This is a genomic window from Streptomonospora mangrovi (assembly GCF_027604915.1).
In the GTDB taxonomy this organism is placed as follows: domain Bacteria; phylum Actinomycetota; class Actinomycetes; order Streptosporangiales; family Streptosporangiaceae; genus Streptomonospora; species Streptomonospora mangrovi.
Map to the genome: position 1 here is coordinate 57,672 of NZ_JAJAQC010000001.1, position 56,141 is coordinate 113,812.

The window sequence follows — 56,141 nt, forward strand, 5'->3', positions numbered from 1 at the left end:
CGACCGCCTCGACCGCCACCACCGCCGAGATCGCCATGCACCGCTCCCCCGCCGAGCCGTACCCGGCCGACACGGCGGCGTCGGCGGCGGCGTCCAGGTCGGCGTCGGCCAGCACCAGCATGTGGTTCTTGGCGCCGCCCAGCGCCTGCACGCGCTTGCCGTGGGCGGCGGCGGTGGCGTAGACGTGGCGGGCGACGGGGGTGGAGCCGACGAAGCTCACGGCCTTGACGTCGGGGTGGACCAGCAGCGCGTCGACCGCCGCGCGGTCGCCGTGGACCACGTTGAACACGCCGTCGGGCAGCCCGGCCTCGGCCCACAGCTCGGCCAGGCGCACCGCCGCCGAGGGGTCCTTCTCGCTGGGCTTGAGGACCACGGTGTTGCCGCAGGCGACGGCCACGGGGAACATCCACATCGGCACCATGGCCGGGAAGTTGAACGGCGTGATGGCCGCGACCACCCCCAGCGGCTGGGGGATGGAGTAGGCGTCCACCCGCGTGGACACGTTCTCCGAGAACGCGCCCTTGAGCAGGTGGGGGATCCCGCAGGCGAACTCCACGACCTCCAGGCCGCGGGCGACCTCGCCGGCGGCGTCGGAGACCACCTTGCCGTGCTCGGCGCTGATGATGCGGGCCAGTTCGCCGCTGTGGCGGTGCACGAGTTCGCGGAAGCGGAACAGCACGGCGGTGCGCTGGGCCAGGGAGGCGTCGCGCCAGGCGGGGAACGCGGCGCGGGCGGCGGCCACCGCGGCGTCCACCTCGTCGGGCCCCGCCAGCGCGACGGTGCCGGATACCTCGCCGGTGGCGGGGTTGTGGATGTCGCCGCGCCGCTCGGCGGCGCCGCCGGGGTGCGGCTTGCCGCCGATCCAATGGGTGACGTGGGTACTCATGGGCGTCCTCGCAGAGCGTGGGATGGCGGGGGTCAGCGGGCGGCGGTGTCGACCTCGGTGACGGCGTCGACGAGGATGTCGCGCGCCTCGCGCGCGTCGCCCTCGCCCACGGTCAGCGGCGGCGCCACGCGCAGCACGTTGCCGCGCAGGCCGCCCTTGCCGATGAGCAGGCCCCGGCGCCGGGTGGCCTCCAGGACGGCGGCGGCCAGCTCGGGCGCGGGCCGCCCGGTGCCCGGCTCGACCATCTCGATCGCGAACATCAGCCCCTTGCCGCGCACGGCGCCCACCGCCGGCAGGTCGGCCAGCGGGCGCAGGCCCTCCAGCACCAGCGCGCCCAGCCGGGCGGCGTTGGCCTGGAGGTCGTGGTCGAGGACGTAGTCCAGGGTGGCGTTGGCGGCGGCCGTGGCGATGGGGTTGCCGCCGAAGGTGGAGACCCCGTTGGCGGTGAGGGTGTCCATGAGGTCGCCCCGCGCCACCACGCCGCCGATAGCGAAGCCGTTGCCCAGGCCCTTGGCGAAGGTCATGGCGTCGGGGGTGACGCCGTGCTCGGCGATGCCCCAGAACGCGGCCCCGGTGCGGCCCCACCCGGTCTGCACCTCGTCGGAGACGAACAGGATGCCGTGCTCGTCCAGCACCTCCTTGTAGGCGGCGAACAGGCCGGGCGGGGGCATGGTGAACCCGCCGACCCCCTGCACGGGCTCGGCGATCAGGCAGGCCACGTCGGGCGCGGTGGCGGTGGCGAGCACGTCGCGCAGGTCGGCCACACAGGCGGCGACGTACTCCTCGTCGGACAGCCGCGCGAACGCGGGGGCGTCGCGGTCGGTGCCGTGCAGGTAGTGCACGTTGAGCGGGGAGAGCGCGGAGTTCTTCCAGGAGCGGTTGCCGGTCACGGCCACCGTGCCGTAGGAGCGCCCGTGGTAGCTGTTGCGCATGGCCAGCACCTGGTCGCTGCCCCGGGCGCAGGTGGCCAGCAGCAGCGCGGTCTCGTTGGCCTCGGTTCCGGAGTTGGTGAAGAACACCTTGGCGTCGGGGATACCGGAGAGCCGGGCGATCTTCTCGGCCAGCTCGACCTGGCCGCGCAGCAGGTAGAGGGTCGAGGTGTGCACGACGCCGCTGGCGAGCTGGCGCTCGACGGCCTCGCGCACCTCGGCGACGTCGTAGCCGAGCATGTTGGTGAGGATGCCGGCGAAGAAGTCGAGGTAGGTGGTGCCGTCGGCGTCGGTGACGCGCACCCCCTTGCCGCTGACGATCTCGATGGGGGCGTCGTAGTAGAGGGACAGCCAGGAGGGCAGGACGGCGCGGTGGCGAGCGAGCAGATCCGACATGTGCCCAGTCTCGCCCGCCGGGCATCCGCGTGCCAGCGGCAGGGTGTCGGTTTCGCGGCGGGGTGGTTGACACCCTGTCAGGGCGCGCGCGGGCGGCGCCGCCGGCGCGCGGGGCGCGGCCCGGCCCCCGGGCGCGGCACCGCGGCGCTTCGCGGGCTCCCGGACGGCCCCGGGGACGCCCCGGCCGGCCGCCCTAGACTGGCGGGATGCTGCCGACGCTCGCCGATGTGCTGGCGCTGCCCGCCGTCCAGCGCGCCCGCCCGCGCGTGGTCGTCGGCGCCGACCGCCTCGGCGGCACCGTCCGCTGGGTGCACATCGCCGAGGTCACCGACCTCGCCCACCTGCTGCGCGGCGGCGAGCTGGTGCTGACCACCGGCATCGCCATGCCCGACGACCCGCCCTCGCTCCAGCGCTACGTCGACGGCCTGGCCTCGGCCGGGGTGGCGGGGATCGCGGTCGAACTGGGCCGCAAGTACCGCACCGAGCTCCCCCCGGCGCTGCTGGAGCCGGCGCGGGCGGCCGGCATCCCGGTGATCTGCCTGGAGCGCGAGGCCCGGTTCGTCGAGATCACCGAGGCCGTGCACTCCCGCGTGGTCAACCAGCAACTGGCGGAGCTGCGGGAGTCCGCGCGGCTGCACGAGGTCTTCACCGAGCTGTCGGTGGAGGGCGCGCCGCCGCAGCGGGTGCTGCGCGAGATCGCGCAGTTGTCGGACTGCCCGGTGGTGCTGGAGAACCTGGCGCACCAGGTCCTGGTGTGCGACCTCAACGGCGAGGACCCCGGCCGGCTGCTGGCGTCGTGGGAGGCGCGCTCGCGCGCGGTGCGCACGTCAGGGCGCACGGTGCACGACGCCCCCACGGGGTGGCTGGTGACCACGGTGGGCGCGCGCGGCCAGGACTGGGGGCGGCTCATCCTGGTCTGCGGCGCCGCGCCCAGTCCGCGCCAGACCATGCTGCTGGAGCGGGCCGCCACCACGCTGGCCCTGGGGCGGCTGCTGGAGCGCCACCAGGAGAGCCTGGAGCGCCAGACCCACCGCACGATCATCTCCGGGATCATCGACCGCGCCTACTCCGACCCCGAGGAGGCGCTGGTGCGCGCCCGCGCGGTGGGCGTGCCGCTGGGCGGGCGGCCCCTGGTGGGGCTGGTGCTGCGGCTGCGCGAGGCCGGCACCGGGCTGGCCGCCCAGGCGCGGCTGGCCGACACCGCCGAGGCGGTGGCGCGGGCCTGCCGCGAACTCCGGCTGGCGGCGCTGGTGGGGTCGGTGGACGACCTGCGGGTGGGCGTGCTGCTGGCCGAGCCCGAGTCGGGCGGGCTGGACGCCGCGCTGCACCGGCTGGCCGGGCGCATCCGCGAGCGGGTGGGCGCCGAGGCGGTGCTGGCGGCGGGCTCCACCGCCGAGGACGTGCGCGACGTGCGGCGGTCGTTCCTGGAGGCGCGCCAGGTGGGCGACGTCGCGGCGCACGAGGAGCCGCGCGAGGGCGGCCGGCCGTTCTACCGGCTGACCGACCTGCGGCTGCGCGGCCTGCTGCACCTGCTGCGCGACGACGAGCGGGTGCAGACCTACGTGGAGCGCGAACTGGGTCCGCTGCTGGACCACGACGCCCGCCACGGCGGCGACCTCACCGAGATGCTGCGCCGCTACCTGGAGGCCGGGCGCAACAAGGCGCTGGCGGCGTCCACCGCCCACCTGTCGCGCCCGGCCTTCTACGAGCGGCTGCGGCGGATCTCCCACGTGCTGGACGCCGACCTGGACTCCGTGGAGACCTGCCTGTCGCTGCACGTGGCCCTGCTGGCGCTGGACTCCGTGCGCGGCCGGCTCTCCGGGTAGCGGGTGGCGGGCGGCGCTGCCCGGCGCCCGGCCGCCTTTAGGACCGCCCCGCACCATGCAGTACTTTTGATTCCGTTTTCCAGCCCTACTCGCGCGACCGATTCGGCAGAATGGCGAGCAGGACGCATTCGTTCGCGTCAACCCACGGACATCGGAGGTCCCTGTGACCGACCACGGTGGTACGGCACCGGCCGGACGGAGGCACGCCGCCTCCGGCGTCGCCCTCGACGCCACCGCCAAGCGCATCATCGAGCAGCTCCAGCAGGACGGCCGCCGCTCCTACGCCGCCATCGGCAAGGCCGTGGGGCTGTCGGAGGCCGCGGTGCGCCAGCGGGTGCAGCGGCTGCTGGAGGCCGGTGTGGTGCAGGTGGTGGGCGTGACCGACCCGATGATGCTGGGGTTCAGCCGCCAGGCCATGATCGGCGTGCGCTCCGACGGCGACCTCACCGCCGTGGCCGACGCGGTGTCGGAACTGGACGGGGTGGACTACGTGGTGATCACCGCGGGCTCCTTCGACGTCCTGGTCGAGGTGGTGGCCGCCGACGACGACGAACTGCTGGAGATCCTCGGCGCCATCCGCGCCGTGCCCGGGGTGACCGCCACCGAGACGTTCCTGTACCTCAAGCTGCGCAAGCAGACCTACGCCTGGGGGACCCGCTGAGGGCCCGGCGGCGCGGCCCTACAGCAGCCCCATGGCCACGCCGGGCGCGTAGACCAGCGCCGCGAACCGGGCCGTGCGGGTTACGAAGGTGACCACCACGAAGCTGAGCAGCGGCATCCGCAGGGTCCCGGCCAGCACCGCCACCACCATGAACGGCGGGATGCTGGAGAACGAGCTGACCCCCACCAGCCCCATGGTCCACAGCGGCCGGCCCTCGGCCTTGGCGCGCCAGCGCTCCGCCCGCTCGGCCCACTTCGAGGGGGTCTCGGCCCTGCGCTTGAGCCAGGGGATGTTGAGCGCGCCGCGGCCGAGGTAGAAGTAGACGACCTTGGCGAGGGTCTGGCCGATTCCGGCCGCCACCGCCATGGCGAACAGCACCCCGCCGCCCAGCGCGCCCATGCCCATCAGGTACAGCTCGACGTTGATGACCGGGAACAGCGCCGACACCGCCCCCATGACGAACGCCAGCGCGGTCTCGGTCACGGACTGGATCACTGCGGTCTCCGTTTGCGCCGGGAACGAAGGAGCCGGGCGGGCCGGGTGATGCGGTGCGGCGGAGCTGGGCGCTAGTTCTCGGCGGCGGCCAGCTGGCCGCACGCGCCGTCGATCTCCTGGCCGCGGGTGTCGCGGATGGTGACCGGCACGCCGTGGGCCTCCAGGCGGCGCACGAACTCGCGTTCGTCCTCGGGCCGCGAGGCGGTCCACTTCGAGCCGGGCGTGGGGTTCAGCGGGATCAGGTTGACGTGCACCAGGTGGCCCTTGAGCAGCCTCCCGAGGAGGTCGGCCCGCCACGCCTGGTCGTTGATGTCGCGGATCAGAGCGTACTCGATGGAGACCCGGCGCCCGGTGGTGTCGGAGTAGCGCCACGCGGCGTCGAGGACCTCGGCGACCTTCCAGCGGTTGTTGACCGGCACGAGTTCGTCGCGCAGGTCGTCGTCGGGGGCGTGCAGCGACACCGCCAGCCGCACCTGCATGCGCTCGGCGATCAGCTTGTCGATGGCCGGCACCAGGCCGACGGTGGAGACCGTGACGCTGCGCTGGGAGATCCCCAGGCCGCCGGGGACGGGGTCGGTCATGCGCCGCACGGACTCCAGCACCCGCTTGTAGTTGGCCAGCGGCTCGCCCATGCCCATGAAGACGATGTTGCTGATGCGGCCCGGCCCGCCGGCGACCTCGCCGCGGGCGAGGTCGCGCGCCACCGACACCACCTGGTCGACGATCTCGCCGGTGGAGAGGTTGCGGGTGAGGCCGTTCTGGCCGGTGGCGCAGAAGGGGCAGTTCATGCCGCAGCCGGCCTGGGAGGACACGCACAGGGTGACGCGGTCGGGGTAGCGCATGAGCACCGACTCGAACAGCACGCCGTCGAAGGCGCGCCACAGGGTCTTGCGGGTCATGCCGTCGTCGCAGGTGATGTGGCGCACGGGGGTGAGCAGCGGCGGCAGCAGCGCCTCGCCCAGGCGCTCGCGGGCGCCGGCCGGGAGGTCGGTCATGGCCGCGGTGTCGGACTCCAGGCGGCCGAAGTAGTGCTGCGCGAGCTGCTTGGCGCGGAAGGGCGGCTCGCCCAGCTCGGCGACCGCCGCGCGGCGCTGCTCGGGGCTGAGGTCGGCGAGGTGCCGGGGCGGCTGGGCCCTGCGGGGTGCGACGAAGGTGAGCTCGGCAGGCATCGGTATCCAAGGACAGAAGGGAGCGGGCGGAACCGGCGACGGGAGCGGCGATGCGCGGTACTTTAGGGGCCTAAACGGCCAATGCGGCGGACGCCGTGGTGCCGCCCCGTGGGGCACTACGGTTCATACTATGCGGCGCTGGGGCGGCGCCGTCCGCAGACGAGTCGTTCGACCAGCCGACAAGGAGGGCCGGTGGCAGGAGCGCGCGTACTCCTCGACCAGTTCAGCCCGTACCGCAGCCGCCGAGTCGTCGTGGAGTACGACACGCGGACCACGGCCGCCTACCTGCTCGACGCCCGCGGCACCATCCGGGTGCCGGTGTGGCTGGCCAACCACGAGATGGCCCCCGACACCAGCGACCCCGAAGGGCTCTACCGCGGCCAGGCGCCGCTGATGCCCGCCGCCCACACCAAGCACCCCCAGGGCCGCGCGCCGTTCGCCGAGGACAGCCTGCGGGCGGTGTGGTTCGAGGAGGGCGACGGCGTGGCGCTGCTGGACGACGACGGCCTGCTGGCGATCATCCCGGGCTGGGCCGAGGCCGACAGCGGCCTGCCCGGCTACGCGCGCGAGGCGATCGGCAGATCGCCCTACGCCTGGGCGCTGGACCCGGTGGCAGCGCAGCTGTGGCCGCGGGTGGTGCACGCCGAGGCGTACTGGGACTGGCGGGCCGCGCCCAACGCCTGGCGCAGCGTGCAGCGCACGGTGTTCAACCACCTCACCCGCACCGTGGGCCCCGCCGGGCACTACTGGGACGTGTCCGACGGCCACGCCCCGCTGATCCGGGTGTCGGAGCGCCCGCCCACCGAGGACCGCCCCTACACCGTGCTGAGCACGGTGGGGATGTGCGGCCAGCGCATGCCCACGCTCGACCGGTACATGGCCGACACCTCGGCCTACGCGCGGATCGAACTGGCGCTGGCCACCACCACCCAGGCGCACGTGGCGGCCCGGATCTTCCGCTGGATCGGGGCGTTCCCGTGGCGGGCGGTGACCTGGTTCGGCACCGGGCACAGCGTGAAGTGGCTGGACAACCCCGAGGACACCGCCATGCGCGGCGGCAACGCGGCGGTCCTGCTGGTGGCCGACCCCACCCCCCTGTCGGGGGAGTCGGGCCACCTGCCGCCCGACACCTCGGGCCTGACCTTCCACGGCGACCCGGTGACCTGGTTGTGGATCGTGCCGATCACCCGCCCCGAGCACCTGTTCGCCAAGGAGCACGACTCCGCCACTCTCATCGACAAGCTCGCGGCCGAGGGCCGCAGCTGGATCCTGGGCTGACCCCGGGGCGGTCACCGCCGCCACCGCCGGGAGACCGCTTCGTCGATGACGTCGGAGGCGGCGTTGTAGGTGTGGGTGAGGTTGAACTCCGCGGCGCCGGCGCCCAGGGCGAAGGGGGTGATGTCGCCGTCGGTGAGGGCGACCTCGTAGCCGTGGGCCGTGGTGATGTGGTGGAGGCGGCCGTCGGGGGTGTCCTCGATGCTGTGGTACTCGATGATCTTCAGTCCGGCCAGGTCCATGAGGATGCGGCCGAGGGTGTCGCGCGGGGGCCAGGACTCCATGCGTGTCCTCCTTGGACTCCGTGGGCGGTGGTGCCCGACCATCGGGTTCCAGCGTGCCAGGCGGGCGGTGCCCGGGTCCGCCGCTCGCGGCAATCTGTGGACAACCACTCGGCGCCCCCGTCCGGGCACGTACCGCACCCAACCCCCAAACAACTGTTTGACGGTCGGCGTGCCGGCGCCGTAGGTTGGCGCCCGTGACCCAGGACCCCCCCGACCCCTCGCTGCGCGGCCTGCGGCTGTTCGCCCACCCGCTGCGGCTGCGCCTGCTGTCGCTGCTCACCGGCACCGCCATGAGCGCGGCCGAGGCCGCCCGCGAACTCGGCGAGACCCAGGCCAACGTCAGCTACCACATGCGCCGCCTGCACCAGGGCGGCCTGCTCGAACTCGCCGAGGAGGTCAGCGTCTCGGGCGGCCGCGCGCGGCGCTACCGCCACAACGCCGACAGCGGCCCGGCGGCCACGGCCGGGGCTCCCCCGGCCACCCGCGCCGAGCACCGGTTGCTGGTCGAGGCGCTGGCCGCCGAACTCCACCGGCGCACCGACCGCCGCAGCACCGGTGTCCCCGGCCACTTCACCGACGCCGAGGTGTGGATCGACGCCTCCGCGTGGGCCGACCTGCGCGCGGCGTTCGACGCCGTGGGCACCCGCGTCCACCAGGCCGCTCGCCCGCCCCGCACCCCCGGGACGGTTCACCTCAGCGCGTCCCTGCTGCTGTTCCAGCTGGCGGAGTCCGCTGAGGAAGGCGACGACCCCGGCGCACCCGGGGCCGGCCCCCCGGGCAGCGAGGACGCCCCGTGACCACCGCACCCGCCGGCCTGCGCCCCGTGCTGGCCCACCGCGACTTCCGCGGCCTGGCCGCCGGCCGCGCCCTGATGTACTTCGGCAACGGCCTGGCCACCGTCGGCCTGACCTTCGCGGTGCTCGACCTCACCGGCTCGCTGGTGGACCTCGGCGTGGTCCTGGGCGCCCGATCGGCCGCCCTGGTGGTGTTCGCCCTGGCCGGCGGGGTGCTGGCCGACCGGCTGCCGCGCCAGGCCGTGCTCCAGGGCGCGTGCGCGCTGGCCGCGCTGTCCCAGGGCGCCATCGCCGCCGGCGTGCTCACCGGCGCGGCGTCGGTGCCGCTGCTGGCCGCGCTCAGCCTGGTCAACGGCGCCGTGTCGGCCGTGGGCCTGCCCGCCGCCGTGTCGCTGATCCCCCACACCGTCCCGGCCGCCCTGCTGCGCCCGGCCAACGCCCTGGCCCGCATGGGCATGATGCTCGGCATGGCCATGGGCATGTCGGTCGGCGGCGGCGCGGTGAGCCTGGCCGGCCCCGCATGGACGCTGGCCGGCGGCGCGGCCGTCTTCGCCGCGGCGGGCCTGGCCTTCGCCGCCGTGCGCGTGGTGGTGCCGCGCCGCACCGACCACGCCCACCCGCTGCGCGACCTCGCCGAGGGCTGGTCGGAGTTCGCCTCGCGGCCCTGGGTGTGGTCGGTGGTACTCCAGTTCATGGTGGTCAACGCGGTGTTCGCCGGCGGGGTGAAGGTGCTGGGCGCCGGCGTGGCCGACGAGACGATCGGGCGCGGGCTGTGGGGCCTGGTGCTCAGCGCCGAGACGGCGGGCGCGCTGCTCGGCGGGGTGCTGGCGGCGCGCTGGCAGCCGCGCCGGGCGCTGCTGTTCGGTGTCGCGCTCACCGCCGTGGACGCCCTGCCGCTGCTGACGCTGGGCTATGCCCCCTCGGTGCCGTTCCTGCTGGGGGCCATGTTCCTCACCGGGGTGGCGCTGGAGCAGTTCGGCGTGGCCTGGGAGGTGTCGCTCCAGCAGAACATCCCGCCCGACCGCCTGGCGCGGGTGTACTCCTACGACGCGCTGGGGTCGTTCGTGGCCCTGCCCATCGGCGAGGCGCTGGCCGGCCCGCTGGCGGCGCTGCTGGGCACCCGCACCACCCTGGCGGGCGGGGCCGCGCTCATCCTGCTGGCCACACTCGGCGTGCTGGCCTCGCGGGGGGTGCGCACGCTGGAGGTGCGCCAGGACGAGTGACGAGCCCTCAGGCCACCAGCAGCGACAGCACCACCCAGGCGACCGGGCCGGCGATCAGCAGGGAGTCGACCCGGTCCAGCAGGCCGCCGTGGCCCGGCATGAACCGGCCCATGTCCTTGACCCCCAGGTCGCGCTTGAACATGGACTCGATCAGGTCGCCCACGGTGGCGGCCAGCACCACCGCCAGGCCCAGCACCGCGCCCGCCCACACCGGGCCGTCCAGCATGAACACCACGGTCAGCGCGCCCACGAGCATGCACGCCAGCACCGAGCCGCCGAACCCCTCCCAGGTCTTGTTGGGGCTGATGACCGGCGCCATCCTGTGCCGGCCGATGAGGATGCCGGCGAAGTAGCCGCCGATGTCGCTGGAGATGGTGACGAGGATGAACGCGATCAGCCGCTCGGGGCCGTCGTCGGGTGTGGCGATCAGCAACTGCCAGGTGCCCAGCAGGAACGGCAGGTACACCAGGGTGAACAGGTTGGCGCCGGCGTCGCGGACATAGCCCTGCGACCCGGCCCGCAGCCGCCACGACAGCGCGGCGATCGCGGTGAGCGCGGTGGCGCCCACCAGCCACTCGGGGCCGCCGAAGTAGGCGCACACCTGCATGGCCACGCCGCCCGCCGCCAGCGGCGGCAGCGCCAGCCGGCCGCCGGTGGAGACCAGGCCGCGGTTGATCTCGCGCAGCCCGATCAGCACGGCCGCCGAGGTGATGGCGACGAAGCCCGCGGAGTAGGGGTAGATCGACAGCAGCACCAGCGCGCCCAGCGCCACACCGCTGGCGATGGCCACCGGCAGGTTGCGGCCGGTGCGCACCGGCTGGCCGTCGGGCTTGTGCAGCACGAACCGCCGGTTCTCGGGGCGCGCCGGACCGGCGCCCGGCCCGGCGTGGGCGGCGGGCGCGGATCCGGCGGACCCGGACTGCTCGGGCGGCGCGGACGCGGGCGGTTCGGACGGCTCGGGTACGGCCGAGCCGGTGGGCGGCGGAGGGCCGGCGGGGGTGTCCTCGCCGGGTTCCTCGGGCGCGCCGCCCGAGGGCGCGGCGCCGTACCCCGAGCCGCCCGCGGCGGCGCCGGGCGCGGAGCCGTTCACCGAGGGCGGCGCCGGGCGGGCCGGCCCGGCGGCGCCGGGGTCAGCGGCCGCACCGGAGTCGGCCGGCGGCACGGGGCCGGTCCCGCCTCTGTCGTCGTCCTGCTCGGATCCGGGCTCGATGAACGTCACTGGCGCTAGACCTCAAGCAGTTCGGATTCCTTGTGCTTCAGCAGCTCGTCGATCTGGGCGACGTACTTCTGGGTCAGCTCGTCCAGCTCGTCCTGGGCGCGGTGGCCCTCGTCCTCGCCGATGTCGCCGCCCTTGACGGCCTTGTCGATGGCGTCCTTGGCGTGGCGGCGGACGTTGCGGACGGACACGCGGGCGTCCTCGGCCTTGCCGCGCGCGAGCTTGGCGTACTCCTTGCGGCGCTCCTCGGACAGGTCGGGGAACACCACGCGGATGATGTTGCCGTCGTTGGCCGGGTTCACGCCGAGGTCGCTCTCGCGGATGGCCTTCTCAACGGCCGACAGGGAGTTCTTGTCGAACGGGGAGACGACCACCATGCGCGGCTCGGGCACGGAGAACGACGCGAGCTGGTTGATCGGGGTGGGGGCGCCGTAGTACTCGGCCGTGATCTTGTTGAAGGTGGCGGGACCGGGACGGCCCGTGCGGATCGCGGCGAAGTCCTCCTTGGCGACCACCACGGCCTTCTCCATCTTCTCCTCGGCCTCGAGGAGGGTCTCTTCGATCATTGGGGCTCCCGTGTGTCGCTTCGATCTGTCGGAGGTCTGCGCGTGCCTCAGCCGTCGGCCCGGCCCACGATGGTGCCGATCTTCTCGCCGCGCACCGCGCGGACGATGTTGCCCTTGCCCATCAGGTCGAACACCACGATCGGCAGGCCGTTGTCCATGCACAGGCTGACCGCGGTGGCGTCCATGACCTTCAGGCCGCGGGTGAGCACCTCGTTGTAGTCGAGCCGGTCGAACTTGACCGCCCCCGCGTTGCGGTGGGGGTCGGAGTCGTAGACGCCGTCGACCTGGGTGCCCTTGAGGACCGCCTGGGCCTCGATCTCCAGGGCGCGCTGGGCGGCGGCGGTGTCGGTCGAGAAGAACGGCGCGCCGAGCCCGGCTCCGAAGATGACCACGCGGCCCTTCTCCAGGTGCCGGATGGCGCGGCGCGGGATGTAGGCCTCGGCGACCTGGCTCATGTGGATGGCGGTCTGCACGCGGGTCTCGACCCCCTGGCGCTCCAGGAAGTCCTGGAGGGCCAGGCAGTTGATGACGGTGCCGAGCATGCCCATGTAGTCGGCGCGGCCCCGCTCCATGCCGCGCTCGGACATGTCGGCGCCGCGGAACATGTTGCCCCCGCCGACGACGACGGCGACCTGGATGCCCTCCGACACCACCGCCGCGATCGACTCCGCCAGGTACTCCACGACCGCGGCGTCGATGCCGAGTTCGTCGCCGCCGGCGAACGCCTCGCCCGACAGCTTCAGTACGACGCGCCGCCAGCCAGAGTCGTGCATGGCTGGGGCGGCCTGCGCGGCGGCATGGCCTTCGGTCTCCGACACGGCGCTCGGCCTCCTTCTGGTTCCCCCGAGTGGTAACGCGGCGCGGGGCGGCCGATGCTGCACCGGGCAGGCCCCGCCTGATCCACCGAAGGTGCCGGGGTGGGACACCCCGACACCTCCATCATGTCAAACGGCTAGGACTGCCCGACCTTGAAGCGGACGAAGCGGCGGACGGTGACCCCGGCCTCGTCGACGACCTTCTGGATGGTCTTCTTGTTGTCCTTCACGAACGGCTGCCCCAGCAGGGTGGTGTCCTTGAAGAACCCGTTGACGCGGCCCTCGATGATCTTGGGCAGGGCCTGCTCCGGCTTGCCCTCCTCGCGGGCGGTGGCCTCGGCGATGCGGCGCTCGTTGGCGACGATGTCCTCGGGGACGTCGTCCTTGCTGACGTAGGTCGGCGCGAGCGCGGCGATCTGCTGGGCGAGGTCCCGGCCGACCTCGGCGTTGGCCTGGTCCAGCTCGACCAGCACGCCCATGGTCGGGGGCAGGTCGGGGTCGGACTTGTGCAGGTAGCTGGCGACGTAGCCGCCCTCGACCTTGGCGAAGCGGCGCAGCTCCAGCTTCTCGCCGATGACGGCGCTGCGCTCCTCGATGACGGCCTGCACGGTCTTGCCGTCGATGAACTCGGTGGCCAGCAGCGCCGGGGTGTCGGCGGCGTCGGTGCGCGCGACGAGGTCGGCGATGTCGGCGGCCAGGCTCTGGAACTGCTCGTTCTTGGCGACGAAGTCGGTCTCGCAGCTCAGCTCGATGAGCACGGCCGAGGTGTCGGAGTCCTGCTTGAGGGCGATGAGGCCGTTGCTGGTGGTGCGCTCGGCGCGCTTGCCGACGTCCTTCGCGCCCTTCACCCGCAGGAACTCGACGGCCTTGTCGAAGTCGCCGTCGCTCTGCTCCAGGGCCTTCTTGCAGGCCATCATGCCGGCGCCGGTCAGGTCGCGCAGCTTCTTGACGTCAGCGGCGGTGTAGTTCGCCATAGCTGTTCTCTAATCCCCTTGTGTGGGTCGGCGGGTCTCACGGGGTCGCGGGCCGCGGGCGCGGCCCGCAGCGGCTCCCCGCGCGCTGGCGCGGGGAGCCGGCGGTCGGCCTGAGGGCCTCAGGACTCCTTGCCGCCCTCGGACTCGGCGGCGGCCTCGGCCGGAGCCGACTCGGCCTCGGCGGCGGCCGGCTCGGCCGGGGCCTCGGCGGCGGCGTCGGACGCGGGGGCCTCGGCGGTCTCCGCGGTCTCGGCGGGCGCCGGGGCGGCCTCGGTGGAGGTGCTCTCCAGCAGCTCCCGCTCCCACTCGGGCAGCGGCTCGTCGCCGGTCTTCTCGGTGTCGGCGGAGGCCGAGGCACCGGAGCGGGCGAGGAGACCGTCGGCGACGGCGTCGGCGATCACGCGGGTCAGCAGGCTGACGCTGCGGATGGCGTCGTCGTTGCCCGGGATCGGGTAGTCGACCTCGTCGGGGTCGCAGTTGGTGTCGAGGATGGCCACGACCGGGATGTTGAGCTTGCGGGCCTCGCTGATCGCGATGTGCTCCTTCTTGGTGTCCACGATCCACACCGCGCTGGGCACGCGGGACATGTCGCGGATACCGCCGAGGGTGCGCTCCAGCTTCTCCTTCTCGCGGCGCAGCCCGAGCAGCTCCTTCTTGGTGAGGCCGGAGGCGGCGACGTCGTCGAAGTCGATCTCCTCCAGCTCCTTGAGGCGCTGGAGCCGCTTGTGCACGGTGGAGAAGTTGGTCAGCATGCCGCCCAGCCAGCGCTGGTTGACGAACGGCATCCCCACCCGGCGCGCCTGCTCGTCGATGGCCGCCTGCGCCTGCTTCTTGGTGCCGACGAAGAGGATGGTGCCGCCGTGGGCCACCGTCTCCTTGACGAACTCGTAGGCGCGGTCGATGTAGGCCAGCGACTTCTGGAGGTCGATGATGTAGGTGCCGTTGCGCTCGGTCAGGATGAAGCGCTTCATCTTCGGGTTCCAGCGGCGGGTCTGGTGCCCGAAGTGCACACCGCTTTCCAGCAGCTGCCGGATGGTCACGACAGTGGCCATGACTCGGTCCTCCTCGTAGGGGCGGCACGGGGGGTCTTCCGTCCCCCGCACCTCGGTTGTTCCTGACGCCCCGATCACTCCGCCGCACCGCCTGTAGCGGCGCGGACCGTGAGAGCGACCCCTCCTGCGCGAGGAGGCATGTGGGCGTGCGTAGTGGTCGGCTCGAAACGAGCCTCTAGGAATTCTAGCCGCCCTCCCGACGTCGCGGCGCCCTAGCCGCGGGCGCCCGGCGCTGTCAAGGACCTGCCAAGGACCGCAGCCCGCCCGCCGGGCCGGCCGCGTCAGCGTGCCAGCAGGGCGGGCAGGGCCGCAGCGCGCGCCAACTGCTCGTCGGTGTCGCCCACGGGGCACAGCACCACGGTGTCGGCGCCCGCCGCGCCGGTCTCGCGGACGCGCTCCAGGCAGCGCTCGGGCGGGCCGCAGGCCGAGAGGCAGTCGATCCAGTCGGCGGGCAGCGCGGCGGCGCGCTCGGCGGGGGGCAGCGCGGCGACGGCGGCGCGCCGGGGGCCGAGGTCGACGTCGGCCAGGTGGGCGGCCCACGCGGGGTCGGCGACGGGGCCGGCCAGGGCGGGGCGCAGGGCGTCGCGGGCGCGGCCGAGGTCGTCGTCGGCGTGGAAGAGCGTGTAGGCGGTGATGGTGTGGGGGCTCTCCCGCCCCACCCGGCCGCGCGCGATGGAGGCGCGCGCCGAGGCCAGGTAGGCGGGCGTGACCGGCTCGGCCAGCACGGTGCCGTCGGCGTGGCGGCCGGAGACCTCCAGCGAGCGCGGGCCGCGGACCCCGGCGACCACGGGCGGCGGCGGCTCGGGCGGGAACTCCAGGCGCACGCCGTCGAGGCGGACGTAGCGGCCTTGGGTGGTCACGGTCTCGCCGGCGAGCAGGCGGCGGACGGCGTCGAGGTGCTCGGCCAGCGCGGTGAGCGGTGAGGCGGGCGCGGCGCCGATCTGGCGCATCCAGTCGCGCATGCCGTGGCCCAGGCCGGCGGTGAAGCGGCCGGGGTGGGCCTCGGCGAGGGCGGCGACCTCCATGGCGGTGAAGGCGGCGTTGCGCGCCACGGCGGGCAGGATGCCGATGCCCACGCCGATGCGCTCGGTGGCGGCCAGCGCGGTCGCCGAGGCGGCGATCCCCCCGGCGAAGAAGCAGTCCTCGACCAGCCACAGCTCGTCGAACCCGGCCTCCTCGACCCGCCGCGCCAGAGCGGCGATGCGGGAGGCGGGGAGCCGGCAGGGGATCTGGAAGCCCAGGCGGAGCCGGTTCACGGCGCCTCCTCGTGCTGGGGAGCGGGGTCGGGTACGGGATCGGCCAACCGCTTGGCGAACCAGTGGTCGCTGTAGGGGCCGCTGCTGAAGGCGGGCACCTCGGCGTAGCCGCGCCGCGCGTACAGGCGGCGCGCCTCCACGAGGTCGTGCCGGGTGTCGAGCCGGATCTCGGCCGCCCCGGCTTCGCGCGCGGCCCGCTCGGCGGCGGCCAGCAGCGCGCCTCCGCCGCCGGTTCCCCGCGCCCGGGGCCGGACGAACAGCCGCGTCAACTCGGCGACGCCTCCGCCCACCCAGCGCAGCCCCACGCATCCGCCGACGCGCCCGCCGACCCACCCGAGCAGGAACACCCCGGTCGGCGGCGCGAGATCCCCGCTGGGCTCGTCCCGCAACGCGGCGTCGACCTCGTCGCGGGCGGCCGGACGCCCGTGGTAGCGGGAGACGATGTCGACGTAGTAGTCGCGGAGGACGGCAGCGGCGTCAGGCCCCGAGACATCGGCGGCCACGACACCCCACCTGGTGTCAGCACTGGGCACAACCCCGAATTGTCCCCCACCCCCGCTTCCCGCACCACCCGCGCCCGGGCGTTACCGGTCGGGCCGGTGACGCCCGGGGCGTGCGATCCGCGCGCCAGGGATGGGCCCGGCGGGTTTTCCACAGGTGGCGGATTCGGGTCGCGGCCGTGTGGGTCGGGCGAGCACGGTGGGGTGTGGAGGTGATCCACCATGGTCGCTAGGAACGGCCCGCCCCTGCGCGGGCCGGGGGCGCGCCGGGCCGCGCTCGGTGCCCGGGGCGAGGAGGTCGCGTCGGCCTACCTGCGGCGGGCGGGCATGCGGGTCCTGGCCCGCAACTGGCGCTGCCCCGAGGGCGAACTCGACATCGTCGCGGGCGAGGGCGCCGTCCTGGTCGTCGCCGAGGTCAAGACCCGCACCAGCCTGCGGTTCGGCTGGCCGCTGGAGGCCGTCACCGAATCCAAGCACCGGCGGCTGCGGCGGCTGGCGCACCGCTGGCAGGCCGAACACCGGGCCTGGGGCGTCCGCACCCGCGTGGACGTCGTCTCGGTCCTGCTCCCGCCCGGCGGCCGGATCTTCGTCCGCCACCACCGGGGGGTGGCCTGATGGCACTGGCGCGCACCCGCTCCATGGCCCTGCTGGGCGTCGAGGGCCACGTCATCGAGGTCGAGGCGCACCTGGGCGAAGGACCCGCCGGGCTCACCCTGGTGGGTCTGCCCGACACCGCCCTGCGCGAGGCGCGCGACCGCATCCGGGCCGCCGTCGTCAACTCCGGTGAGTGCTGGCCCGAGGGCCACATCACCGTCAGCCTGTCCCCGGCGAGCCTGCCCAAGCGGGGCAGCGGCTTCGACCTCGCCATCGCGGCGGCCGTGCTCGCGGCCGCCGGGGCGGTGCCGCCCAGCACGCTGCATCCCGCCGTGGTCCTCGCCGAACTCGGCCTGGACGGCCGCACCCGCGCCGTCCAGGGCGTGCTGCCCGCCGTGCTGGCGGGTGTGCGCTCGGGCCACACCACCTTCGTGGTCTCCCGGGGCAACGCCAAGGAGGCCGCGCTGGTCCCCGGCATCACGGTGGTGTCGGTGGCCTCACTGGGCGAACTGCTGGCGCACCTGCGCGGCGAGCCCATCGACCAGGAACTGTTCGGCGACCCCGCCGACCCCGAGGACCCCGCGCCCGCCGAGCGGGACCGCCGCCGCAGGCCCGACCTCGCCGACGTCCTGGGCCAGCCGGTGGCGCGGCGCGCGCTGGAGATCGCGGCGGCCGGGGCACACCACCTGATGATGGTGGGGCCGCCCGGCACCGGCAAGAGCCTGCTGGCCGAGCGGCTGCCCACGATCCTGCCGCGCCTGACCGCCGAGGACTCCATCGAGGTCACCGCCGTGCACTCGGTGGCGGGCACCCTGCCCAAGGGGTCCCCCCTGATCGTGGAGCCGCCGTTCTGCGCGCCCCACCACACCGCCACCCGCGCCGCGATCGTGGGCGGCGGCAGCACCCGGCTGCGGCCGGGGTGCGTGTCGCTGGCGCACCGGGGCGCGCTGTTTTTGGACGAGGCTCCGGAGTTCGCGCGCGGGGTGCTGGACTCCCTGCGCCAGCCGCTGGAGACCGGCGAGGTCGTGATCGCCCGCTCGGCGTCGTCGGTCTGCTTCCCCGCCCGGTTCCTGCTGATCATGGCGGCCAACCCGTGCCCGTGCGGCAAGTCCGGCCCCGCCTGCACCTGCTCGTCGACCCAGCGGCGCCGCTACCTCGCCCGGCTGTCGGGACCGCTGGTCGACCGGGTCGACCTCAAGGTCGAACTCCAGCCAGTCGCCCACGCCGAACTCCTCGCCGACCGCCCCTACGCCGAGTCCTCGGCCACGGTCGCCGCGCGCGTGACGCAGGCCCGCGAACGCGCCGCCCACCGCCTCGCGGGCACCCCGTGGTCCACCAACGCCGAGATCCCCGGCGCCGAACTCCGCCGCCACTTCCCCGTCGCGCCACCCGCGCTGAGCATTCTCGCCGCGGCCATGGAACGCGGCGACATCAGCGCCCGAGGGGTCGACCGGACCCTGCGCGTGGCCTGGACCCTGGCCGACCTCGCCGGCCGCCCCCACCCCGCCGTCGAGGACACGGCCTTCGCCTACGCCCTCTGGTCAGGACGCGCCCAATGACTCACGACTCCCCTACCGGCCCTCCCCCTGTTAAAGCCGCTTCCGTCCCCGCCCCCGGGCAGCCGCCGCCCAGTGGCACCCGACCTTCGCGCCGTTCCCGCACCGAAGCCGATCAGATCTCCACCGCGCCCGCGCTTCCTCACCAACCCGAACCGGCCCACCCGCCCACCTTCCCCGCCGAGCCGCCCGCACCTGCCGACGCCGTCTCCAGTCGCGAGGCACCCACACCGGCCCCACCCCGCCAACCACAGCCCACCGACACAGCGGCAGCAGCAACCGACGTGCGGGAACACCACTCCCCAGGCGCACCCGCCCACGCCGTCTCCGACCGGAAGGCAGCCGCACCGGCGCCCAGTGCCGACGCCAGCCACACCTGCCAACGCTCCCCGACCGGACGCGCGGACCGCTCTTCCGGTGAGCCGCCCCCGCCCGGGCCGGACGCCGGTACGCCTTCACCCGGGGGCGTCCACATCCCCGACGACGCAGCGGCGCCGACCGGCCCCGCGCGTACCGCCACGGGCGGTGCCGGCCCCGCGCCCGGCGGCGAGGTCGGCGCCTCCTCAGGACCGGCCCACACCTTCGGGCCACTCGACAGCGGAGGCAGCGTGGAGAGCGATCACGGCGACGTGCCGTCCGCCCACGACCGGTCCGACGACGCCGTGGCGCGTGCGTGCCTGACCGCCGTCGCGAGTGCGGGGGATCCGGTCATGGGTGCGCTGCTGGACGAGCACGGGGCGGCGGCGGTGTGGGAGGCACTCGCGTCAGGGCGGCCGCCCTCGGCGCCGCCGGGGATCCGGCCGGCGGCCTACGCGCAGCGTGCCGCGCGCTGGGTCGAACGCGCCGCCCGGGTGGATCCCGACTCCCTGCTCACCGAATCCGCCGACCTGGGCTGCCGCCTCCTGGTGCCCGGAGACCCCGGCTGGCCCACCCAACTGGACGACCTCCGCCTTCACCGGCCCTACGCCCTGTGGGTGCGCGGCGCCCACGACCTTCGCCACGCGTGCCTGCGGTCGGTCGCGGTGGTGGGAGCGCGCTCCGCCACCCCCTACGGGCGGCACGTGGCCGCCGACCTCGCCTGGGGACTGGCGCAGCGCTCCTGGACCGTCGTCTCCGGCGGCGCCTACGGCATCGACTCCGCCGCGCATCGCGGCGGACTGGCGGCGGGCGCGCCTTCGGTGGCGGTCCTGGCCTGCGGCCTCGACCTGGCCTACCCGCGCGGCAACGAGAACCTCTTCGCCGACATCGCGGCGCGCGGCGCCCTGGTCAGCGAGCATCCGCGCGGCGCGGTGCCCAGTCGGCACGGCTTCCTCATCCGCAACCGGATCATCGCCGCGCTCACGCCCGGCGCGGTGGTGGTCGAGGCCGGGCTGCGCAGCGGCGCCCTCAACACCGCCCGCCACGCCCACGAACTCAACCGCACGGTCATGGCCGTGCCCGGCCCGGTCACCTCGGCCCTGTCGGCGGGCTGCCACCGGCTCATCCGCGACTTCGGCGCCACCTGCGTGACCGGCGCGGACGACGTCGTGGAGCAGGTGGGCCGGATCGGCACCGACCTCGCGCCAGGCCCCGGCAGCGCGCTCGATCCCGACACCCTCGACCCGGAGTCCCGCCGCGTACTCGCCGAGGTCCCCCAGCGCGGCGGCACCGGCACCGCCGCCGTGGCCGCCGCCTGCGAGCTCGGCCTCGACTCCGCCCTCAGCCGACTCGGCCTGCTCGCCGCCGCCGGTTTCATCGAACGCGGCCCCTCAGGCTGGCGCGCCCGCTCCGCCCGCCTCACCCCGCAGCCCACCGCCGCCCGGTAAGCCCGCTCCCCCATCGTTGTGAACGTCACGGAATCCGCCGCCAGAGCCCGCCGACCGCCGAACACCCGGACCTTGCCACCACGCTCGTGGCGTCTTGCGGTGCTGACGGGATCGGGTGGGCGTGGTCGGGGGGCTTCTCCCGGTCTCGGCGGACGGTTCTTCGGTGGGACCGTCCGCCGGGCAGTGCGGCAGGGGTGCGCTTCCCGGTTCTCGGGGGTGTTCCGTGGTGGATCGGCCGGGGGCGGGGTGAGTAGGTTGGCCACAGGGGTGGGCGCTCGCGTGCGGCGGTGCGGGGTGCGGCGCCGCCTGCGGGCGGCGCCGGGTGGTCGCCGCGCCGACGCTCGGCCGTCCTGACGGGATCATCGATGTGGGGAGGCGCGATGCCCAAGAGGTACAGCGATTCCGTGGTGGCCGAGGGGCCGCTCATCTTCGTCTCCGGGCAGACCCCCGTCGGGCCGGACGGGGGCGTGGCCGGTGACGCCTTCGCGCAGACGCGGCAGGTCCTCAGCAACATCGACGCGGTCCTCGCCGAGCACGGCGCCGGCTCGGCCGACCTGGTGAAACTCACCTACTACCTGCGGCATGTCGCCGACCTGGACGACGTGCGCGGCGCCCTGGACGAGTACCTGGTGCACGAGCCGCGCCCGGCGGCCACGCTCGTGGAGGTCGGCGGGTTCGTGGACCCCCGGTTCCTGCTGGAGATCGACGCCGTGGCGCGGATGCCGCGCGGCGCCGGGCCGGAGCCGACCGCGTGACGGGCGGGGTGCCGCCCGAGCACGAGCCGCTGCTTGAGGACCTGCGCCGCCACCTGGCGGTGGACCGCTCCGACAACACGGTGCGCGCCTACCTCGGCGACGTCCGGTCGCTGCTGTCCTACCTGGCCGAGACGGGCCGCGCCGTGGCGGAGTTGGATGTCGCCGCGCTGCGCGGCTGGCTCGCCCGGCTGCACGACGACGGCGCCGGCCGCGCCACCATGGCGCGGCGGGTGGCCGCCGCCCGGGTCTTCACCGACTTCCTGCACCGGGGCGGTGTGCTCGCCCAGGACCCCGGGCCGCGTATCGCGGCGCCGCGCGCGCACCGCACCCTGCCCACGGTCCTGGCTGAGGACGAGGCCGCCGCCGCGCTCGCGCCCGAGCCGGCGGCCGACGGCGAGGAGGAGGCCACACCGGCGGTCGTGCGCCGCCGCGCCGTGGTGGAGGTGCTGTACGGCACCGGGATCCGGGTGGCCGAGCTGTGCGCCCTGGACCTGGACGACGTCGACCGGGAACGCCGCACGCTGCGGGTCTTCGGCAAGGGCGGCAAGGAGCGGACGGTGCCCGTGGGCGCCCCCGCGCTGGCCGCCCTGGACCGCTGGCTGGCGGAGGGCCGCCCCCGCATGGCCACGGCCGCCAGCGGCCCGGCGGTGTTCCTCGGCGTGCGCGGTGGGCGCCTGGGCACCCGCACCGCCCGCCGCGACGTGCACGCCCACATGGCGGCGGCCGGCACGGGTACCGACATCGCCCCGCACGGCCTGCGGCACAGCGCGGCGACCCACCTGCTCAACGGCGGCGCCGACCTGCGCAGCGTGCAGGAGATCCTGGGGCACGCGTCGCTGTCCAGCACCCAGATTTACACCCATGTCTCGATCGAGCGGCTGACCAGCACCTACAACCAGGCCCACCCCCGCGCCTGAGTCGGCGTGCGGTCCCGGTGGCGCGGGCGGCCGGGGCCGGGAGCGGGGACGGCGGCGGGGGACGCAGCGGCAGCAGGCGGACCTCGGCCCGGCCGACCAGCGCGAGGGGGTCGAGGTAGTGGGGGCCGCTGCGCAGCCCCCAGTGCAGGCAGGCGCGGGCGCCGCAGTGCCGAGGCTCGGCCGCGACCGCCGCGATCACCTGCCCGACCGCCACGCGGTCCCCGCGCTCCACCCGGGGCTCCACCGGCAGGTAGGTGGTGCGCAGTTCCCCGTGGACGACGCTGACCACGCCGGTGCCGGCCACCGCCCCGGCGAACGCGACCCGCCCGGACCCCGCCGCCCGCACCCGGTCGCCGACCGAGGCCGCGAGGTCGACCCCCCGGTGCCCCGGCGACCACCGCCGCTCCGGAGGATCGAACGACCGCACCACCCGGGGATCGCCCTCCAGCGGCACCCGCCACGGCCCGGAGTCGGCCCGCGCGGTCCCCGGGGCCAAGCCGATGCCGATGCCGACAATGAGGGCGAGGGCAAGCGCGGCGGCGGGAGTGCCGAGCCTTCGTGCCACCCGGAGGAACGCGGGCTGCCGTGAAGTCCACATAGGCCCAGCCTCGCCCCGGCCGCCCCGCCTCGCCATCCGAATGTCCCGCCTGTGGACAACCCCGCGCACAGAGACCCGCCGGCCGACTCCCCCGCGTGGGCGTCGCGGTTTCCCTCGTCCACCGGCTTGACCCTGACTCCAGTGTCAAGGTCGGACGATGGCGGCATGGACATCGAAACCGCCGCTCAGCGGCCATCCGCTCAGGACCGTGTCGTCGCCGTCACCGGGGCCGGGACCGGGATCGGGCGGGCCACCGCGCGGGCCTTCGCGGCCGAGGGCGCCCACGTGCTGGCCATCGGGCGCCGCCTGGGGCCGTTGGAGGAGACCGCCGGCGACAGCGACCGCATCACACCCCTGCCCGCCGACATCACCGCCGAGGGCGCCCCCGAGGAGATCGCCCGCGTCGCCCGGGACCGCCACGGACGGCTGGACGTGCTCGTCAACAACGCCGGCATCGTGCGCAGCGGCGCCCTGGGCTCCTTCACCCGGGACGACCTCGCCCCGATGATCGACACCAACCTCGTCGCGCCGCTCCTGCTCACCCAGGCGCTGCTGCCGCTGCTGGAGGAGTCAGGCGGCGTCGTCGTCAACGTCTCCACCGCCGTCGGCCAGCGCGGGTGGCCCGGCAACTCCGCCTACGCGGGCACCAAGGGCGCCCTCGACGTGTTCACCCGGAGCTGGGCGGTGGAACTCGCCCCGCGCGGCGTCCGCGTCGCCGCCGTCGCGCCCGGCGCGATCGCCACCTCCATCGGCGACCACCAGGGGCTCTCCCCCGAGGAGCAGGCCGACGTGCGGAAATGGCAGGTCTCCATCACGCCGTTGGGCCGCATCGGCACCCCCGAAGAGGTGGCGTGGGCCATCACCCGGCTCGCCGACCCCGCGTCGTCGTTCGTCACCGGCGCGGTCCTGCCGGTGGACGGGGGCGCCATGGTGGGATAATCCCCGCTCGGAGGTGCGGAATGCGGATCGGCGAACTGGCGGAGGCCACCGGCGCGAGTCCCCGCGCGCTGCGGCACTACGAGGCGGCGGGGCTCATCGCCTCCGAGCGCGCGCCCAACGGCTACCGCGTGTTCGACGCCTCGGCCGTGGTGCGGGTGCGCAACATCCGCCACCTGCTGGAGGTCGGCCTCACCCTGGAGGACGTCGAGGTCTTCCTCCCGTGCCTGGACGGCGACGTGACCGCCGCGCCGCCCTCCGAGCGGAACCTGCGGGTGGCCACGGAGCGGCTGGCCGTGCTGGACCAGCGGATCGCCGCCCAGACCGCCGTCCGCGACCGGCTGGCCGCCGCGATCGTGGAGGCCACCGGCGGCCGCGTCCGACCGATGGCCTGAGCGCCGCACCGCCGGTGCCTCGCCGGTTCGGGCGCCCCGCCGGGTCTCTCCCTGGACCACACAGGTGGTCGAGCAAGGCCGGGAAGTGGACGCGGAAGGGCCGCCCCCGCCCGGCGGCTCCTCGTGCCCGCCTTCTCCACTCCAGGAGGACGGCGGGCCACGGCGCACCCGCGAAAGTGCGCAGACCGTTACCGAAACGCCGCCGGACCGACCCGTGAGGGGCGGTCCGGCGGCGGTGTCCGGGGCCGGTGCGGTCGGTCCGGGGTCAGGATGACGATGAGCCGGGCTTGCCCGCCGCGGGGACCTCAAGGTCGGACTTGGTGATCTCTTCGACGTTGACGTCCTTGAAGGTCACCACGCGCACGTTCCGCACGAACCGCGCCGGGCGGTACATGTCCCACACCCAGGCGTCCTCCATCGTGACCTCGAAGTACATCTCGCCGTTCTCGGTGCTGCGCGGCTGAAGGTCCACGTGGTTGGTCAGGTAGAACCGGCGTTCGGTCTCGACCACGTAGCTGAAGAGGCCGACGACGTCGCGGTACTCGCGATAGAGCTGTAGCTCCATCTCGGCCTCGTACTTCTCCAGGTCCTCAGAACTCATCTCGTGCTCGCTTTCGTCGTGCAGTCCCGGTTGAGCGGCCCGGCCCCCTTCGCCTGAGCGGTGACTTATCCACTACAGCAACCATGATGCGACACGTGTCAACCGTCCGGGGGCATTACCCGAGATTGCCGCCGCGGCCCTAGGGCCCGCCACGGCGGCCCCGCCGCCCCGGCGCGTCGGCCCACCGGTGTGCCGCCGGGTCACTACTCCCGCTCGGCGCCCCGGCCCGGTTCCTCCGGCGGGACGGCCGCGGCCACCACCGCGGAGTCCGGCCGGCGCAGCGCCCGCAGCGCCCGGCGGCCCGTGAGGTGGAAGGGCACCGCGGCGGCCGCCCCCAGCACCAGCGGCAGCGCCGCCGACGCCTCGACCGCCTCGGCTCCGGCGGGCTCGCCCGCCGCGCCCTGCCCGGCCTGCTCCTCGGCCCCGCCCTCGTTCAGCTCGGCGAACGTCTCGGGCGTGGGCAGCGTGTCCATGCGGTCGAAGGGCCACACGATCACCGAGGCCCGGCCCACCACGTGGTCGACGGCGACGGTGCCGCCGCCCGGCTCGTTCTGGTGCATCCGGGAGTCCTTGGAGATGGCGCGGTGGTCGCCCATGAGCCACAGCCGCCCCTCGGGGACCTCGACCGGCCCGAACTCCACGTGGGTCTCCTGGCTGCCCGGGTACAGGTAGGGCTCGTCCAGGGGTACGCCGTTGACCGTGACCCGGTTCTGCGCGTCGCAGCAGGCCACGGTGTCGCCCGGCAGCCCGATCACGCGCTTGATGTACTCGCGGCCGGTGGGCGCGGCGCCGAACTGCTGGCCCACCCAGTTGAACAGCCGCGAGACGGGGTTGGTGGGCTCCTCGACCGGAAGGGCGCCTTCTTCCTCGTCCCAGGAGCCGTCTCCGGTGAACACCACGACGTCGCCGCGCTCGATGTCGCGCACCTGGAACACCAGCCTGTTGACGATGACCCGGTCATCGATCCGCAGGGTGTCCTCCATCGAGCGCGAGGGGATCCAGTACGGCTGCGCGATCCACGTGCGGATCACGAACGCCAGCACCAGGGCGATGACGATCAGGATCGGGAGTTCCTTCCAGAAGGACCCCGACTTCTCCGACCTCTCGCCGGCACTCTCACTCTTGGCGCCCATCGAACCTCCTGCGCTTTCGGCTGCCTCGGCCCCGCCGGTGCGCTGCGGTCGCGCGCACCCCGGCCCGACACGACTCTGGCCCTTCCACGCGGGTGCGTGGAAGAGCCAGAGTCGCCGAACCGGTTCCCGCCGACGCGCCCGGTGGTGACGGTGGCCGCGCAGGAGGCCGATTCCTGTTGCTCATCGGAACCACAAGCCTATCCGAGCGCGGCCGCTCGCGCCGGAAAAGGCACAGCGGCGACGCGCTGCCGCACCACCGGTCGCGTATGCGCGGGTCAGCTCGCGACGGGCTCGCGGCGCTCGCGGATGCGGGCGGCCTTGCCGCGCAGGTTGCGCAGGTAGTACAGCTTCGCGCGGCGGACGCGGCCGCGGGAGACGACCTCGATCTTCTCGATCACCGGCGTGTGCACGGGGAAGGTCCGCTCCACACCCACGCCGTAGCTGATCTTGCGGACCGTGAAGGTCTCGCGGCTGGCGCCGCCCTGCCGCCGGATCACCACGCCCTTGAAGACCTGGACGCGGGAGCGGTTGCCCTCGGTGACCCGCACGTGCACGTTCAGCGTGTCGCCCGGACGGAAGACAGGAATGTCCGAGCGCAGTTGAGCCTTCTCAATTTCCTGAATAGCGGTGTGCATCTCAGCGGTTCCTCATCGATTGCGCGCCGCGGCGACTAACTGGCGGTTCGCGCGGGCGGATCTGCTGCTGGGGTCGTAGGTGCCTCTGCCGGGTGTAGGCGGCCCCGCGCCGGAGTTCCGGCATGCGGGCAACGCGAGCGACGACAGGGGCAACTCGTCTAGTCTGCCATAGGTTCGGCACCGGTCTGCAACGCCGCCTCCCGCGCGGGGTCGTCCCGCTCCTGCTCGGCGGCGGTGCCGGCCAGCAGTTCCCGCACCAGCGCCTGGTCCGTGCGGTCCAGCCCGGCCATCCCGCCCTCGGCCAGCGCGCGCAGCAGCTCGGGCCGGTTGCGGGCGGTCTTGCGCAGCGCCTCGTGGCGCCGCCACCGGTCCACCGCGCCGTGGTCGCCCGACAGCAGCACCGGCGGGACCTCCAGGTCGCGCCACCGCGCCGGCTTGGTGAACACCGGCCCCTCCAGCAGGTTCTCCATGGCGCCGGCCGCGAAGGAGTCCTGCACCGCCGACTCGGCGTTGCCCAGCACGCCCGGCAGCAGCCGCGAGACGGTCTCCACGATGACCAGCGTCGCCGACTCCCCGCCCGCGAGCACGTAGTCGCCGATGCTGACCTCCTCGACCGGCATGCGCCGCGCCGCGTCGGCCGCCACCCGGGAGTCGATGCCCTCGTAGCGCCCGCAGGCGAACACCAGCCAGGGCTCCTCCGACAGCCGCTTGGCGCGCTCCTGGGTGAACGGGGTGCCGCTGGGGGTGGGCACCACCAGCCTTGGCACGGCGCCCGGCCCGGCGGCGCCGCCGGGCTCGGGGGCGCCGGCCACCGCGTCCAGGGCCTCGCCCCACGGCTCGGGCTTCATGACCATGCCGGGGCCGCCCCCGTAGGGGGTGTCGTCGACGGTGTTGTGCCGGTCGTGGGTCCAGCTCCGCAGGTCGTGCAGGCGGATGTCGAGGATGCCGGCGGCCCGCGCCTTGCCGATGAGCGACAGCTCCAGCGGCGCGAAGTAGTCGGGGAAGATGGTGATGATGTCGATGCGCATGGGTGCGGGGTCCGCGAGGGAAGGGCGGCGCGCGGCCGGCGCGCCGCGGGCGGGCGGTGGGTCAGCGGCCCAGGTCGAGCAGGCCGGGCGGCGGGTCGACCACCAGGACCCCGGCCGCGGGGTCGACCTCGGGCACGAGGTCGCGGATGAAGGGCACCAGGAACTCCGCGCCGTGGGGGTCGGCGACCACCAGCACGTCCTGGGCGTTGTGCAGGACGTCGGCGACCTCGCCGACCTCCTCGCCCCCGGTGGTGCGCACCCGCAGGCCGATCAGCTCGTGGTCGTGGAACTCGTCGGGGTCGTCCACGGGCGGCACGTCGGCGGAGTCGACCCACAGGGTCACCCCGCGCAGCCCTTCGGCGGCCGTGCGGTCGGCCACCCCGGTGAAGCGCACCAGCAGCCGCCCGGAGTGGGTGCGGGCCGAGGAGACGGTCAGCGGCCCCGCGTCGGCGGGGTCGGTGGCCAGCCGGGAGCCGGGCGCGAAGCGGGCGGCGGGGTCGTCGGTGCGCACGTCCACGGCGACGTCGCCGCGGACGCCGTGGGCGCGGCCGATCCGGCCGACAACGAGACGCATGGTCCTCCCGGGAAGCAGGGCGTGCGGGCGCGGTGGACGGGCCGCGCACATGCCGAGGGGGCGCCGCTCGTGTCATCGGCGGCGCCCCGGCCCGGCGCCGCACGGGCGCCGGGCCAAGCGCAGATCAGCGCACTTCGTTCAGGTCCAGCAGGTCGACGCGGACGTAGCGGCCGCCGGCCAGCGAGCCGACGACCGTCCGCAGCGCCTTGGCGGTGCGGCCGTTGCGGCCGATCACCTTCCCGAGGTCGTCGGGATGGACCCGGACTTCGAGCACCTTGCCCTTGCGGAGCCTACGGGCTCTCACCTGGACATCGTCGGAGTTCACGACGATGCCTCGAACCAGGTGCTCAAGCGCCTCTTCCAGCACGTCAGACCTCGCCCTCAGGCTCCGTGGTCGTCTCTTCGCCGGTGTTCTCGGTGGCCGGAGCGGCGTCGGACTTCTCCGCCTTCTCCGACTTCTCGGCCTTGTCAGCCTTGTCGGCCTTCTTCTCGGAGGCCCCGGAGGACTTCCGGCCCCGACCCTTGGACTCGCCGCCCTTGGTGTCGTTCTCGGGCAGGACCAGCTCCTTGAGCACGGCCTGGAAGGCGGCCTCCTCGGCCTCCTTGTCGCGCGGCTCGGCGACCTTCAGCGGCGCCGGCTCGGTCAGGCCCTTGAACTTCTGCCAGTCGCCGGTGCGCTTGAGGATGGTCTTGACCGGGCCGGTGGGCTGCGCCCCCACAGACAGCCAGCGCTGCGCCCGCTCGGAGTTCACCTCGATGAAGCTCGGCTCTTCCTTCGGGTGGTACTTGCCGATCTCCTCGATGGCCTTGCCATCGCGCTTGGTGCGGGCGTCGGCGACGACAATGCGGTACTGCGGCGTACGGATCTTGCCCATACGCTTCAGCTTGATTTTGACAGCCACGAGTGTGGTCTTCTCCCAGTTGCGATGCTGTTCTGCCCACGACCGCCCCGCGTGGGGATGCGGCGGGGTCAGCGGGCGGGGACGTAGGTGTCCAGGCTAGTTAGAGGGCCGGCCCATCACACCGTTAGTCAACCACCCATTCTGCCAGACGCCGCGCAACGCAACGCCCGTTCGGCGGCATCGGCCCGGCCGGGCGGGCGGTGAGTTTCCGGTCACAGGAGCGCGGCCGGACGCGAGAACGCGGTGGGCGGGGCGCTTCGCGCGCTCCGCCCACCGCGTCGGCACCGCCTTCGGCGGCACCGGGGTTTGCCGTGTTTTTCCCCGCCCGGTGCTCCCCCGCGCCGCGCCGGAGCGCCGGGCGGGGGACGGCGGGCGGCCGCGCGCTACTTGCGCGGCAGCTTGAAGTTGGAGAGGTCGGGCACGCCGTTGCCGCCCAGGCCGGGCGGGAGTTGGCCGCCGCCCAGCCCCGGCGGGAGCTGCGGCATCTGCTGCTGGTCGCCGCCCTCCTCGCGGCGGCGCTGGCGCTCGGCCGCGCGCTCGGCCTCCTGCTGCTTGGCCTTGAGCGGGTTGCCGCTGCGCTGCTTGCCCTTCTTGGCCTTCTTCGCCTGGGCCTTGCCCTTCTTGCGGCCGCCCGGAAGCGCCCCCGGCATGCCCGGCATCCCGGGCATTCCCGGCATGCCGCCGCCGGCCTTGACCTGGCGCATCATCTTCTGCGCCTCGAAGAACCGGGTGACCAGGCCGTTGACGTCGCTGACCTGGGTGCCCGAGCCGTTGGCGATGCGCAGCCGCCGCGACCCGTTGATGATCTTGGGGGTGCGGCGCTCCTCGGGCGTCATCGACTGGATGATCGCGGCTATGCGGTCGAGGTCCTTCTCGTCCACGTTGCCGATCTGGTCGCGCATCTGCCCCATGCCGGGCATCATGCCGAGCAGGTTGCTGATGGGGCCCAGCCGGCGGACCATCGCCATCTGCTGGAGGAAGTCGTCGAGGGTGAAGTCGTCGTCGGAGGCCAGCGTGCTGGCCATCTTGGCGACCTCGTCCTCCTCGAACGTGCGCTGCGCCTGCTCGATGAGCGTGAGCACGTCGCCCATGTCGAGGATGCGCGAGGCCATCCGGTCGGGGTGGAAGAGGTCGAAGTCCTCGAGCTTCTCACCGGTGGAGGCGAACATGATCGGCCGGCCGGTGATGTGCCGGATCGACAGCGCGGCACCGCCGCGCGCGTCGCCGTCGAGCTTGGTCAGCGCCACCGCGTCGTAGCCGACGCCGTCGAGGAACGCCTGGGCGGTGTTGACCGCGTCCTGGCCGATCATGGCGTCGACCACGAACAGGATCTCGTCGGGCTGGACGGCGTCGCGGATGTCGGCCGCCTGCTGCATCATCTCGCTGTCGACGCCGAGGCGGCCGGCGGTGTCGATGACGACCACGTTGTGGTTGTTGCGCCGGGCCTGCTCGATGGAGGCGCGCGCCACGGCCACGGGGTCTCCCACGCCGTTGCCGGGCTCGGGCGCGAACACCGGGACCCCGGCGCGCTCGCCCACCACCTGCAACTGGGTGACGGCGTTGGGGCGCTGGAGGTCGGCGGCCACCAGCAGCGGGGTGTTGCGCTCGGCGGCCAGCCACCGGCCCAGCTTGCCCGCCAGGGTGGTCTTACCGGCGCCCTGGAGGCCGGCCAGCATGATGACCGTGGGCGGGGTCTTGGCGAACCGGATCTCCCGGGTCTCGCCGCCGAGGATCTCGACAAGCTCCTCGTTGACGATCTTGATGACCTGCTGGGCGGGGTTGAGCGCCTTGGAGACCTCGGCGCCCTGCGCGCGCTCCTTGACCTGGGCGATGAAGGAGCGGACGACCGGCAGCGCGACGTCGGCCTCCAGCAGCGCGAGACGGATCTCCCGCGCGGTCGCGTTGATGTCCTCCTCGGACAACCGCCCCTTGCCGCGCAGCGAGGAGAAGACCGATGTCAGCCGGTCGGATAGCGTCTCGAACACGAGTGTGGCCAGTCCTTCGTCTCGGGATTGGCTTCCTAGGTTACCCGCCGGGACACCGCCCGCGCGCCCCGGCGGTCACCGCACCGGCGGCCGGTCAGTCGCCGGCCGACTCCGAGGGGGAGGGCGAGGCCGACGGCGAGCCCGAGGGGTTGGCCAGGGCGGCGTCGCGCTGCTCCTCGATGGTGTTCACGAACTCCTGGCGGGCCTCGCCGGTCAGCGCCCGCGTGGACAACTGGGCGTCGCCGCTGACCTCGTAGCTCTGCGGCGAGGCGCTGGGCGCGAGGTTGAAGTCCACGCCGCAGGAGAGGTCGACCGTGCCGCCGGCCTTGAGGGTGCCGGTGTCGTCGCACTCCTTGGAGCCCAGCTCGTTGTTGGAGACGGTGGCGTCCATGCGCACCACGACGCTGTCGCCGCTGTCGCCGTCGGAGTCGTCCTTGACCGTGCCGCTGACCGTGCAGGCGCCGCCGGTCTCGCAGTTGAGTTCGAGCTGGCCGCTCCAGTTGACGGGCAGCCGGGAGTCGGGCGCGCCCTTGAGGCCGTCGTTGGCCACGGCCAGGGCGTCGGTGTAGACGGCCTCGACGTCGGCGGGCTCGGCCGGGGTGAAGTTGAGGCGGCTGCGCGGGCCGTCCTCGGCGTCCTCGGGCGCGAGCTGCTCGATCTCGGCGCGCAGCAGCTCGCCGGACTCCTCGCCGATCCACACCCGGTTCTGCTCGCCGCCCTGGAGGTCCACGCGGTAGGCGGTGGTGCCGTCGAGGTTCTCCAGCGTGGCCCGGCCGCCGTCGGGGGCCATGGCGCCGATGATGTCGGCGAGCTGGGCCGGCGCCAGCACGGCGCCGGGGTCGAAGCCGAGCTGGCGGGCCGACACCCGCACCCAGTTGTCGGCGTAGGAGTCGGTGTCGGGGTTGATGACGTTCTGGTCCAGCCAGTATTCCTCGGGGGCGTTGACGAAGATCCGGCTGTCGGCCGCCATGACCTCCGCCTCGTTCTCGCTCTCCTGGAGGGTGCCGTAGGAGGCGCCGGCCGCGGTGGTGGTCAGCGAGATGTCGCTGACGATGCTGTTCTCGGTGGCCGAGAGCTGGCCCTGCACGGTGACCGCCGGCTGGCCGCGCAGCGACTCCAGCGCCGTCTCCAGCAGCGGGGCGGCGTCCACAGGGGTGGGCGAGGGCGAGGGCTCGTCGCCGCCGCCCGGCCGCAGGTGGCTGAGGTCGATGGAGCAGCCGGACACGCCGAGGACGGCCGCCGCGGCCACCGCGGCGAGCCCCAGCGGTCCACGCGATCGGCGCGAGGTGGAATGAACCGGCGACATCTTGCCTCCTGGCCCCCTGCCACGGGGTGCGCGTGTCTTGAGCGAGCGGGAGTCGGCTGGAAACGGCCTGGCCGGTACGGCCACGGGGGCCGGGCCGCTGGAGCGGCGCCAGGCACCGGGACGAAGGCGCGCGGGCGGGTTTCGGACACCGTGCGGAGGCCGCGGTGTGCACTGCGCCGCGCGGTCGCCCCTCCGTTTGCCGCACCAGCGTACCGAACCGGCGGAGGCGCCGGGCCGATCCGCGGGCGTCAAGGGGCTGGCCGCACCCGGCCGGTCGGGCGGCGCCGGCGGGGTTCGCGGGGCACCGGCCCGGATCCGGCGCGGCGATGGGTGAATCCGGCCACGCCGGTGCGGAGCGGGGGCCGCGCGGGGCCGCGCGGGAACGCGCCGGCGGCGGCCCGGCACGGCCCGCCACACCACGCGGTACGCGGCCCGGACGCGGGTGAGCCGGCGGGGAGTCGCCTCCCCGCCGGCTCGTCAACACCTCATCGCAGCTCGTCGCCGCGGTCGTCCCCGCCTCTACGCTGAGGTGGTCGGCCGGGCCTGCGGTGAGGCCACCTCCTCGCCCGGAGGCGTCGGCGAGGAGAGCTCGCCGCCTTCGATCTCGTCCAGCTCGTCGAAGGCGTAGGCCGTCTCGGAGTGCAGTTCGGCGTCGAGCCCGTTGGTCTCGACGTGCTCGGGGATCCGGAACCCCATCACCAGGTCGATGATCTTGGCGATGACGAAGGTGACCACGAAGGAGTAGACGAGCACGCCGGCCACCGCGATCGCCTGGACCGCCAGCAGCGCCGGCGAGCCGCCGTAGAACAGGCCGGCCGAGCCGTTGGCCGAGGACGCCGCCAGCAGGCCGATCAGCAGCGAGCCGAGGATGCCGCCGACCATGTGGATGCCGACCACGTCGAGGGCGTCGTCGTACTTGAACTTGTACTTCCAACTGATGGCGTAGGCGCAGACGGCGCCGGAGACCAGGCCGAGCGCGATCGCGCCCAGCGGGGTGAGGTCGGCGGCGGCCGGGGTGATGGCCACGAGGCCGGCGACGGCGCCGGAGGCGAAGCCCAGCGCGGTGGCCTTGCCGTAGCGGATGCGCTCCACCAGCATCCAGGCGCCGGTGGCGGCGGCGGTGGCGACCTGTGTGTTGAGGAAGGCCAGGGCGGCGGCGCCGTCGGCGGCGTAGGCGGAGCCGGCGTTGAAGCCGAACCAGCCGAACCACAGCAGGGCCGCGCCGAGGAGGACGAAGGGCAGGTTGTGCGGGCGCATGGACTCCGAGCCGAAGCCCTTGCGGCGGCCCAGGACGAAGGTCAGCGCGAGCGCGGCGGCGCCGGCGTTGATGTGGACGGCGGTGCCGCCGGCGAAGTCGATGACGCCGTAGCCGCCGATCTCCAGGCTGCCGATCCAGCCGTCGCCCCACACCCAGTAGGCGACGGGCGAGTACACCAGGATCGACCAGACGGGGACGAAGAGCAGCCACGCCCCGAACTTGGCGCGGTCGGCGATGGCGCCGCTGATCAGGGCGACGGTGATGACCGCGAACATCATCTGGAAGGCGACGTCGAGGAGCACCGGGATGCCGCCGTCGACGGAGCTGATGAGGCCGGTGACCCCGGCGAGGCCGAAGCCGCCGACGAAGGGGCCCGCGGTGTCGTAGGCCAGCGAGTAGCCGATGAGCACCCACAGGACGCTGACGATCGCGATGCTCGCGAAGCTCATCAGCATCATGTTCAGCACGCTCTTGGCGCGGGACATGCCGCCGTAGAAGAACGCCAGGCCCGGCGTCATCAGCATTACCAGCGCCGAGGATATGAGCAGCCACGCGGTCGTGCCGCTGTCGATGCCGTCCATTCAGTCGCCTCCATAGATCGGGCGGGGGATCGCGGTTCGTCCGAGGATGGATCGGCGAGCACGTCGTCGGGCTCGGCGAAGATCACCACGTCCGCAACCTTCGTATTGCCGTGTTTCTGCACGTCGGCACCTTTGTTGCACCGGCGTAAAGAGATGCCCGGGGCTGTTACGCGGCCGTGAAGCAACCGCTCAGAGCGCCCGCCCGGAGGGCTGGAGGGAGCCCTCGCCCCATGCGGCGCGAATCGGTCAGGACGTGGACGGGGTTAGGACCCGGAGGCTGGACAAGGAGGTCACTCGCCGCCCCGCCGCACCCCCGGCCACCGGTCGCGGTCGCCGCCGGAGAAGGGCCGGAGGAGGCGGGCACAAAGAAGCGGGTCCGGCCGGGCGCTTCGCCCGGCCGGACCCGTTTGAGGGCTGCCGCTACTGGTCCGCGTCGCCGAGGATGGCGTCCACGAACGCCTCCGGGTCGAAGGGGGCGAGGTCGTCGGGCCCCTCCCCCAGTCCCACCAGCTTGACCGGCACGCCCAGCTCCCGCTGGACCTGGACGATGATGCCGCCCTTGGCGGTGCCGTCGAGCTTGGTGAGGACGATGCCGGTGATGTTGACGACCTCGGCGAAGACCCGGGCCTGGCGCAGGCCGTTCTGGCCGGTGGTGGCGTCGAGCACCAGCAGGACCTCGTTGACCGGGGTCTTCTTCTCGATGACCCGCTTGACCTTGCCCAGCTCGTCCATCAGACCGGTCTTGGTGTGCAGCCGCCCGGCGGTGTCCACGATGACGGTGTCGACGCCGTCGGCGATCCCGCGCGAGACCGCGTCGAAGGCCACGCTGGCGGGGTCGGCGCCCTCGTCCTTGCGGACCACGGGCGCGCCCACCCGCGATCCCCACGTGGCCAACTGCTCGGCGGCGGCGGCGCGGAAGGTGTCGGCGGCGCCCAGCACCACGCTGCGGCCGTCGCCCACCAGCACGCGGGCGAGCTTGCCCGTGGTGGTGGTCTTGCCGGTGCCGTTGACGCCCACCACCATCACCACGGCGGGGACGCCCGCGTGCGGCTCGGTGCGCACGGCGCGGTCCTGGTCGGTCTCGATCTGGGCGAGCAGCTCGGCGCGCAGCAGCCCGCGCACCTCCTCGGGCGTGCGGCTGCCCAGCACCTTCACCTTGGTGCGCAGACTCTCCACGATCTGGGTGGCGGCGGTGACACCGATGTCGGAGGTGATGAGGGTGTCCTCGATCTCCTCCCAGGTGGACTCGTCCAGCCGGTCGGCGGACAGCAGGCTGAGCAGCCCCTTGCCCAGGGCGTTCTGGGAGCGCGCCAGCCGGGCGCGCAGCCGCACCAGCCGCCCCGCCGAGGGCGGCGGCATTTCGATCTCGGGAGCGGGCGGCGCCTCGGGCACCGGCTCGGGTGCGACCACCGGGCCGGCGGCCTCCTCCGGGGGGGCCTCGGCCTCGGGCTCGGCCGTGGCCGTGCCGGTGCCGCCTCCGCGCTCCTGCGGCGGCGCCTTGGGCGGGGCCTCGGGCCGCCGGGGCCGGATCAGGAAGACTCCGCCGAACACCAGCAGGGCGACGACGAAGATGATCACGGCGAAGATCGTGTAGTCCATCAGTCTCCTAGCGTGTGCCTGCGGCCGGGTAAGGGCTGACCACCGCTCGCGCGCATCGGACCGGGAACGAGCCGCAACCGCACCAGTCTCCCAGATCAGCGCTCGCGATCAGGTCACGCACCGGTGACTCACCCGGCTCTGTTGCGTGTCGTTCTGAGGACGAACACGAAGAACGGGGCACCGAGGAAGGCCGTGACCACGCCCAGCGGCAGCTCGGCGGGGGCGATCACGGTGCGCGCGGCGATGTCCACGAGCACGAGGAACGCCGCGCCGGTGAGCAGGGACACCGGCAGGATCATGCGGTAGCCGGTACCCACGAGCCGGCGGACGATGTGGGGCACGACGATCCCCACGAACCCGATCAGCCCGCTGACCGACACGGCGGCGGCGGTGCACAGCGAGGCCGCCGCGATCACGGCCACCCGCACGGCGGTGGCGTTGAGCCCCAGGCTGACCGCCTTCTCGTCGCCCAGGGCCAGCAGGTCCAGCAGCTTGCCGGCGGCCAGCAGCACCGCCGCGCCCACGGCGGCGTAGGGGGCGATCATGGCGACGTCGTCCCAGCCGCCGCGCCCCAGGCCGCCCAGCACCCAGGAGTAGATGCGCCGCAACTCCTGGGAGCGCAGCATCTGCACCAGGGTCTGGCCCGCCGACAGGAACGACGACACCGCGACCCCGGCCAGGACCAGGGTGGCGGTGCCGCCGGTGCCGGCGACGGCCCCCAGCAGGTAGGCGGTGGCCACCCCCGCCAGCGCGCCGACGAACGCGGCCACCGGCACCAGGGCGCGGGGGGCGTCGAGGAAGTCGGAGCCGTAGGCGAGCACCAGCGTGGCGCCCAGCCCGGCGCCGCCGGCCGCCCCCAGCAGGTAGGGGTCGGCCAGCGGGTTGCGGAACACGCCCTGGTAGGCGGCGCCGGCCACGGCCAGCAGCCCGCCCACCAGGGCGCCCAGCACCACGCGCGGCAGCCGCAGTTCCACCAGCACCGCGAACTGGAGTTCGTTGAGCGGCGAGGCGACCGGGGAGAACGGCAGCCGGCTGAGCAGGGCGGCGGCGGCCTCCAGCGGGCTGAAGCCGGCGGCTCCGGCGGCGGCGCCGACCACCATGGCGGCGGCCAGCACGCCGGCGGACACGGGCGCCCAGATCCAGGCCGGGCGGGGAGCGCGCAAGGGCCGCCGCCTACCGCTCCCGCGCGGCGGCGGTGACGGCCTCGGAGACGCTCTCGGCGAGGTCGACCACGCGCGGCCCCCAGCGGGAGGCGATGTCGGGGTCGAGCTGGACGATGTCGTCGTTCTTGACGGCCGTGACGGTGTCGAAGGCGGGCCGTTGGCGCACGTCGTCCGCCGCGTCCTCGCCGCCGTAGGCCAGGAAGACCAGGTCGGGGTTCTGGTCGACGATGAACTCCGGCGAGAGCTGGGGGTAGCCGCCGGCGGCGTCCTCGGCCTCGTCGGCGATGTTCTCCAGGCCGAAGCGCTCGTAGACCTGCCCGATGAAGGTCTGGGAGGTCGCCGAGTACATGCCGTCGTCCAGCTCGTGGTAGTAGGTCAGATCGACCTCGCCGACCTCGGCGGTGGTCTCCTCGACCACCGCGTCCAGCTCGGACTCCACCCGGTCGGCGGCCTCGTCGGCCTCCTGGGCGTGGCCGGTGGCCTCGCCGAGCATGCGCATCTGGGCGTAGGTGTCGTCCAGGGTCTCGGCGGCCGGGATCAGCAGCACGGGGACGTCGACCTCGCGCAACTGCGCGGCGGCGTCCTCGGCGTCGCGGGCCAGCACCACCAGGTCGGGGTTGTACTCGCTGACGGCCTCGACACTGGGGGTGAACCCCGAAAGGTCGGTGGTGGGCGCGTCCTCGGGGTAGTTGGAGAACTCGTCGGCGGCGACCACCTGGTCGCCCGCGCCGATCTCGAACAGCATCTCGGTGCTGCTGGGCGAGAGCGAGACGATGCGCTCGGGGCGGGCCTCGATGGTGACCTCGCCGCTGCCGTCCTCGACGGTGACGGGGAAGCCCTCGCCGGGGGAGGCGGCTCCCGGGTCCTGGTCGGCGGACTCCTGGCCGCCGCCGCAGGCGGAGAGGGTGAGTGCGGCCAGCAGCAGGACGGCCGGCAGGCGACGGGCGCTGCGCACGGGACTCCTTCACGGGCTGGGCAGGGAAAACGGTCAGCCCGCGGGCGCGGAGCGGTCCGTCCTTCCTGCGAGGACTGGGTGTACCGCGGCACCGGGTGAGGCGGCCTGGCTCGTCCCGCCGCCAGGCGCGGCCGGAGGGCCGCGGCAGGGGGCGGGCGTCACAGTTGCGGGACAGCGCCGGATTGCGCGGTGCGCCCGGGAAAGGGCGCCCGCACCGGACTTCGCTCGACTCGGTGCCGTCGCCCGGCCCGTCGGGGGCGCGGGGCGACGCCACCACTCTAACCGGGGCGCCCGCGCCGGGCGCGGGCGGGTGGCGCGGCGCGGCGGCCCGCGCGGGGCCGGCCCGCTCCGGACCAGGGACCGGTCGGCGGCCGGTCGGAGCCGGTCAGGGGCCGGGCCGGTCGCGGTCCAGCTTCTGGCTGATGACCTGGGAGATGCCGTCGTTCTGCATGGTGACGCCGTAGAGCGCGTCGGCGGCCTCCATGGTGCGCTTCTGGTGGGTGATCACGATGAGCTGGGAGGAGGACCGCAGCTCCTCGAAGATCACCAGGAGCCGCTGGAGGTTGGTGTCGTCCAGCGCGGCCTCGACCTCGTCCATGACGTAGAACGGCGAGGGCCGCGCCTTGAAGATGGCGGCCAGGAACGCCACGGCGGTCAGCGAGCGCTCGCCGCCCGACAGCAGCGACAGCCGCTTGACCTTCTTGCCGGGCGGGCGCGCCTCGACCTCGATGCCGGTGGTGAGCATGTTGTCGGGGTCGGTGAGGACCAGGCAGCCCTCGCCGCCGGGGAACAGCCGGCCGAAGATCTGGGTGAACTCCCGCTCCACGTCGGTGTAGGCGGCGGTGAACACCTCCTGCACCCGGGCGTCGACCTGCTCGACCACCGACATCAGGTCGCGGCGGGTCTTCTTGAGGTCTTCGAGCTGGGCGTTGAGGAAGGCGTGGCGCTCCTCCAGGGCGGCGAACTCCTCCAGCGCCAGCGGGTTGATCTTGCCGAGCTGGTTGAGCTGGCGTTCGGCGGCGCGTGCCCGCTTCTCCTGGACCTCGCGCACGTAGGGCACGGCCACGGCCTCGTCCTCGGGGGCGTCGGCGGGCGGCGGCACGGGCACGCGGGGGCCGTACTCGGCGATGAGGGTGTCGACGTCCACGCCCATCTCCTCCACGGCCCGGGTCTCCAGTTGCTCCAGGCGCAGTTTGCGTTCGGCGCGGGCGACCTCGCTGCCGTGGACGACGTTGACCAGCTTCTCCAGCTCCACCGACAGCTCGCGGACGCGGGCGCGCACGGTCTTGAGTTCGGCGTCGCGGGCGGCGCGCTCCTCCTCGGCGGTGCGGCGCTCGGCGTCGGCGTGGGCCAGGGAGACGGCGATGCGCTCCAGGGCGCGGGCGGCGGCCTCGGCCACCGCCTCGGCGACCCGGGACTGGCGGCGGCGGCGGGCGCGGCGCTCGGCGGCGCGGCGGCGGGCCTGGCGCTCGGCCTCGGCGGCGCGCAGCAGGGAGTCGGCGCGCCCGGCGATGGAGCGCGCCCGCTCCTCGGCGGTGCGCACCGACAGCCGGGCCTCGGTCTCGGCGGCGCGCGCGGCACTGGCGGCCTCGGCGAGGGCGTCGCGGCGCTCGGTGTCGGGCTCGCCGTCCTCCAGCGGTTCGGCCTCGGCCTCGGCCAGCCGCGCCTCCAGGTCGGCCAGCGCGTCCAGGTCGCTCTGCCGGCCGGCGGCGGCCTTGGCGGCGGCGGCCGTGTAGCGCTCGACCTCGGCGGCGGCGGCGCGGGCCTGCCCGCCGAGCTTGCCCAGGTGCTGGGCGGCGTCGTTGCGGCGCTTGTCGGCGGCGCGGCGGCGGGCGGCGACCTCGTCGACCTCCGTGGCGAGGTCGGCGCGCTCCTCCTTGGCGGCGGCCAGGTCGGCGGCGGCGCGGCGGGCGGCCTCGGTGGCCTGGGCGAGCCGCTGGGCGGCCTCGTCCACGGCGGCCTGGACCTCCAGCAGGCTGGGCGCCGAGGAGGACCCGCCCTGGACCAGACCGGGGCCGAACACGTCGCCCTCGGCGGTGACGGCGCGCAGGTCGGGGCGGGAGTCGAGCAGGTCGCGGGCGGCGGGGGCGTCGGCGACCAGCACCACGCGCTCCAGCAGCGCGGTGAGGGCGCCGCGCAGCGGCTCGGGGGCGGTGACGGCGTCGAGGGCGTAGCGCAGGCCGGCGGGCGGCGCGGGCCAGTCGGCGCGGGGCCGGGCGGCGCCGGGGCCGGTGCCCACGACGATCCCGGCGCGGCCGGCGTCCTCGGCCTTGAGCAGCTCCAGCGCCGCCAGGGCGTCGGCGAGGGTCTCCACCGCGACGGCGTCGGAGGCGGCGCCCAGGGCGGCGGCGACGGCGGTCTCGTGGCCGGGTTCGACCTCGACCAGCGCGGCGATGGAGCCCAGCAGGCCGGGCAGGCGCTCGCCGGCGGCCAGCAGCGCGCCCGCGCCGTCCTTGCGGGCCAGCCCCATCTCCAGGGCCTCCTTGCGGGCGGCCAGGGCGGCGCGTTCGCGCTCGGCGGTGCGCTCGGCGTCGCGCAGCTCGTTGAGGCGGGCCTCGGTGGCGGCCAGCCGCTCCTTGGCGCGCCGGTGGGCGGCGTCGAGTTCGGCGTCGCCCTCGTCCAGCCCGGCGGCGTCGGCCTCGGCGAACTCGTACTCGGCCTGGGCGGCCTCGGCGCGTTCGCGGGCCTCCACGGCGGCGGTGTCCAGGCGCTCGACCTCGGCCTCGGAGGCGGCGAGCCGGCTGCGCAGCGCCTCGACCCGGCCGCGCAGCTTGGCCAGCCCTTCGCGGCGGTCGGCGGCGGCGCGCGCGGCGGCGGCGACCCGGCGCTCCTCCTCCTTCAGCGCCTCCTCGGCGGCGGCGCGCTCGGCCACGGCCCGCTCCAGGATCTCGCGGGAGTCGTCCAGGCGGTACTGCAACTCCTCCTCCTGGGCGCGCGCCTCCTCGGCCTCGCGCTCCAGGTCGTCGGGGTCGCGGCCGAAGCGCTCCTCGCCGGGGTCGGCGGCCAGGTGGCGGTGGCGCTCGGTCGCCAGGCCGGCCACGGCGCTCAGCCGCTCCTTGAGGCGCGACAGCCCGTGGTAGGCGTCCTGGGCGGCGGCCAGCAGCGGCGCGGCCTCGGTGGCGGCGGTGTCCAGCGCGGTCTCGCGGGCCTGGGCGTCGGCCAGGGAGCGCTCGGCGGCCTCGCGCCGGGTGCGCACGGCCGCCTCGTCGGCCTGCTCCTTCTCCAGGGCCTCGCGCAGGGTGACGATGTCGTCGGCGAGCAGCCGCAGCCGGGCGTCGCGCAGGTCGGCCTGGATGACGGCGGCGCGGCGGGCGAGTTCGGCCTGGCGGCCCAGGGGCTTGAGCTGGCGGCGCAGCTCGGCGGTGAGGTCGGTGACGCGGTCGAGGTTGCCCTGCATCGCGTCCAGCTTGCGCAGCGCCTTCTCCTTGCGCTTGCGGTGCTTGAGGATGCCGGCGGCCTCCTCGACCAGGGCGCGGCGCTCCTCGGGGCCGGCGTGCAGGACGGTGTCGAGCTGGCCCTGGCCGACGATGACGTGCATCTCGCGGCCGATGCCGGAGTCGCTGAGGAGGTCCTGGATGTCCAGCAGCCGGCAGGTGTCGCCGTTGATGGCGTACTCCGAGCCGCCGTTGCGGAACATGGTCCGCTTGATGGTGACCTCGGTGTAGTCGATGGGCAGCGCGCCGTCGGAGTTGTCGATGGTCAGGCTGACCTCGGCGCGGCCCAGGGGGGCGCGGGAGGACGTCCCCGCGAAGATGACGTCCTCCATCTTGCCGCCGCGCAGGGACTTGGCGCCCTGCTCGCCCATGACCCAGGCCAGCGCGTCGACCACGTTGGACTTGCCCGACCCGTTGGGGCCGACGACGGTGGTGATGCCGGGCTCGAACCGCAGGGTGGTGGCTGAGGCGAACGACTTGAAACCGCGCAGCGTGAGGGTCTTCAGGTACACGCCGCGGGTCCTCCTGCTTCACTCGCCACTCGCCGGTCCTCGGCATTCCAGGGTGCCATCAAGAGTGCCATGAACCAGGGGTTTCGGGTGGGGGAACCGCGCGGTGTCATCGGCGGGGGCGGCCGTCCGCCCCGCCTCCGGCGCCGCGCCGGGGCGCGGCGGTCGGACGGGGCGGTGCTGAGAGCGGCCCGCGGATTACCACAGAGTCCGCGCGGCGCACCGGAACCGGTGCGCCGGTCGCGCGGGGGGTGGGGTCGTCGTCGCTCGCGGGGCGGTCGGGCGGGCGCTCGGCGCCGCCGCGGGCCGGGTGGTGGGGGCCGATGGGGCCGGACCCGGATGCCCCGCTCAGGGACGCCTGGTCGTGGAAGCGGCGTCCCTTGCCGCGGTACGGAATCGTCGCGGGGCGTTAGGCGAGCGCGGGCTCGCGGTCCGCCGCGGAGACGGAGACGTCGGCGACGGCCGCCGACAGTTGGTCGTTGCGTGCCTGAAGACGACCGATCTCGTCCTCCAGGTCACGTACTCGCTTCTGAAGCCGCCGCATTTCCTGAACCATCTGAGGGTCAGGACCGCCGACGTGGCCAAACAGAGCCTTCGCCATGATGTGGGTCCTCCACACTGAGTGACCAGTTCGATGCACGCACACATGAGCAAAAGGAGCGCCGCCGAGCATCCCCGGCTGTCTCCCGTGGGAAAGGCGCGCGGTCTGCCTTCCAGAGTCTCACCATGGGCGCTACTGGTCAAGATTGAACGAAACCGTACGTAACTAACTGTAACCAGGCAGGTCACAAGGCGCGATCCAAAGGTGAGCACCCCCGCGCACAGGGCTGCCGCGCTGTGGAACCGGCGGCAGGCGGGCGCTCGCGAATCGCGCTACCTTCCCAGGATACTCACCGCTCGGCGAATCCGGAGTAGGTGCCCCGGGGATTCTCCCACCGTTCAACCACGCTGGTCACCTCACCAGGGGTTTCTCCCCCGCGCAAAAGCGCGAGAAGTTGCGCACACCGCTCGCGCGGCCCCTCGGCCACCACCTCGACCCGGCCGTCGGCCAGGTTGGTGGCGGCGCCACTCAGCCCCAACTCCAGCGCGCGGGACCGCACCCACCAGCGGAAGCCCACGCCCTGCACGCGCCCGCGCACCCACGCGGTCAGCCGGGCGCCCGCCTCGGCCCCCGCGGCGTCCCCGCGTCCCGTCTCTCCCATGCTCGGCCCCCTCTTCTTCCGTGTCCGGTGCCTCGTATCCGGTGCTCCGTGTCAGGTGCCGCCCTTGGCCGGGGCCGCCCGGCGGCGCGGGGCCGGCTGGCAGCGGGGGCAACTGAACGAGGAGCGGTTCATGAAGGGGTCGCGGCGGATGGGGGACCCGCAGCGGCGGCAGGGGAGGTCGCGGCGGCCGTAGGCGTTCAGGCCGCGCTCGAAGTAGCCGCTCTCGCCGTTGACGTTGACATAGAGGCTGTCGAAGGAGGTGCCGCCCTCGGCCAGCGCCTCGCGCAGCACGTCGCGCAGCCGCGCCAGCAGCTCGGCCACCTGGGCGGGGCGCAGGGTGGCGGTGGGGCGGGCCCAGTGCAGCCGGGCGCGCCACAGCGCCTCGTCGGCGTAGATGTTGCCCACGCCGCTGATCAGCGACTGGTCCAGCAGCGCGCGCTTGACCTCGGTGCGCCGGCGGCGCAGGGCCGCCGTGAACACCGCGTCGTCGAAGTCGGCGTCGAGGGGGTCCAGCGCGATGTGGGAGATGACCGAGGGCACCCCGGCCGAGCGGCCCGCCACATCGGGCACCAGCGGGACGACCATGAGATGGCCGAACGTGCGCTGGTCCACGAACCGCAGCTCGCGCTCGTTGTCGGCGCCCAGCCCCAGGCGCACCCGCAGGTGGCGCTCGTCGGGGCGGCCGCGCGGCTGGACCAGGAGCTGGCCGCTCATGCCCAGGTGGGCCAGCAGCGCGTCGCCGGAGTCGAGGTTGAGCCACAGGTACTTGCCGCGGCGGCGGACCTCGGTGACGGCGCGGTCCTTCAGCCGCGCGGCGAAGTCCTCAGGGCCGGCGACGTGCCGGCGGACGGCGCGCGGGTGCAGCACCGCGGCCTCGTGGACGGTGCGGCCGCGCACCCAGTGCTCCAGGCCGGTGCGGACGACCTCGACCTCGGGCAGCTCGGGCATGGGCGGGTCAGGCTCCGTCCTCGTCGGCGACGGCGGCGGCGGACTTGGCGCGGATGGCCTTCCACGCCGACTCCGCGGCCTGCTGCTCGGCCTCCTTCTTGCTGCGGCCCTCGCCGGTGCCGTAGTCCTCGCCGGCCACCCGGACGGTGGCGCGGAAGGTCTTCTGGTGGTCGGGGCCGCTCTCGTCGACGTGGTACTCGGGCACGCCGAGCATCTCCGAGGCGGTCAGCTCCTGGAGGGAGGTCTTCCAGTCCAGGCCGGCGCCCAGCCCCGAGGCGGTGGCGATGAGCGGGTCGAACAGCCGGTGCACCAGGTCGGAGGCCACGTCCAGGCCGCGGTCGAGGTAGACCGCGCCGATGATGGCCTCCAAAGTGTCGGCGAGGATGGAGGACTTGTCGCGCCCGCCGGTGCCCTCCTCGCCCCGGCCCAGCCGGATGTAGCCGCCGATGCCCAGTTCGCGGGCGACGTCGGCCAGGGCGCGCATGTTCACCACGGCGGCGCGCAGCTTGGCGAGCTGGCCCTCGGGCAGGTCGGGGTGCTCGCGGAAGAGGGTGTCGGTGACGATCAGCCCGAGCACGGAGTCGCCCAGGAACTCCAGGCGCTCGTTGGTGGGCAGCCCGCCCTTCTCGTAGGCGTAGGACCGGTGGGTCAGCGCCCGCGCGAGCACCTTGGGGTCGAGTTCGACCCCGATGGCGCGGTAGAACTCGCGGGCCTCGGCCGCGTTGAGTTGAGTGGCCACTCGACGTTCACACTCCTGATCTCCAGCGCGCGGCGCGTGCGCGCGGCTGCGCTCAACTAAGCCGATCAGGGACGCTCGAAAGCGAGGTGGGCGTCGCGGAGGCGGGTGCTCCCCGGCGGCCACCACGGCCTCGGGATTGGCCCGAACCGGCGCGGTCGTCGTGTTGTTTTGCGGTGGCGGGTGCGGATGCCTGGAGCCGAACCCGAAGAGCCGAAAGGCGGGCCCGGTGTGCGGCGCGGTGCGGGGGCCTGCCCCGCTCGCGCGCCGCGCACCGAACCCGCCGCGGTTCGCGGCCCTTTAGGACGGGTTCAGCACCTGGCGGTTGTTGTAGGTGCCGCAGGTGGCGCACGCGGTGTGCGGGAGCTTGTAGTCGCGGCAGCGCGGGCAGGTCACCAGCTCGGGGCGCGACGCCTTCCACTGCGAACGGCGCTTGCGGGTGTTGCTCCGCGACATCTTCCGCTTCGGGACAGCCACTTCAATCCTCCTGGGTCACCCGCGCGGTCGCGGGAGCGGTACTTGCACGGGCGCGCCCCGCCGAGGCGGGGAGCACCGCTGTGCCCCGCCCGGGGTCCGCGGCCGCGGGCGGCGGTCGCGATGCCGGACGGAGCGGGGGATCATCGTTCGCCGAACTCCTCGCCGAGGTCGCGCAGCGACGCCCAGCGGGGGTCGATGGCCTCGCCGTGGTGGTGGTCGGGGCCGACGTCGGCGAGCCTCGCCCCGCACTCGGCGCACAGGCCGGGGCAGTCGTCCCGGCACAGCGGCGCGAGCGGCAGCGCGAGCACGACGGCGTCGCGGACCACCGGTTCGAGGTCGAGGAGTTCGCCTTCTAGATAGTAGTCCTCTTCGTCGTCCTCCGCGTCCGCGTCACCGGCGACCGGGAAGTCGTCGTCGCCGGGGTAGCGGAACAGCTCCTGGAACCCGACCTCGACGGTGTCGGTAAGGGGGTCCAGGCAGCGGGAGCACTCCCCGGTGATCTCCACGCGCGCCTCGCCGGTGACGAGCACGCCCTCCATCACGGCCTCCAGGCGCAGGTCCAGCTCGATCGGCGCGCCCTCGGGCACGGCGGACATGCCCGTGGCGAGCGAGCCGGGCGCGGGCACGGCGCGCTCGACGGTGCGCATGGAACCGGGCTGGCGCCCCAGCGGCCGGGTGTCGACCACGAACGGGGCGCGGGCGTCAAGACGAGACAGGGTGATCGCGCTTTCAAGGAGTGCCGCCGGACGCGGAACGCGGGGCGGTGGGCGGGTGGTCGTCGCAACGACGCGTCGGACACGCGGCCGCGCCCGGAACGAAGGCGTAGCCGGTTGGCGAGTATACCGACCAGTCCGGACCGCACCCAAATCCGCGTTCGCCCCGGTGGGCGGCACGCGGCGCGGCGGCGCCGGGGCGCAGGCGTACTAGGCGTACTTGTCGCGCAGCCGCTGCTCGACGTTGGGGGTGACCAGGCTGCTGACGTCGCCGCCGTACTGGGCGATCTCGCGGACCAGGCTGGAGCTGAGGAAGGAGTACTGCGGGTTGGCCGTCATGAACAGGGTCTCCACCCCGGACAGGCGGTAGTTCATCTGCGCGATCTGGAGTTCGTAGTCGAAGTCGCTGACCGAGCGCAGGCTGCGGATGATGGCGCTGATGCCGTTCTCGCGGCAGAAGTCGACCAGCAGGCCGTTGAACTGGGCCACCCGCACGTTGTCGAGGTCGGCGGTGCACTCCCGCAGCATCGCGACCTTCTCCTCGACGGTGAAGAGGCCCTTCTTGTGGACGTTGGTCAGGACCGCGGCGACCACCTCGTCATACTGCCGCGCGGTACGCCCGATGATGTCGATGTGGCCGTTGGTGACCGGGTCGAACGACCCGGGGCAGACGACGCGACGCACGGTGGATCGATCCTCCTTGACGATCGGACGCTTCCGGCGCGAGGGCTCCACCGCCAGATTCTGCCCGGAGTTTCACGACGGTCCCGAAAGGCTCGCGGCGCGACCGTACCAAAGCGCGGCCTCGCCGTAGCGGCGGACCCGGTCGGGTTCGTAGCCCTCGGGCCAGACCAGGTCGGGGTCGCGGGCGGAGCGCTCCACGACGATCAGCGCGCCCGGCGCGAGCCAGCCGCCGTCGCGCAGGGCCGCCAGCATCCGCTCGACCTCGGCCGCGGTGACCGCGTAGGGCGGGTCGGCCACCACGACGTCGAAGGGGCCGCCGGGCGGCTCCCCCTCCAGCAGCCGCAGCACCCGCGCGCCGGCCACCCGCGCGCCGGGCAGCCCCAGCGCGGCGATGTTGGCCCGCAGCGTGGCCACCACCCGGCGGTCGGACTCCACCAGCAGCGCGTGGGCGGCGCCGCGCGACAGCGCCTCCAGCCCGATCGCGCCCGAGCCGGCGTAGAGGTCGAGCACCCGCAGCCCCGAAAAAGTGCCGAGGTCCGACAGCGCCGAGGCGAACAGCGCCTCGCGCGCGCGGTCGCTGGTGGGGCGGGTGGTGCGGCCGTCGGGAACGGCGATCCGGCGGCCCCGCGCGGTACCGGCGATGATGCGGGTCATGTGCGTCACGTTAGCGCGGCGGCGCGGGCGCGCGCCGGGCGGCACCGGCGAGTCCCCGCGCGCGGCGCCCGGCGCCGGCGGGGGCCGCACCGCCCTCGGCGGGGGGCGTGGTCAGGTCTTCTCCAGGAACTCCGCGCGGTCCTCGGGCAGGAGGTCGTCCAGGGCGCGGGCCAGCGGCGGGTGGCCGGTGAGGGCGGGGTCGGCCTCGATCAGCGCGGTGGCCTCCTCGCGGGCGTGCCCGATGAGGTCTTCGTCACGCAGCAGCGTCAGCATGCGCAGCGAGGACCGCCGGCCCGACTGGGCGTCGCCCAGGACGTCGCCCTCGCGGCGCTGCTCAAGGTCCACGCGGGAGAGCTCGAAGCCGTCGGTGGTGGCGGCGACGGCGTCCAGGCGCTGGCGGGCGGGGGTGTTCTCGGCGGCCTCGGTGACCAGCAGGCACAGACCGGGCAGGCCGCCGCGGCCCACGCGGCCGCGGAGCTGGTGGAGTTGGGAGACGCCGAAGCGGTCGGCGTCCATGATGACCATGGCGGTGGCGTTGGGGACGTCCACGCCGACCTCGATCACGGTGGTGGCGACCAGGACGTCGGTCTGGCCGGCGGCGAAGCGGCGCATGACGGCGTCCTTGTCGTCGGGGGCCAGGCGGCCGTGCAACTGCTCCACGCGCAGCCCGGCCAGGGGGCCGGCGGTGAGTTCGGCGGCCAGCTCGGTGACGGCCAGCGGCGGGCGGCGCGCGGGTTCGTCGCCGGCGGCGGGGTCGGCGGTCGGGGCCAGACCGGGGTCGTCGGTGTCCTCGCCGCCGGGGGTGTCGCCGCCGATGCGGGGGCAGACCACGTAGACCTGCCGGCCCTGGTCGACCTCCTCTCGCACGCGCTGCCAGGCGCGCTCCACGAAGTGCGGCTTGTCCACGGCGGGCACCACGTGGGTGGACACCGGCGCGCGGCCGGCCGGGAGCTGGGTGAGGGCGACGACGTCGAGGTCGCCGTAGACGGTCATGGCGACGGTGCGCGGGATGGGCGTGGCGGTCATGACCAGCACGTGGGGGCGGCCCTCGGCGGCTTTCTCGCGCAGGGCGTCGCGCTGCTCGACGCCGAACCGGTGCTGTTCGTCGACCACCACCAGGCCGAGGTCGGCGAAGGAGACGTGCTCCTGGAGGAGGGCGTGGGTGCCCACCACGATCCCGGCGGCGCCGGAGGCGGCGTCCAGCAGCGCCTGGCGGCGGGCCGCCGCGCCCTGGGAGCCGGTGAGCAGGGCGAGGCGGGTGGCGTGTTCGGCGCCGTCGATCTGCCCGGCCCGGCCCAGCGGCCCCAGCATCGCGCCGATGGAGCGGTGGTGCTGCTGGGCCAGGACCTCGGTGGGCGCCAGCAGCACGGCCTGGCCGCCGGAGTCGACGACCTGGAGCATGGCGCGCAGCGCCACCAGGGTCTTGCCCGCGCCGACGTCGCCCTGGAGCAGCCGGTGCATGGGGTGGGCGGAGTCGAGCCCGGCGGAGATGGCGGCGCCGACCTCGGCCTGGCCCTCGGTGAGGGTGAAGGGCAGGGCGGCGTCGAAGGCGTCGAGCAGGCCGCCGGCCACCCGGGGGCGCGGGCGGGCCGAGAGCGCGGCGGCCTCGCGGCGGCGGCGGGCCAGCGCCAGTTGGAGCACGAACGCTTCGTCCCACTTCAGGCGGGTGCGGGCGCGGCCGACCTGGTCGAGGTCGGCTGGGCGGTGGACGCGCTCCAGGGCCTCGTGCAGCGGGAGGAGCCGGCGGCGGGCGCGGAGGTCGGGCGGGAGGGGGTCGGGGAGGTCGGCGGTGGTCTGGTCGAGCAGCACCCCCACGCACCGGGCGATGTCCATGGAGGACAGGTCCTTGGTGGCGGGGTAGATGGGGATGGGGCGTTCGGCGAACTCGCGGGCGCGGGAGTCGGCGGTGCCGTCGTCGGGCAGCATCTCGTAGACGGGGTGGGCCAACTGCTTCTTGCCGCGGTAGGTGGAGATCTTGCCGGCGAACATGCCGCGCCGGCCCGGCAGGAGTTCGCGCTGGTGGAACCCGACCTTGGCGAAGAACGCCAGGGTGAGGCGGCCGGTGCCGTCGGTGATGACGACCTCCAGCAGGCTGCGCGGGCGCCCGCCGGGGCCGCGCCGGAGTTCGCGCTTGTGCGCGGAGTGGACCTGGGCGACCACGGTGACCTGCTCGCCCTCGGCCAGGGCGGCGAGGTCGGTCAGCTCGCCGCGGGTGGCGTAGCGGCGGGGGTAATGGCGCAGGAGGTCGCCGGCGGTGTGGAGGTCGAGTTCGGCGCCGAGCTTCTTGGCGGCGGTGGCGCCGAGGGTGGTGCGCAGCGGTTCGTCCCAACTGATCACGCGACCCCTCCCCTGGACACGGCTGCGGACGTGTGCTGCTGACACGTTAGAACGTTTGTACACGCTCGTGGCGACATCCCGGGCCGCGTCCGCGCGCCCGGCGCGCACGCGGCGGCGGGTGCGGTGACCGGGGCGGGTGTCCTCGGGACGGGCGGCGCGGGTGGGCGGAGCCGGTATAGTTGGTGTTTGGACGTGCAGTGCCCGCGCCCGGTCCGCCGGCCGCGCCGCTGGCGCCCTGACACCCCGGGGTCGGCTTTCGCGGCCCCGGCTCCCGCGTGCGCATCCCGCCCGCAAGGCCGGTTCCTCCGCTGGTTGGAGGCCGGTGCGGGTCCTCGTGTACGCTCCCACGGTTGGCGCGCCGCGTCAGCCTGCTCACCAGACCTCTCTCGGGGCTCCGCGCCGCTGTTCGGGCGCGGATCCGAGCGCTTGAATGGAGTTACCGTGGCTTCCGTCTGCGACGTCTGCGGCAAGGGACCAGGGTTCGGTAACAGTGTTTCCCACTCGCACCGCCGCACCCGCCGCCGCTGGAACCCCAACATCCAGACCGTGCGCACCCGCGTGGGCGGCACGCCCAAGCGCCTGAGCGTGTGCACCTCCTGCATCAAGGCCGGCAAGGTCGACCGCTGAGGCGGTGCCCGCCGGACCGTTCCGCACGGCCCCGCTCGCGGTGATCGCGGCGGCCGTGTAGGACCCGCTTACGGAGCCCGTTCTCCTCGGCGCCCATGAGCGCCACGGCTACGCCGTGGCGCTTTTCGGCGTTGGCGCGGTCTTCGGAGCGGGTCCGCGCGCCCGCCGGGCGCTGGGCCGCGCGAGTCAGTCGTCGGCGAGGTCGCAGGGGCGGCCGTCGAGGGCGCAGGTGACCGGCGCCTGGGCGGGGCCGGCGGCGGTGAAGCGCAGGCTGACCGACTCCCCCGGCCCCAGGTCGTCGGAGGTGCCGGGCGCCCGCAGCACCACCCCGTGCTCGGTGGCCCGCCAGTCGACCTCGCGCACCGAGGTGACGGTGGCGTCGGCGAACTCCAGCGCCAGCTCCCAGTCGGCCAGCACGGCGGATCCGGTGTTGGTGACGGTGACGGCGCCGGTGAACCCGGTGGCGGAGGACTCCACGGTCTCGTAGGAGACCACGCTGACGGTGGAGGAGGCGCTGTCGGCGCTGCCGCCGGGTCCGGTGCCGGGCTGGGCGGCGTCGGCCTCGGCGCTGGGCGGCAGGTGCCCGCCGGCGCCGGGCGCGGGGCTGCCGGAGTCAGGAGGATCGGAGAACCGCAGGTAGATCTGCGTGGTGCTGTAGCCGAAGAGGGTGAGGGAGAGGGTGACCCCCGAGACCAGCAGGACGTTGATCAGCCGCGGCGGCTGCACGCGCTTGGGCACGGTGGAGCCGAGGAAGTAGCCCACGGCGGCGAGTCCGCCGGGGTTGGCGGGTTCGGCCCGGTGCGCGCCGCGGGAGTCGCGGGTGCGGGAGGCGCCGCGCCGGGGGCGCTCGGCGAGGGGATCGCGGCGCCCGGCGCGCATCCGCTCGGAGATGTCCTCGGGCGGTTCCGGCACTGGCGAGCCGGCAGGCCGGTGATCCGTTCCACGTGGCCGCACGGTGACCCCGATCCGGTGCTGACTCCAAGAAGCAGGAAGCAGGCCGAGCTTAGCGCGATTCGGCCTTCAAAACCGACATCCTAACCCCGCGTCCGCGAAACCTGACATAGCGTCCGAGCGGGGTTCGGGGGCCGCCGCAGGCCGGGCGGCGACCGGGTCGCGTGCGGGCGGAGGAGGGCCGGGAGGCCCGGGGTCGAGGCGGGCCGGGGTCAGCCGAAGTGGTCCCAGCCGCCCGCCCGCGCGGGGGCGCCGTCGACGGTCACCACCGCCCCCTCAGGGCCGGGTGCGGCGGCTGTGCCGATGCGGCGCCACTGCGGCGGCAGGTCGGTGCCGGGCGGGAACGCCGCGGCCAGCGCGTGGTCCTCGCCGCCGAACAGCATGTGCTCGACGGGCGCGCGCCGCGCGGCGCCCAGCTGCTCCAGCAGGGCCGCGGCCTCCACCAGGGCGGGGTCGGGCACCAGGGCGGCGGAGTCGAGGTCGACGGCCACGCCGCTGGCGCGGGCGATGTGGCCGAGGTCCTGCACCAGGCCGTCGCTGACGTCGAGCATGGCGCGGGCGCCCAGGCGCACCGCGCGCGGCCCCTCGGCGTAGGGCGGGCCGGGGCGGCGGTGCTCGCGCAGGCAGGCGGCCCACCCGGGGTCGGCGCCGCCGGCGGAGTCCCCCACCAGGCGGCGGGCGTCGTCGGGGCCGAGCACGCCGGCCTCCAGCAGGGCGTAGCCGGCGCCGGACAGGCCGAGGGGGCCGGTGACGGCGATGAGGTCGCCGGGGCGGGCGCCGTCGCGGCGCACCGGCGGGCGGCCGCCGAGGTCGCCCAGGGCGGTGATGGCCACGGTGATGGTCTCGGCGGCCACGGTGTCGCCGCCCACCACGGCGCCGCCGGCGCGGGCGCACTCGGCGCGCAGTCCCTCGGTGAGGCCGTCGGCCCAACTGAGCGGGAGGTCGGGGGGTGCGGCGAATCCCACAAGGAGCGCGGTGGGGCGCGCGCCCATGGCCGCGATGTCGGCGAAGTTCTGCGCGACGGCCTTGCGCCCGACGTCCTCGGGCGAGGACCACGCGCGGCGGAAGTGCCGGTCCTCGACCAGCAGATCCATCGTGGCGACGACCCGGTTGTCGGGTGCGGTCACGATTGCGGCATCATCGCCAGGGCCGAGGATTACGTCGCCGGTTCCGGGGAATTGGGCGGTCACGCGCGCTATCAGGCCGAATTCGCCGGCCTCCCCAATGGTGCTCCACACAGACCTCAGGGTACGGTGACGCCTCGGCGCAGTGGTCTAGACCCGCGCGGACCGGCACGGCACGTCGGTTCGGCCGCGACGGCGACGGACCGCGGGGCGCGACGGGCAGGCGGAGTTCAGGCACGACGGGTCCGGGCGGCGCGGGGCGCACCCGGGCGCGCGACGATCCAGCAGGAGGCTTCCATGGTGCAGGCATATGTGTTGATCCAGACGGATGTGGGGCGGGCCGCCGAGGTCGCGCGCGACATCAGCACGATCGAGGGGGTCACGCAGGCCGAGGACGTCACCGGTCCCTACGATGTGATCGTGCGTGCGCAGGCCGACGACGTGGACGCGCTGGGGCGGCTGGTCGTGGCGCGCATCCAGCGCCTCGACGGGATCACCCGCACGCTCACCTGTCCGATCGTGAACATCTGAGGGGACCGGCGACCTCCCATGCGACGCGCGGCGGCGACGCTGGCCGCCCTCACGGCCCTGGCGGCGGCCTCGGGCTGCGCCTCGGGCACCGTGCGGCTGCCCGCACCCAGTCCCGCCCCCGAGGCGCGCGACGTCTGCCGCGACCTGGTGGAGCGGCTGCCCGACACCCTGTTCGAGCAGCCGCGCGCCGAACTCGACCCCGCCACCCCGTATGCCGCCGCGTGGGGGGATCCGCCGATCGCGCTGCGCTGCGGGGTGGCGCGCCCGGCGGCGCTGGCGCCCGACTCCGAGCTGATGGTGGTCGAAGAGGTCGCCTGGCTGCCGGAGCCGCCGGGCGAGCCGACCCTCTACACGGCGGTGGGCCGCGAGGTCTACGTCGAGATGACCCTGCCGGCCTCCTACGGCGCCCCGGCCCAGGGGCTGGTGCGGGTCAGCGAGCTGATCGCGGAGGAGGTCCCGGCGCTGCCCTCGGGAGAGCTGTAACCAGCCGCCCGGACACGCCGGCGCCCCGGCCGCTCGGGCGAGCGGGCCGGGGCGCGGGGCGAGCAGCGGGGGCGGAGGGCTACATGCCGCCGTTGAGGGCTTCGAGGCCGCCGGCCTCCTCCAGTTCCTGGGCGGTCATGTTGAGGCCGCCCGAGCAGGCCGCGCCGGGCTCGGGGACGTTGGGGCTGCGCTCGAAGGCGCGCAGGAACTGCGAGAGCCGTTCGTCCTCGGGGGAGTCGAGGCGGATCTGGTTGCCCCAGGCGCTGGCCACGATCGGCGCGGGCATGTCGCCGTCCTCGTAGGGGCTGACCAGCACGTAGCCGCCCTGGGTGTAGAGCGAGTTGAGCTGCTCGACCTGCTCCTCGGGCAGGTCGGGCTCGTAGGTGATCCACACCGCGCCGTGCTCCAGGGAGTGCACGGCGTTGGTGGTGGAGACCGGTGCGTCGTAGACGCCGCAGTTCTGCCACACCGCGTGGTGGTCGCCGCCGGCGGGCGGGGTCTGCTCGTAGTCGACGGGCTCGGCGACGTGGTTGTTGGTCAGGCCGTCGAAGGTGCGCAGGCCCTCGATGGTGGCGGGGTCGCTCTGCCGGCCCCGGTCGTAGGCCACCCAGACGCCGAACCCGACGAGGCCGGCGAGCACCACCCCGGTGACCGAGAACGCCGAGATCCTCAGGAAGCGCCGGCGCCGCTCCTCGCGTTCCCGCTGGATGCGCCGCTCCTCGGCCTTCCGGCGGCGTTCGGCTGCGTTCTTTGCCACTGCGGTTCTCCCGGGGTGGTTCGACTGGGGTGCTGGAGCAAGGTCCCATTACGCTCAGAGAGCGCCGGTCTCCATCCGGAACGCCCGATTAGCCAGATTGGTTCCCATAAGTGGGGAAGAGCATATGACAGAGTCGGTGGACGAAGACACCCCGCGCCCGACCCCCTCCGCCCCCCGGCGGCGCGCCACGGTTCCGCTGGTCATCGCGCTTCCACTCGTGGTGGCGGCACTGATCGCGGGCTACCTCCTCGGGCGCCCGGTGCAGCCGATCGACAACTCCGCCGACGCCGGGTTCCTGCGCGACATGAGCGTGCACCACTCCCAGGCCGTGGACATGTCACTCATCGTGCTCGAAGAGGCCGACGACCGGGTGCTGCGCACCGTGGCCACCGACATCCTGCGCACCCAGCAGGAGCAGATCGGGCGCATGCAGGGCTGGCTGGTCATGTGGGACCTGCCCGCGCGCGGCGCGCGCCCGGCCATGGAGTGGATGGCGGGTCACGGGCACCACGGATCGGCCGAGGAGATGCCCGACACCATGCCCGGCATGGCCACCGAGGCCGACATGGAGGACCTGCGCGCGGCCGAGGGCGAGGACGCCGAGATCCTCTACCTGCAACTGATGATCGAGCACCACGAGGGCGGCATCGAGATGGCCGAGGCGGGCGCCGACCTCGCCGGTGAGCAGATGGTCGCCGACTTCGCGGCGGGCATGGCCGAGGCCCAGCAGAGCGAGATCGACCTCATGGAGGACATGCTCCGCGAGCGGGGCGCCTAGGAGCGAGGGCGGCGGGCGGCCCGGGCGGTCGGCCACCGGCCCGCACGCCGGTGGCCGACCCGGGCGGCGGGCTGCGACGGCGCCCGGGCTTCTGTACCTACTAGTCTGTACAGCCATGACCGCCGACACCCAGGACCTGCTCATCGAGACCACCTGCGAACTGCTGTGGGAGCGCGGCTATGTCGGTACCAGCCCCAAGGCGATCCAGCGCCGTTCCGGGGTGGGGCAGGGCAGCATGTACCACCACTTCGGCGGCAAGGCCGACCTGGCGCGGGCGGCGATCGAGCGCAGCGCGGCACAGTTGCGCGCCCGCGCCGATGCCGCCTTCGGCGCGCCGGGCGGCGCGCTGGAGCGGGTGGCCGGGTACCTGCGGCGCGAGCGCGACGCGCTGAAAGGCTGCCCGGTGGGCCGCCTGACCCAGGATCCCGACGTGATGGCCGACCCCCTCCTGCGCGCGCCCGTGGAGGAGGCGTTCGCCTGGCTGACCGGGCGGCTGACCGGCCTCCTCGCCCAGGCCCGGGACGAGGGCGCGCTGCGCCCCGGGCTCGATCCCGCCGCCACGGCCACCGCGCTGGTCGCGGTGGTCCAGGGCGGGTACGTGGTGGCCCGGGCCGCCGGGTCCGCCGAAGACTACGGCCGCGCGATCGAGGGCGCCCTCGCCCTCCTCGGAGCGGGCACCGACTGACCACGCCCGGCGCGGGCGCCCCTCCCCTGCCCCTCGTCCACCCGTCCATGGAAAGGCCCTGCCATGCCCCTTGTCCGGATCGACGCGCTGCGCGCCGACCCCGCCCGCCTCGACGCCCTCGGGCGCGCCGTGCACGAGGCCCTGGTCGAGACCATGGGGTTCCCGCCCGACGACCGGTTCCAGATCCTGACCAGCCACGACGGCAGGACCGGCGACCTGCGCTTCGACGACTACCTCGGCGTGCACCGCGACGAGGGGATCGTCTACGTGGCCATCACCCTGCGCGCGGGGCGCCCGGCCGAGCGCAAGCGGGCGCTCTACCGGCGGATCGCCGAACTCGCCCACGCCTACGCGGGAACCGAACCGCGCAACGTGTTCGTCTGCCTCACCGAGAACACCTCGGCCGACTGGTCGCTGGGCGAGGGCGTGGCGCAGTACGCCCCCGGTCCGGCGGGCGGCTGAGCCCCCGACCCGCCGAGGGGGTGACCCCCCGGCGGCCGTCGCGGCCATGAACTCGGTCACATCCACCCGCCGCCGCGACGCCCGCAGCACCTCCCGGCGGCACCCGCCCCGCGCCCGCCGCCGCCCGATCCCGCGTGTCCGCCCAGTTCACGGGCCCGAGCCTCCGCGCGCCGCGCGGGCAGCGGGCCATCGGCCCGCCGGGCGGCCGCGCCCACGGTGACGCGGGCCTCCCTCCCCCCGGTCGACGTACTACACGTCGTAGTTCTACGATTCGTAGTACTACGAGTCGTCGATGACTCTTAGGCGGTTGGAGAGGCGGGCATGGACGCTCTGGATCTCGCACGGTGGCAGTTCGGCATCACCACGATCTACCACTTCCTATTCGTGCCACTGACGATCGGCCTGTCCGTCATCGTCGCGTCGCTCCAGACGGCGTGGTACCGCACCGGGAAGCAC

Annotated in this window: 57 protein-coding genes and 1 pseudogene (2 of these 58 cut by a window edge); 19 read left to right on the forward strand and 39 right to left on the reverse strand. The window is 74.3% G+C overall.

Translation table 11 applies throughout. From position 1 onward, the window contains the following. Both LG943_RS00210 and LG943_RS00215 read right to left on the reverse strand, forming a co-directional pair. A protein-coding gene (locus tag LG943_RS00210) for a CoA-acylating methylmalonate-semialdehyde dehydrogenase (protein ID WP_270070065.1) crosses the window boundary here: on the reverse strand, positions 1-886 show its 5' portion. Its footprint begins 617 nt before the window's first position; the window shows 886 of its 1,503 coding nt (coding positions 1-886); it begins with the start codon at positions 884-886; its stop codon lies off the left edge, out of view. Positions 887-918: 32 nt separating this feature from the next. Next, entirely contained in the window at positions 919-2,211 is a 1,293-nt protein-coding gene (locus LG943_RS00215) for an aspartate aminotransferase family protein (protein WP_270070066.1), read from the reverse strand. Between the two features lie 206 nt (positions 2,212-2,417). On the opposite strand from LG943_RS00215, the gene LG943_RS00220 reads away from it, so the two are divergent. Both LG943_RS00220 and LG943_RS00225 read left to right on the forward strand, forming a co-directional pair. After that, on the forward strand, positions 2,418-4,037 hold the full coding sequence (locus tag LG943_RS00220) for a PucR family transcriptional regulator (RefSeq protein ID WP_270070067.1): 1,620 nt from the start codon (positions 2,418-2,420) through the stop codon (positions 4,035-4,037). Positions 4,038-4,200: 163 nt separating this feature from the next. Then, positions 4,201-4,698, forward strand: a complete 498-nt coding sequence (locus tag LG943_RS00225) for an Lrp/AsnC family transcriptional regulator (protein WP_270070068.1) — start codon at positions 4,201-4,203, stop codon at positions 4,696-4,698. Positions 4,699-4,716: 18 nt separating this feature from the next. On the opposite strand, the gene LG943_RS00230 is transcribed toward LG943_RS00225, so the two are convergent. Both LG943_RS00230 and rlmN read right to left on the reverse strand, forming a co-directional pair. Continuing rightward, positions 4,717-5,181: a VTT domain-containing protein gene (locus LG943_RS00230; protein ID WP_270070180.1), complete on the reverse strand. Its 465-nt coding sequence runs from the start codon at positions 5,179-5,181 to the stop codon at positions 4,717-4,719. A gap of 83 nt (positions 5,182-5,264) precedes the next feature. Further along, positions 5,265-6,362: a 23S rRNA (adenine(2503)-C(2))-methyltransferase RlmN gene (gene rlmN / locus LG943_RS00235; protein WP_270070069.1), complete on the reverse strand. Its 1,098-nt coding sequence runs from the start codon at positions 6,360-6,362 to the stop codon at positions 5,265-5,267. Positions 6,363-6,554: 192 nt separating this feature from the next. Between rlmN and LG943_RS00240 the strand changes: the two genes are divergently transcribed. Continuing rightward, entirely contained in the window at positions 6,555-7,640 is a 1,086-nt protein-coding gene (locus LG943_RS00240; RefSeq protein WP_270070070.1) for a suppressor of fused domain protein, read from the forward strand. An 11-nt stretch (positions 7,641-7,651) separates the two neighbouring features. Here LG943_RS00240 and LG943_RS00245 read toward each other — a convergent pair whose 3' ends face one another. Next, positions 7,652-7,921 (reverse strand): hypothetical protein, encoded by a 270-nt coding sequence (locus tag LG943_RS00245; RefSeq protein WP_270070071.1) that lies wholly within the window; start codon positions 7,919-7,921, stop codon positions 7,652-7,654. Positions 7,922-8,115: 194 nt separating this feature from the next. Here LG943_RS00245 and LG943_RS00250 point away from each other — a divergent pair, with 194 nt between their 5' ends. Both LG943_RS00250 and LG943_RS00255 read left to right on the forward strand, forming a co-directional pair. Next, positions 8,116-8,718, forward strand: coding sequence for a winged helix-turn-helix domain-containing protein (locus LG943_RS00250; protein WP_270070072.1), 603 nt, complete (start codon positions 8,116-8,118; stop codon positions 8,716-8,718). Further along, positions 8,715-9,938, forward strand: a complete 1,224-nt coding sequence (locus LG943_RS00255) for an MFS transporter (protein ID WP_270070073.1) — start codon at positions 8,715-8,717, stop codon at positions 9,936-9,938. Before LG943_RS00250 ends, LG943_RS00255 begins: the two co-directional genes overlap by 4 nt. 7 nt (positions 9,939-9,945) lie before the next feature. On the opposite strand, the gene LG943_RS00260 is transcribed toward LG943_RS00255, so the two are convergent. The 7 genes from LG943_RS00260 to LG943_RS00290 form a co-directional block, all read right to left on the reverse strand. Next, positions 9,946-10,779, reverse strand: a complete 834-nt coding sequence (locus LG943_RS00260) for a phosphatidate cytidylyltransferase (RefSeq protein WP_270070181.1) — start codon at positions 10,777-10,779, stop codon at positions 9,946-9,948. A gap of 383 nt (positions 10,780-11,162) precedes the next feature. After that, a complete protein-coding gene (frr, locus tag LG943_RS00265) occupies positions 11,163-11,720 on the reverse strand; it encodes a ribosome recycling factor (protein WP_270070074.1) in 558 nt (185 codons plus the stop codon). A gap of 47 nt (positions 11,721-11,767) precedes the next feature. After that, positions 11,768-12,493 carry a UMP kinase gene (gene pyrH, locus LG943_RS00270; protein ID WP_270070182.1) on the reverse strand — a complete coding sequence of 242 codons (726 nt, stop codon included), beginning with the start codon at positions 12,491-12,493 and terminating at the stop codon, positions 11,768-11,770. 179 nt (positions 12,494-12,672) lie between these two features. Next, positions 12,673-13,509 (reverse strand): translation elongation factor Ts, encoded by an 837-nt coding sequence (gene tsf / locus LG943_RS00275; RefSeq protein ID WP_270070075.1) that lies wholly within the window; start codon positions 13,507-13,509, stop codon positions 12,673-12,675. Between the two features lie 119 nt (positions 13,510-13,628). Continuing rightward, the gene (gene rpsB, locus LG943_RS00280; protein WP_270070076.1) at positions 13,629-14,561 is read right to left on the reverse strand and encodes a 30S ribosomal protein S2; all 933 of its coding nucleotides are present in this window, start codon (positions 14,559-14,561) and stop codon (positions 13,629-13,631) included. 281 nt (positions 14,562-14,842) lie between these two features. After that, complete coding sequence (locus LG943_RS00285) at positions 14,843-15,817, reverse strand: LLM class flavin-dependent oxidoreductase (RefSeq protein WP_270070077.1); 975 nt, start codon at positions 15,815-15,817, stop codon at positions 14,843-14,845. Continuing rightward, positions 15,814-16,350, reverse strand: a complete 537-nt coding sequence (locus tag LG943_RS00290) for a GNAT family N-acetyltransferase (protein WP_270070078.1) — start codon at positions 16,348-16,350, stop codon at positions 15,814-15,816. Before LG943_RS00290 ends, LG943_RS00285 begins: the two co-directional genes overlap by 4 nt. A 189-nt stretch (positions 16,351-16,539) precedes the next feature. On the opposite strand from LG943_RS00290, the gene LG943_RS00295 reads away from it, so the two are divergent. The 5 genes from LG943_RS00295 to LG943_RS00315 all read left to right on the forward strand — a co-directional run bounded on the left by LG943_RS00295 (position 16,540) and on the right by LG943_RS00315 (position 21,944). After that, positions 16,540-16,932: a YraN family protein gene (locus tag LG943_RS00295; protein ID WP_270070079.1), complete on the forward strand. Its 393-nt coding sequence runs from the start codon at positions 16,540-16,542 to the stop codon at positions 16,930-16,932. Further along, positions 16,932-18,470 carry a YifB family Mg chelatase-like AAA ATPase gene (locus LG943_RS00300; RefSeq protein ID WP_270070080.1) on the forward strand — a complete coding sequence of 513 codons (1,539 nt, stop codon included), beginning with the start codon at positions 16,932-16,934 and terminating at the stop codon, positions 18,468-18,470. Before LG943_RS00295 ends, LG943_RS00300 begins: the two co-directional genes overlap by 1 nt. A 605-nt stretch (positions 18,471-19,075) precedes the next feature. Next, the gene (dprA, locus tag LG943_RS00305; protein ID WP_270070081.1) at positions 19,076-20,272 is read left to right on the forward strand and encodes a DNA-processing protein DprA; all 1,197 of its coding nucleotides are present in this window, start codon (positions 19,076-19,078) and stop codon (positions 20,270-20,272) included. Positions 20,273-20,652: 380 nt separating this feature from the next. Continuing rightward, positions 20,653-21,027, forward strand: coding sequence for a RidA family protein (locus tag LG943_RS00310; RefSeq protein WP_270070082.1), 375 nt, complete (start codon positions 20,653-20,655; stop codon positions 21,025-21,027). A gap of 29 nt (positions 21,028-21,056) precedes the next feature. After that, positions 21,057-21,944, forward strand: coding sequence for a tyrosine recombinase XerC (locus LG943_RS00315; protein WP_408648516.1), 888 nt, complete (start codon positions 21,057-21,059; stop codon positions 21,942-21,944). A 166-nt stretch (positions 21,945-22,110) separates the two neighbouring features. Here the strand turns inward: LG943_RS00315 and LG943_RS00320 are convergent. After that, positions 22,111-22,578: pseudogene (locus LG943_RS00320) on the reverse strand (peptidoglycan DD-metalloendopeptidase family protein); the annotation flags it as partial. Between the two features lie 129 nt (positions 22,579-22,707). Between LG943_RS00320 and LG943_RS00325 the strand changes: the two are divergent. Together LG943_RS00325 and LG943_RS00330 are read left to right on the forward strand one after the other, a co-directional pair. Then, the gene (locus LG943_RS00325) at positions 22,708-23,481 is read left to right on the forward strand and encodes an SDR family NAD(P)-dependent oxidoreductase (RefSeq protein WP_270070084.1); all 774 of its coding nucleotides are present in this window, start codon (positions 22,708-22,710) and stop codon (positions 23,479-23,481) included. Positions 23,482-23,501: 20 nt separating this feature from the next. After that, positions 23,502-23,873: a MerR family transcriptional regulator gene (locus LG943_RS00330; protein WP_270070085.1), complete on the forward strand. Its 372-nt coding sequence runs from the start codon at positions 23,502-23,504 to the stop codon at positions 23,871-23,873. A gap of 265 nt (positions 23,874-24,138) precedes the next feature. On the opposite strand, the gene LG943_RS00335 is transcribed toward LG943_RS00330, so the two are convergent. The 23 genes from LG943_RS00335 to recG form a co-directional block, all read right to left on the reverse strand. Continuing rightward, positions 24,139-24,474 carry a DUF2469 domain-containing protein gene (locus tag LG943_RS00335; RefSeq protein WP_270070086.1) on the reverse strand — a complete coding sequence of 112 codons (336 nt, stop codon included), beginning with the start codon at positions 24,472-24,474 and terminating at the stop codon, positions 24,139-24,141. Between the two features lie 203 nt (positions 24,475-24,677). Beyond that, positions 24,678-25,607, reverse strand: a complete 930-nt coding sequence (gene lepB / locus LG943_RS00340; protein WP_270070087.1) for a signal peptidase I — start codon at positions 25,605-25,607, stop codon at positions 24,678-24,680. 275 nt (positions 25,608-25,882) lie between these two features. Further along, a complete protein-coding gene (rplS, locus tag LG943_RS00345) occupies positions 25,883-26,242 on the reverse strand; it encodes a 50S ribosomal protein L19 (protein ID WP_270070088.1) in 360 nt (119 codons plus the stop codon). A gap of 158 nt (positions 26,243-26,400) precedes the next feature. Next, positions 26,401-27,270 (reverse strand): tRNA (guanosine(37)-N1)-methyltransferase TrmD, encoded by an 870-nt coding sequence (gene trmD / locus LG943_RS00350; RefSeq protein ID WP_270070089.1) that lies wholly within the window; start codon positions 27,268-27,270, stop codon positions 26,401-26,403. A gap of 61 nt (positions 27,271-27,331) precedes the next feature. Next, a complete protein-coding gene (gene rimM / locus LG943_RS00355; protein WP_270070090.1) occupies positions 27,332-27,844 on the reverse strand; it encodes a ribosome maturation factor RimM in 513 nt (170 codons plus the stop codon). A 124-nt stretch (positions 27,845-27,968) separates the two neighbouring features. Further along, entirely contained in the window at positions 27,969-28,211 is a 243-nt protein-coding gene (locus tag LG943_RS00360) for an RNA-binding protein (RefSeq protein WP_179769298.1), read from the reverse strand. 1 nt (position 28,212) lies between these two features. After that, the gene (gene rpsP / locus LG943_RS00365; protein WP_270070091.1) at positions 28,213-28,746 is read right to left on the reverse strand and encodes a 30S ribosomal protein S16; all 534 of its coding nucleotides are present in this window, start codon (positions 28,744-28,746) and stop codon (positions 28,213-28,215) included. 383 nt (positions 28,747-29,129) lie between these two features. Then, positions 29,130-30,731 carry a signal recognition particle protein gene (gene ffh, locus LG943_RS00370; RefSeq protein ID WP_270070092.1) on the reverse strand — a complete coding sequence of 534 codons (1,602 nt, stop codon included), beginning with the start codon at positions 30,729-30,731 and terminating at the stop codon, positions 29,130-29,132. A 94-nt stretch (positions 30,732-30,825) separates the two neighbouring features. After that, positions 30,826-32,037: a LolA-like protein gene (locus LG943_RS00375; protein ID WP_270070093.1), complete on the reverse strand. Its 1,212-nt coding sequence runs from the start codon at positions 32,035-32,037 to the stop codon at positions 30,826-30,828. A gap of 519 nt (positions 32,038-32,556) precedes the next feature. Then, positions 32,557-33,876, reverse strand: a complete 1,320-nt coding sequence (locus tag LG943_RS00380; RefSeq protein WP_270070094.1) for an ammonium transporter — start codon at positions 33,874-33,876, stop codon at positions 32,557-32,559. Positions 33,877-34,296: 420 nt separating this feature from the next. Continuing rightward, positions 34,297-35,475, reverse strand: a complete 1,179-nt coding sequence (gene ftsY / locus LG943_RS00385; protein WP_270070095.1) for a signal recognition particle-docking protein FtsY — start codon at positions 35,473-35,475, stop codon at positions 34,297-34,299. 128 nt (positions 35,476-35,603) lie between these two features. Next, positions 35,604-36,614 carry a FecCD family ABC transporter permease gene (locus LG943_RS00390; RefSeq protein WP_408648517.1) on the reverse strand — a complete coding sequence of 337 codons (1,011 nt, stop codon included), beginning with the start codon at positions 36,612-36,614 and terminating at the stop codon, positions 35,604-35,606. Between the two features lie 34 nt (positions 36,615-36,648). After that, the gene (locus tag LG943_RS00395) at positions 36,649-37,593 is read right to left on the reverse strand and encodes an ABC transporter substrate-binding protein (protein ID WP_270070096.1); all 945 of its coding nucleotides are present in this window, start codon (positions 37,591-37,593) and stop codon (positions 36,649-36,651) included. Positions 37,594-37,978: 385 nt separating this feature from the next. Further along, the gene (gene smc / locus LG943_RS00400) at positions 37,979-41,539 is read right to left on the reverse strand and encodes a chromosome segregation protein SMC (protein ID WP_270070097.1); all 3,561 of its coding nucleotides are present in this window, start codon (positions 41,537-41,539) and stop codon (positions 37,979-37,981) included. A 406-nt stretch (positions 41,540-41,945) separates the two neighbouring features. Beyond that, complete coding sequence (locus tag LG943_RS00405; RefSeq protein WP_270070098.1) at positions 41,946-42,137, reverse strand: hypothetical protein; 192 nt, start codon at positions 42,135-42,137, stop codon at positions 41,946-41,948. A gap of 289 nt (positions 42,138-42,426) precedes the next feature. Beyond that, on the reverse strand, positions 42,427-42,738 hold the full coding sequence (locus LG943_RS00410; protein ID WP_270070099.1) for an acylphosphatase: 312 nt from the start codon (positions 42,736-42,738) through the stop codon (positions 42,427-42,429). A 51-nt stretch (positions 42,739-42,789) separates the two neighbouring features. Further along, entirely contained in the window at positions 42,790-43,686 is an 897-nt protein-coding gene (gene mutM, locus LG943_RS00415) for a bifunctional DNA-formamidopyrimidine glycosylase/DNA-(apurinic or apyrimidinic site) lyase (protein WP_270070100.1), read from the reverse strand. A 7-nt stretch (positions 43,687-43,693) separates the two neighbouring features. Further along, entirely contained in the window at positions 43,694-44,425 is a 732-nt protein-coding gene (gene rnc / locus LG943_RS00420) for a ribonuclease III (RefSeq protein ID WP_179769285.1), read from the reverse strand. 297 nt (positions 44,426-44,722) lie between these two features. Continuing rightward, positions 44,723-44,899, reverse strand: a complete 177-nt coding sequence (rpmF, locus tag LG943_RS00425) for a 50S ribosomal protein L32 (protein WP_179769284.1) — start codon at positions 44,897-44,899, stop codon at positions 44,723-44,725. A 140-nt stretch (positions 44,900-45,039) separates the two neighbouring features. Next, positions 45,040-45,621 (reverse strand): YceD family protein, encoded by a 582-nt coding sequence (locus tag LG943_RS00430; RefSeq protein WP_270070184.1) that lies wholly within the window; start codon positions 45,619-45,621, stop codon positions 45,040-45,042. Between the two features lie 201 nt (positions 45,622-45,822). Next, the gene (gene coaD, locus LG943_RS00435) at positions 45,823-46,296 is read right to left on the reverse strand and encodes a pantetheine-phosphate adenylyltransferase (RefSeq protein WP_270070101.1); all 474 of its coding nucleotides are present in this window, start codon (positions 46,294-46,296) and stop codon (positions 45,823-45,825) included. 72 nt (positions 46,297-46,368) lie between these two features. Beyond that, positions 46,369-46,950: a 16S rRNA (guanine(966)-N(2))-methyltransferase RsmD gene (rsmD, locus tag LG943_RS00440; protein ID WP_270070102.1), complete on the reverse strand. Its 582-nt coding sequence runs from the start codon at positions 46,948-46,950 to the stop codon at positions 46,369-46,371. Positions 46,951-47,061: 111 nt separating this feature from the next. Continuing rightward, entirely contained in the window at positions 47,062-49,287 is a 2,226-nt protein-coding gene (recG, locus tag LG943_RS00445; RefSeq protein ID WP_270070103.1) for an ATP-dependent DNA helicase RecG, read from the reverse strand. Positions 49,288-49,728: 441 nt separating this feature from the next. Here recG and rpmB point away from each other — a divergent pair, with 441 nt between their 5' ends. Next, entirely contained in the window at positions 49,729-49,914 is a 186-nt protein-coding gene (gene rpmB, locus LG943_RS00450) for a 50S ribosomal protein L28 (protein WP_078762759.1), read from the forward strand. Positions 49,915-50,100: 186 nt separating this feature from the next. Here the strand turns inward: rpmB and LG943_RS00455 are convergent, their stop codons facing one another. Both LG943_RS00455 and LG943_RS00460 read right to left on the reverse strand, forming a co-directional pair. Further along, positions 50,101-50,826 carry a cellulose binding domain-containing protein gene (locus LG943_RS00455; protein ID WP_270070104.1) on the reverse strand — a complete coding sequence of 242 codons (726 nt, stop codon included), beginning with the start codon at positions 50,824-50,826 and terminating at the stop codon, positions 50,101-50,103. A gap of 251 nt (positions 50,827-51,077) precedes the next feature. After that, the gene (locus LG943_RS00460; RefSeq protein WP_270070105.1) at positions 51,078-52,103 is read right to left on the reverse strand and encodes a thiamine-phosphate kinase; all 1,026 of its coding nucleotides are present in this window, start codon (positions 52,101-52,103) and stop codon (positions 51,078-51,080) included. Between the two features lie 183 nt (positions 52,104-52,286). Between LG943_RS00460 and LG943_RS00465 the strand changes: the two genes are divergently transcribed. Together LG943_RS00465 and LG943_RS00470 are read left to right on the forward strand one after the other, a co-directional pair. Beyond that, positions 52,287-52,520, forward strand: coding sequence for an Lrp/AsnC family transcriptional regulator (locus tag LG943_RS00465; RefSeq protein WP_270070106.1), 234 nt, complete (start codon positions 52,287-52,289; stop codon positions 52,518-52,520). A gap of 18 nt (positions 52,521-52,538) precedes the next feature. After that, positions 52,539-53,003: a DUF3515 domain-containing protein gene (locus LG943_RS00470; protein ID WP_270070107.1), complete on the forward strand. Its 465-nt coding sequence runs from the start codon at positions 52,539-52,541 to the stop codon at positions 53,001-53,003. A gap of 79 nt (positions 53,004-53,082) precedes the next feature. Here LG943_RS00470 and LG943_RS00475 read toward each other — a convergent pair whose 3' ends face one another. Then, entirely contained in the window at positions 53,083-53,760 is a 678-nt protein-coding gene (locus tag LG943_RS00475) for a DUF3105 domain-containing protein (protein WP_270070108.1), read from the reverse strand. Positions 53,761-53,896: 136 nt separating this feature from the next. Here LG943_RS00475 and LG943_RS00480 point away from each other — a divergent pair, with 136 nt between their 5' ends. The 4 genes from LG943_RS00480 to LG943_RS00495 form a co-directional block, all read left to right on the forward strand. Beyond that, the gene (locus tag LG943_RS00480) at positions 53,897-54,538 is read left to right on the forward strand and encodes a DUF305 domain-containing protein (RefSeq protein ID WP_270070109.1); all 642 of its coding nucleotides are present in this window, start codon (positions 53,897-53,899) and stop codon (positions 54,536-54,538) included. A gap of 115 nt (positions 54,539-54,653) precedes the next feature. After that, positions 54,654-55,223: a TetR/AcrR family transcriptional regulator gene (locus LG943_RS00485; protein WP_270070110.1), complete on the forward strand. Its 570-nt coding sequence runs from the start codon at positions 54,654-54,656 to the stop codon at positions 55,221-55,223. A 63-nt stretch (positions 55,224-55,286) separates the two neighbouring features. Continuing rightward, complete coding sequence (locus LG943_RS00490; protein WP_270070111.1) at positions 55,287-55,685, forward strand: tautomerase family protein; 399 nt, start codon at positions 55,287-55,289, stop codon at positions 55,683-55,685. Positions 55,686-56,006: 321 nt separating this feature from the next. After that, positions 56,007-56,141: the 5' end (the start) of a cytochrome ubiquinol oxidase subunit I gene (locus tag LG943_RS00495; protein ID WP_270070112.1), read on the forward strand. Its footprint extends 1,317 nt past the window's final position; the window shows 135 of its 1,452 coding nt (coding positions 1-135); the start codon lies at positions 56,007-56,009; the stop codon falls past the right edge of the window.

Coding starts and splice junctions, on each gene's coding strand:
- LG943_RS00215 (WP_270070066.1), bottom strand. CDS start 2,211: ATGTCGGATCTGCTCGCTCGCCACCGCGCCGTCCTGCCCTCCTGGCTG.
- LG943_RS00220 (WP_270070067.1), top strand. CDS start 2,418: ATGCTGCCGACGCTCGCCGATGTGCTGGCGCTGCCCGCCGTCCAGCGC.
- rlmN (WP_270070069.1), bottom strand. CDS start 6,362: ATGCCTGCCGAGCTCACCTTCGTCGCACCCCGCAGGGCCCAGCCGCCC.
- LG943_RS00245 (WP_270070071.1), bottom strand. CDS start 7,921: ATGGAGTCCTGGCCCCCGCGCGACACCCTCGGCCGCATCCTCATGGAC.
- frr (WP_270070074.1), bottom strand. CDS start 11,720: ATGATCGAAGAGACCCTCCTCGAGGCCGAGGAGAAGATGGAGAAGGCC.
- pyrH (WP_270070182.1), bottom strand. CDS start 12,493: ATGCACGACTCTGGCTGGCGGCGCGTCGTACTGAAGCTGTCGGGCGAG.
- tsf (WP_270070075.1), bottom strand. CDS start 13,509: ATGGCGAACTACACCGCCGCTGACGTCAAGAAGCTGCGCGACCTGACC.
- rpsB (WP_270070076.1), bottom strand. CDS start 14,561: ATGGCCACTGTCGTGACCATCCGGCAGCTGCTGGAAAGCGGTGTGCAC.
- LG943_RS00295 (WP_270070079.1), top strand. CDS start 16,540: ATGGTCGCTAGGAACGGCCCGCCCCTGCGCGGGCCGGGGGCGCGCCGG.
- LG943_RS00300 (WP_270070080.1), top strand. CDS start 16,932: ATGGCACTGGCGCGCACCCGCTCCATGGCCCTGCTGGGCGTCGAGGGC.
- LG943_RS00310 (WP_270070082.1), top strand. CDS start 20,653: ATGCCCAAGAGGTACAGCGATTCCGTGGTGGCCGAGGGGCCGCTCATC.
- LG943_RS00325 (WP_270070084.1), top strand. CDS start 22,708: ATGGACATCGAAACCGCCGCTCAGCGGCCATCCGCTCAGGACCGTGTC.
- LG943_RS00330 (WP_270070085.1), top strand. CDS start 23,502: ATGCGGATCGGCGAACTGGCGGAGGCCACCGGCGCGAGTCCCCGCGCG.
- LG943_RS00335 (WP_270070086.1), bottom strand. CDS start 24,474: ATGAGTTCTGAGGACCTGGAGAAGTACGAGGCCGAGATGGAGCTACAG.
- lepB (WP_270070087.1), bottom strand. CDS start 25,607: ATGGGCGCCAAGAGTGAGAGTGCCGGCGAGAGGTCGGAGAAGTCGGGG.
- rplS (WP_270070088.1), bottom strand. CDS start 26,242: ATGCACACCGCTATTCAGGAAATTGAGAAGGCTCAACTGCGCTCGGAC.
- trmD (WP_270070089.1), bottom strand. CDS start 27,270: ATGCGCATCGACATCATCACCATCTTCCCCGACTACTTCGCGCCGCTG.
- rimM (WP_270070090.1), bottom strand. CDS start 27,844: ATGCGTCTCGTTGTCGGCCGGATCGGCCGCGCCCACGGCGTCCGCGGC.
- LG943_RS00375 (WP_270070093.1), bottom strand. CDS start 32,037: ATGTCGCCGGTTCATTCCACCTCGCGCCGATCGCGTGGACCGCTGGGG.
- LG943_RS00380 (WP_270070094.1), bottom strand. CDS start 33,876: ATGGACGGCATCGACAGCGGCACGACCGCGTGGCTGCTCATATCCTCG.
- ftsY (WP_270070095.1), bottom strand. CDS start 35,475: ATGGACTACACGATCTTCGCCGTGATCATCTTCGTCGTCGCCCTGCTG.
- LG943_RS00405 (WP_270070098.1), bottom strand. CDS start 42,137: ATGGCGAAGGCTCTGTTTGGCCACGTCGGCGGTCCTGACCCTCAGATG.
- LG943_RS00410 (WP_270070099.1), bottom strand. CDS start 42,738: ATGGGAGAGACGGGACGCGGGGACGCCGCGGGGGCCGAGGCGGGCGCC.
- mutM (WP_270070100.1), bottom strand. CDS start 43,686: ATGCCCGAGCTGCCCGAGGTCGAGGTCGTCCGCACCGGCCTGGAGCAC.
- rsmD (WP_270070102.1), bottom strand. CDS start 46,950: ATGACCCGCATCATCGCCGGTACCGCGCGGGGCCGCCGGATCGCCGTT.
- LG943_RS00465 (WP_270070106.1), top strand. CDS start 52,287: ATGGTGCAGGCATATGTGTTGATCCAGACGGATGTGGGGCGGGCCGCC.
- LG943_RS00470 (WP_270070107.1), top strand. CDS start 52,539: ATGCGACGCGCGGCGGCGACGCTGGCCGCCCTCACGGCCCTGGCGGCG.
- LG943_RS00485 (WP_270070110.1), top strand. CDS start 54,654: ATGACCGCCGACACCCAGGACCTGCTCATCGAGACCACCTGCGAACTG.
- LG943_RS00490 (WP_270070111.1), top strand. CDS start 55,287: ATGCCCCTTGTCCGGATCGACGCGCTGCGCGCCGACCCCGCCCGCCTC.